The 40,476-nt window shown below is 59.8% G+C and carries 50 protein-coding genes; 24 read left to right on the top strand and 26 right to left on the bottom strand.

Annotated features, from left to right (window positions below; genetic code table 11):
• From ACYQOP_RS26740 to ACYQOP_RS26750, 3 genes are all read left to right on the top strand, one after another.
• The coding region (locus ACYQOP_RS26740; RefSeq protein WP_461225568.1) for a hypothetical protein at nucleotides 1–295 on the top strand (295 nt) is incomplete at its 5' end.
• Between the two features lie 194 nt (nucleotides 296–489).
• Entirely contained in the window at nucleotides 490–912 is a 423-nt protein-coding gene (locus tag ACYQOP_RS26745) for a DUF5681 domain-containing protein (RefSeq protein ID WP_461225570.1), read from the top strand.
• A complete protein-coding gene (locus ACYQOP_RS26750; protein ID WP_461225572.1) occupies nucleotides 909–1,172 on the top strand; it encodes a hypothetical protein in 264 nt (87 codons plus the stop codon). Before ACYQOP_RS26745 ends, ACYQOP_RS26750 begins: the two co-directional genes overlap by 4 nt.
• Before the next feature lie 175 nt (nucleotides 1,173–1,347).
• On the opposite strand, the gene ACYQOP_RS26755 is transcribed toward ACYQOP_RS26750, so the two are convergent.
• From ACYQOP_RS26755 to ACYQOP_RS26765, 3 genes are all read right to left on the bottom strand, one after another.
• Complete coding sequence (locus ACYQOP_RS26755; RefSeq protein ID WP_461225574.1) at nucleotides 1,348–1,620, bottom strand: hypothetical protein; 273 nt, start codon at nucleotides 1,618–1,620, stop codon at nucleotides 1,348–1,350.
• Nucleotides 1,617–2,357, bottom strand: coding sequence for a Crp/Fnr family transcriptional regulator (locus ACYQOP_RS26760; RefSeq protein ID WP_461225576.1), 741 nt, complete (start codon nucleotides 2,355–2,357; stop codon nucleotides 1,617–1,619). The genes ACYQOP_RS26755 and ACYQOP_RS26760 overlap by 4 nt, the downstream gene beginning before the upstream one ends.
• Before the next feature lie 870 nt (nucleotides 2,358–3,227).
• A complete protein-coding gene (locus ACYQOP_RS26765) occupies nucleotides 3,228–3,365 on the bottom strand; it encodes a hypothetical protein (RefSeq protein ID WP_461225578.1) in 138 nt (45 codons plus the stop codon).
• Between the two features lie 913 nt (nucleotides 3,366–4,278).
• Here ACYQOP_RS26765 and ACYQOP_RS26770 point away from each other — a divergent pair.
• The gene (locus tag ACYQOP_RS26770) at nucleotides 4,279–4,530 is read left to right on the top strand and encodes a hypothetical protein (RefSeq protein WP_461225580.1); all 252 of its coding nucleotides are present in this window, start codon (nucleotides 4,279–4,281) and stop codon (nucleotides 4,528–4,530) included.
• A gap of 254 nt (nucleotides 4,531–4,784) precedes the next feature.
• Here the strand turns inward: ACYQOP_RS26770 and ACYQOP_RS26775 are convergent, their stop codons facing one another.
• Nucleotides 4,785–5,216, bottom strand: coding sequence for a CBS domain-containing protein (locus ACYQOP_RS26775; RefSeq protein ID WP_461225582.1), 432 nt, complete (start codon nucleotides 5,214–5,216; stop codon nucleotides 4,785–4,787).
• Between the two features lie 410 nt (nucleotides 5,217–5,626).
• On the opposite strand from ACYQOP_RS26775, the gene ACYQOP_RS26780 reads away from it, so the two are divergent.
• On the top strand, nucleotides 5,627–8,179 hold the full coding sequence (locus tag ACYQOP_RS26780) for an HWE histidine kinase domain-containing protein (protein ID WP_461225584.1): 2,553 nt from the start codon (nucleotides 5,627–5,629) through the stop codon (nucleotides 8,177–8,179).
• 179 nt (nucleotides 8,180–8,358) lie between these two features.
• Nucleotides 8,359–8,559 (top strand): hypothetical protein, encoded by a 201-nt coding sequence (locus tag ACYQOP_RS26785; protein ID WP_461225586.1) that lies wholly within the window; start codon nucleotides 8,359–8,361, stop codon nucleotides 8,557–8,559.
• A gap of 625 nt (nucleotides 8,560–9,184) precedes the next feature.
• Here the strand turns inward: ACYQOP_RS26785 and ACYQOP_RS26790 are convergent.
• The gene (locus ACYQOP_RS26790; protein WP_461225588.1) at nucleotides 9,185–9,664 is read right to left on the bottom strand and encodes a response regulator; all 480 of its coding nucleotides are present in this window, start codon (nucleotides 9,662–9,664) and stop codon (nucleotides 9,185–9,187) included.
• A gap of 338 nt (nucleotides 9,665–10,002) precedes the next feature.
• On the opposite strand from ACYQOP_RS26790, the gene ACYQOP_RS26795 reads away from it, so the two are divergent.
• The 5 genes from ACYQOP_RS26795 to ACYQOP_RS26815 all read left to right on the top strand — a co-directional run bounded on the left by ACYQOP_RS26795 (nucleotide 10,003) and on the right by ACYQOP_RS26815 (nucleotide 14,801).
• Nucleotides 10,003–10,596, top strand: coding sequence for a recombinase family protein (locus tag ACYQOP_RS26795; RefSeq protein WP_461225662.1), 594 nt, complete (start codon nucleotides 10,003–10,005; stop codon nucleotides 10,594–10,596).
• A gap of 5 nt (nucleotides 10,597–10,601) precedes the next feature.
• On the top strand, nucleotides 10,602–11,024 hold the full coding sequence (locus ACYQOP_RS26800) for a hypothetical protein (RefSeq protein WP_461225590.1): 423 nt from the start codon (nucleotides 10,602–10,604) through the stop codon (nucleotides 11,022–11,024).
• Nucleotides 11,025–11,258: 234 nt separating this feature from the next.
• Nucleotides 11,259–11,663: a hypothetical protein gene (locus tag ACYQOP_RS26805; protein WP_461225592.1), complete on the top strand. Its 405-nt coding sequence runs from the start codon at nucleotides 11,259–11,261 to the stop codon at nucleotides 11,661–11,663.
• Between the two features lie 699 nt (nucleotides 11,664–12,362).
• Nucleotides 12,363–13,091, top strand: a complete 729-nt coding sequence (locus tag ACYQOP_RS26810; protein WP_461225594.1) for a hypothetical protein — start codon at nucleotides 12,363–12,365, stop codon at nucleotides 13,089–13,091.
• A gap of 906 nt (nucleotides 13,092–13,997) precedes the next feature.
• Nucleotides 13,998–14,801, top strand: a complete 804-nt coding sequence (locus ACYQOP_RS26815; protein WP_461225596.1) for a DUF6998 domain-containing protein — start codon at nucleotides 13,998–14,000, stop codon at nucleotides 14,799–14,801.
• Between the two features lie 334 nt (nucleotides 14,802–15,135).
• On the opposite strand, the gene ACYQOP_RS26820 is transcribed toward ACYQOP_RS26815, so the two are convergent.
• The 6 genes from ACYQOP_RS26820 to ACYQOP_RS26845 all read right to left on the bottom strand — a co-directional run bounded on the left by ACYQOP_RS26820 (nucleotide 15,136) and on the right by ACYQOP_RS26845 (nucleotide 20,148).
• Nucleotides 15,136–16,044, bottom strand: coding sequence for an ADP-ribosylglycohydrolase family protein (locus ACYQOP_RS26820; protein WP_461225598.1), 909 nt, complete (start codon nucleotides 16,042–16,044; stop codon nucleotides 15,136–15,138).
• A gap of 61 nt (nucleotides 16,045–16,105) precedes the next feature.
• Nucleotides 16,106–16,273, bottom strand: coding sequence for a hypothetical protein (locus ACYQOP_RS26825; RefSeq protein WP_461225600.1), 168 nt, complete (start codon nucleotides 16,271–16,273; stop codon nucleotides 16,106–16,108).
• A gap of 327 nt (nucleotides 16,274–16,600) precedes the next feature.
• Nucleotides 16,601–17,752, bottom strand: coding sequence for a hypothetical protein (locus ACYQOP_RS26830; protein WP_461225602.1), 1,152 nt, complete (start codon nucleotides 17,750–17,752; stop codon nucleotides 16,601–16,603).
• 246 nt (nucleotides 17,753–17,998) lie between these two features.
• Nucleotides 17,999–18,538, bottom strand: a complete 540-nt coding sequence (locus tag ACYQOP_RS26835) for a hypothetical protein (RefSeq protein WP_461225604.1) — start codon at nucleotides 18,536–18,538, stop codon at nucleotides 17,999–18,001.
• Between the two features lie 504 nt (nucleotides 18,539–19,042).
• Entirely contained in the window at nucleotides 19,043–19,456 is a 414-nt protein-coding gene (locus tag ACYQOP_RS26840; protein ID WP_461225606.1) for a PIN-like domain-containing protein, read from the bottom strand.
• The gene (locus ACYQOP_RS26845; protein ID WP_461225608.1) at nucleotides 19,453–20,148 is read right to left on the bottom strand and encodes a hypothetical protein; all 696 of its coding nucleotides are present in this window, start codon (nucleotides 20,146–20,148) and stop codon (nucleotides 19,453–19,455) included. Before ACYQOP_RS26845 ends, ACYQOP_RS26840 begins: the two co-directional genes overlap by 4 nt.
• Before the next feature lie 458 nt (nucleotides 20,149–20,606).
• Here ACYQOP_RS26845 and ACYQOP_RS26850 point away from each other — a divergent pair, with 458 nt between their 5' ends.
• On the top strand, nucleotides 20,607–21,110 hold the full coding sequence (locus ACYQOP_RS26850; protein WP_461225609.1) for a helix-turn-helix domain-containing protein: 504 nt from the start codon (nucleotides 20,607–20,609) through the stop codon (nucleotides 21,108–21,110).
• Between the two features lie 4 nt (nucleotides 21,111–21,114).
• Complete coding sequence (locus ACYQOP_RS26855; protein ID WP_461225611.1) at nucleotides 21,115–21,417, top strand: hypothetical protein; 303 nt, start codon at nucleotides 21,115–21,117, stop codon at nucleotides 21,415–21,417.
• A 264-nt stretch (nucleotides 21,418–21,681) separates the two neighbouring features.
• Here ACYQOP_RS26855 and repB read toward each other — a convergent pair whose 3' ends face one another.
• Together repB and repA are read right to left on the bottom strand one after the other, a co-directional pair.
• The gene (gene repB / locus ACYQOP_RS26860) at nucleotides 21,682–22,707 is read right to left on the bottom strand and encodes a plasmid partitioning protein RepB (protein ID WP_461225613.1); all 1,026 of its coding nucleotides are present in this window, start codon (nucleotides 22,705–22,707) and stop codon (nucleotides 21,682–21,684) included.
• Nucleotides 22,704–23,927, bottom strand: a complete 1,224-nt coding sequence (gene repA, locus ACYQOP_RS26865; RefSeq protein WP_461225615.1) for a plasmid partitioning protein RepA — start codon at nucleotides 23,925–23,927, stop codon at nucleotides 22,704–22,706. Before repA ends, repB begins: the two co-directional genes overlap by 4 nt.
• Before the next feature lie 700 nt (nucleotides 23,928–24,627).
• On the opposite strand from repA, the gene ACYQOP_RS26870 reads away from it, so the two are divergent.
• Nucleotides 24,628–24,861, top strand: a complete 234-nt coding sequence (locus ACYQOP_RS26870) for a DUF2171 domain-containing protein (protein ID WP_461225617.1) — start codon at nucleotides 24,628–24,630, stop codon at nucleotides 24,859–24,861.
• A 623-nt stretch (nucleotides 24,862–25,484) separates the two neighbouring features.
• Here the strand turns inward: ACYQOP_RS26870 and ACYQOP_RS26875 are convergent.
• Complete coding sequence (locus tag ACYQOP_RS26875) at nucleotides 25,485–25,760, bottom strand: hypothetical protein (RefSeq protein ID WP_461225619.1); 276 nt, start codon at nucleotides 25,758–25,760, stop codon at nucleotides 25,485–25,487.
• A gap of 902 nt (nucleotides 25,761–26,662) precedes the next feature.
• On the opposite strand from ACYQOP_RS26875, the gene ACYQOP_RS26880 reads away from it, so the two are divergent.
• Together ACYQOP_RS26880 and ACYQOP_RS26885 are read left to right on the top strand one after the other, a co-directional pair.
• Nucleotides 26,663–26,824 carry a hypothetical protein gene (locus ACYQOP_RS26880; protein WP_461225620.1) on the top strand — a complete coding sequence of 54 codons (162 nt, stop codon included), beginning with the start codon at nucleotides 26,663–26,665 and terminating at the stop codon, nucleotides 26,822–26,824.
• A 94-nt stretch (nucleotides 26,825–26,918) separates the two neighbouring features.
• A complete protein-coding gene (locus ACYQOP_RS26885; RefSeq protein ID WP_461225622.1) occupies nucleotides 26,919–27,080 on the top strand; it encodes a hypothetical protein in 162 nt (53 codons plus the stop codon).
• Between the two features lie 371 nt (nucleotides 27,081–27,451).
• Here ACYQOP_RS26885 and ACYQOP_RS26890 read toward each other — a convergent pair whose 3' ends face one another.
• The 3 genes from ACYQOP_RS26890 to ACYQOP_RS26900 all read right to left on the bottom strand — a co-directional run bounded on the left by ACYQOP_RS26890 (nucleotide 27,452) and on the right by ACYQOP_RS26900 (nucleotide 29,108).
• Nucleotides 27,452–27,982 carry a Ros/MucR family transcriptional regulator gene (locus ACYQOP_RS26890; RefSeq protein WP_461225624.1) on the bottom strand — a complete coding sequence of 177 codons (531 nt, stop codon included), beginning with the start codon at nucleotides 27,980–27,982 and terminating at the stop codon, nucleotides 27,452–27,454.
• A 488-nt stretch (nucleotides 27,983–28,470) separates the two neighbouring features.
• On the bottom strand, nucleotides 28,471–28,704 hold the full coding sequence (locus ACYQOP_RS26895; protein WP_461225626.1) for a hypothetical protein: 234 nt from the start codon (nucleotides 28,702–28,704) through the stop codon (nucleotides 28,471–28,473).
• A 191-nt stretch (nucleotides 28,705–28,895) separates the two neighbouring features.
• Nucleotides 28,896–29,108 carry a hypothetical protein gene (locus ACYQOP_RS26900; RefSeq protein WP_461225628.1) on the bottom strand — a complete coding sequence of 71 codons (213 nt, stop codon included), beginning with the start codon at nucleotides 29,106–29,108 and terminating at the stop codon, nucleotides 28,896–28,898.
• A 141-nt stretch (nucleotides 29,109–29,249) separates the two neighbouring features.
• Here ACYQOP_RS26900 and ACYQOP_RS26905 point away from each other — a divergent pair, with 141 nt between their 5' ends.
• Entirely contained in the window at nucleotides 29,250–29,507 is a 258-nt protein-coding gene (locus ACYQOP_RS26905) for a hypothetical protein (protein ID WP_461225630.1), read from the top strand.
• Between the two features lie 368 nt (nucleotides 29,508–29,875).
• Nucleotides 29,876–30,568, top strand: coding sequence for a hypothetical protein (locus ACYQOP_RS26910; RefSeq protein ID WP_461225632.1), 693 nt, complete (start codon nucleotides 29,876–29,878; stop codon nucleotides 30,566–30,568).
• A gap of 68 nt (nucleotides 30,569–30,636) precedes the next feature.
• On the opposite strand, the gene ACYQOP_RS26915 is transcribed toward ACYQOP_RS26910, so the two are convergent.
• From ACYQOP_RS26915 to ACYQOP_RS26925, 3 genes are all read right to left on the bottom strand, one after another.
• The gene (locus ACYQOP_RS26915) at nucleotides 30,637–30,942 is read right to left on the bottom strand and encodes a hypothetical protein (protein WP_461225633.1); all 306 of its coding nucleotides are present in this window, start codon (nucleotides 30,940–30,942) and stop codon (nucleotides 30,637–30,639) included.
• Nucleotides 30,943–31,531: 589 nt separating this feature from the next.
• Entirely contained in the window at nucleotides 31,532–31,798 is a 267-nt protein-coding gene (locus ACYQOP_RS26920; protein WP_461225635.1) for a DUF6894 family protein, read from the bottom strand.
• Entirely contained in the window at nucleotides 31,798–32,511 is a 714-nt protein-coding gene (locus tag ACYQOP_RS26925) for a Crp/Fnr family transcriptional regulator (RefSeq protein WP_461225637.1), read from the bottom strand. Before ACYQOP_RS26925 ends, ACYQOP_RS26920 begins: the two co-directional genes overlap by 1 nt.
• Nucleotides 32,512–32,822: 311 nt before the next feature.
• Here ACYQOP_RS26925 and ACYQOP_RS26930 point away from each other — a divergent pair, with 311 nt between their 5' ends.
• Together ACYQOP_RS26930 and ACYQOP_RS26935 are read left to right on the top strand one after the other, a co-directional pair.
• On the top strand, nucleotides 32,823–33,953 hold the full coding sequence (locus ACYQOP_RS26930) for a helix-turn-helix domain-containing protein (protein ID WP_461225639.1): 1,131 nt from the start codon (nucleotides 32,823–32,825) through the stop codon (nucleotides 33,951–33,953).
• A 308-nt stretch (nucleotides 33,954–34,261) separates the two neighbouring features.
• Entirely contained in the window at nucleotides 34,262–34,675 is a 414-nt protein-coding gene (locus ACYQOP_RS26935; RefSeq protein WP_461225641.1) for a hypothetical protein, read from the top strand.
• 425 nt (nucleotides 34,676–35,100) lie between these two features.
• Here the strand turns inward: ACYQOP_RS26935 and ACYQOP_RS26940 are convergent, their stop codons facing one another.
• Complete coding sequence (locus tag ACYQOP_RS26940; protein ID WP_461225643.1) at nucleotides 35,101–35,322, bottom strand: hypothetical protein; 222 nt, start codon at nucleotides 35,320–35,322, stop codon at nucleotides 35,101–35,103.
• Nucleotides 35,322–35,954 (bottom strand): recombinase family protein, encoded by a 633-nt coding sequence (locus tag ACYQOP_RS26945; protein ID WP_461225645.1) that lies wholly within the window; start codon nucleotides 35,952–35,954, stop codon nucleotides 35,322–35,324. The genes ACYQOP_RS26940 and ACYQOP_RS26945 overlap by 1 nt, the downstream gene beginning before the upstream one ends.
• A 133-nt stretch (nucleotides 35,955–36,087) precedes the next feature.
• Here ACYQOP_RS26945 and ACYQOP_RS26950 point away from each other — a divergent pair, with 133 nt between their 5' ends.
• Nucleotides 36,088–36,309: a hypothetical protein gene (locus ACYQOP_RS26950; RefSeq protein ID WP_461225647.1), complete on the top strand. Its 222-nt coding sequence runs from the start codon at nucleotides 36,088–36,090 to the stop codon at nucleotides 36,307–36,309.
• A 72-nt stretch (nucleotides 36,310–36,381) separates the two neighbouring features.
• The gene (locus ACYQOP_RS26955) at nucleotides 36,382–36,630 is read left to right on the top strand and encodes a hypothetical protein (protein ID WP_461225649.1); all 249 of its coding nucleotides are present in this window, start codon (nucleotides 36,382–36,384) and stop codon (nucleotides 36,628–36,630) included.
• A gap of 453 nt (nucleotides 36,631–37,083) precedes the next feature.
• On the opposite strand, the gene ACYQOP_RS26960 is transcribed toward ACYQOP_RS26955, so the two are convergent.
• Complete coding sequence (locus ACYQOP_RS26960; protein ID WP_461225651.1) at nucleotides 37,084–37,299, bottom strand: hypothetical protein; 216 nt, start codon at nucleotides 37,297–37,299, stop codon at nucleotides 37,084–37,086.
• A 505-nt stretch (nucleotides 37,300–37,804) separates the two neighbouring features.
• Entirely contained in the window at nucleotides 37,805–38,071 is a 267-nt protein-coding gene (locus tag ACYQOP_RS26965) for a hypothetical protein (protein WP_461225652.1), read from the bottom strand.
• A gap of 143 nt (nucleotides 38,072–38,214) precedes the next feature.
• Here ACYQOP_RS26965 and ACYQOP_RS26970 point away from each other — a divergent pair, with 143 nt between their 5' ends.
• Nucleotides 38,215–38,367 (top strand): hypothetical protein, encoded by a 153-nt coding sequence (locus ACYQOP_RS26970; protein WP_461225654.1) that lies wholly within the window; start codon nucleotides 38,215–38,217, stop codon nucleotides 38,365–38,367.
• 36 nt (nucleotides 38,368–38,403) lie between these two features.
• On the opposite strand, the gene ACYQOP_RS26975 is transcribed toward ACYQOP_RS26970, so the two are convergent.
• Together ACYQOP_RS26975 and ACYQOP_RS26980 are read right to left on the bottom strand one after the other, a co-directional pair.
• A complete protein-coding gene (locus ACYQOP_RS26975) occupies nucleotides 38,404–38,649 on the bottom strand; it encodes a hypothetical protein (RefSeq protein WP_461225656.1) in 246 nt (81 codons plus the stop codon).
• Between the two features lie 109 nt (nucleotides 38,650–38,758).
• Nucleotides 38,759–39,358, bottom strand: coding sequence for a phasin family protein (locus ACYQOP_RS26980; protein ID WP_461225658.1), 600 nt, complete (start codon nucleotides 39,356–39,358; stop codon nucleotides 38,759–38,761).
• 464 nt (nucleotides 39,359–39,822) lie between these two features.
• Here ACYQOP_RS26980 and ACYQOP_RS26985 point away from each other — a divergent pair, with 464 nt between their 5' ends.
• A complete protein-coding gene (locus tag ACYQOP_RS26985) occupies nucleotides 39,823–40,155 on the top strand; it encodes a hypothetical protein (protein WP_461225660.1) in 333 nt (110 codons plus the stop codon).
• Nucleotides 40,156–40,476 lie beyond the last annotated feature (321 nt).

Here is a 40,476-nt window from a genome sequence, read left to right on the forward strand (position 1 = left end):
AGGCTTCCCTGAAGACGCTCACTATCCTTCGAGCGGAGAGAGCCGGTCTCCGCCTGCGGGCGGAGGGGTGACAACGATAGCGAAGACTTTCACCGATCCTCTGATCCTCAGTCTCCAGCGGGCCCTCGACGAAGCCCAGCAGCGCCAAGATACACAGATCGCTGTGATTGCTTCCCTTGCCGGCCAGGAGAAGGAGCAGGCCGAGGCGCGGCAGGTGCTCCGTCTGATCGAGACGACCCTCCTTCAGGCCCAGCAGAGCCACGCCATCGTGAAATTCCTCGCGGAGCCCGAATGAACGGCCTCGCTGTCTCGGTCCTCGATTAGCGCGGCCCGGCAGTCCCGGCGAAACGCGACTTCCTCAGCGGTGAAGCGCTCATGCCGATAGGCTTCGTTTCGCTCACCCTTGGGAATGCCGCGCATCCGGCTTCCTTGTTTGAACATTGTTCAATACAATGTGTTTCCCGTATTGGTGGGCGTTCAAGACGAAGCATGACGACGAGGAAACCCGGCTTTCAACCTGGCAAGAGTGGCAACCCCGCCGGCCGCCCGAAAGGCAGCCGCAGCAAGTCAGCGCTGGCCCTGGAGGCCATCCTGGAGGGCGATGCCAAGAGCATCGTCCGGAAGGCCATCGAGCTCGCTACAGACGGCGACACGCAGGCTCTCCGGATGTGCCTGGATCGCCTCATGCCGGCCAGGAAGGACCGCCCGGTGCAGTTCGACCTCCCCGTGATCGAAACCACTGCTGACCTCCCCAAGGCCACGCATGCCCTGTTACAGGCCGTTGCCACCGGCGAGCTCACACCGTCCGAGGCCGCCGACATCTCGAAATCCGTCGATGCTCATGTCCGCGCCATCGAAGCGACCGACCTGCACGAGCGCCTTGCCCGCCTGGAGGAGATGACCCAGCCATGATCGCGAAAGTGATCGATCTGCGTCTCCGCAAGCTGGAAAAGGCGAGGAAGGCCAACCGCTTCGAGAACATGTCGGAGGAGCAGCTGAACGAGGAGATCAACCTCTACCTCGGCGAGGTTTGCGAGCCCTACGGCACCGTGAACGCCACGGCGGAGGCCCTGAAGGCGTCGTCCGACCGCCTGGACCAAGAGGTCGCCGGGCACCTCGAATGGTACATCGGCTATGTGGGCGAGGAGCGGGCTGCTGGGCGGATGGGGTGACGGACCAAGGTAGCGCCACGTCGCCAAAAGCCGGGCGACAGCTTCGGACGGCGTTCGGGACCTCTATTGGCGAGGGCGGGATGCCGGAGGCCGAATGATCCGCTCGGTATGTCACGGAGCATTGGCCGCACCAGCCCCAACGGCGCCGCCTGCTTCGGCCTTGGATGAGCGTACGCTAGGGGGCACCATTTGCTGTGTTGCGTCTGTCGACGTGGGCCAGACGCTGCTCAATCCAATCCTGAGCTTCATCAAGTGAGCCGAATGTAGGCGGGCATTGGTGGTCAACCGGGCCAAAGCCCGCTTCGAGAAACCACCGGCCCGCGTCCTCTTCGTGGTGTTCGCAAAGTTGAACAAGCACCGCCACGAGGAAGCCGTCCGCGAAGACTAGCTGACTTGCTGTGTCGTTGCTTCCTGTTCTGACTTGCACGGGTTGAAGCCGCAGGCTCATGCGGCACTCGGTTGGTTCAGGTGCAGGTAGTTGGGCGTGAAGCCCGCCAGTTGCTTAAGCTCGACCACATTAAGTATCCTCAGGGTCCCACCCTTTAGATCAATGAGGCCCTGGCGCCTGAGTTCCTGAAGCGACCGGTTCACATGCACGGGGGTGATACCTGTCGTATCAGCCAGCTCACTTTGCGTAATAGGCAACTCATAGCTGTCATCGATAGCCAGCCCGACAACCTGAAGGCGTGCCAGTAGCTCGGAAAATAGATGGGCCAGCCGTTCGATTGATGAACGCCGACCAACGTTCAGCAGCCATTCGCGCAAGGTAGCTTCGTCTACGAGGGTGCTCATGCGCATTGCACGGGCAACCTGGGGGTGGCTCTGCCCAATGCGTTCGAGCGTATCAGGATCGATCCACATCACCGTGCAGGCTGAGAAGGTGCCGATGCTATGGTCTGCCTTGTCCAAGTAGCCCCCATCGAGGTCGCCCATATCGCCCGGCACAAGGTAGGCTACGATCTGGCGAGTGCCGTCTCTGCGCTGCTTGTAGCGGTAGGCCATTCCTTCCAGGACCAGGAGAATGCCTCTAGGCTTATCTCCTTCACGGATGAGGTCAGTGCGAGCGGAGACTCTCTCCACCGGCCTGCTGATCCCTTCCAGCGCAGCGCGGTCGGATTCCGACAGAGGAGTGAAACCCTCCACCTTGCGGATGAGGGGTTCCAGTGCATCAAGGTTTGGGGTCATTCCGCTGATCGACGGTACGTGTGGAAGCTGCGTTTCTCGGCAAAGAACGGTCAAGTCGTGGAAAAGTGCCCGGTGAAGCCTGTGCCTGCGTCATCCAGGCAGCCACCTGCAATAGCGGTTGGTAGGATCGAACGTGACCCAGCCCGTGCCGGGCAGGTAGACCTTTGCCCGGTCGTGGGCGGACGGGCAGCCTATGGGCCACTGTTGCGACGGGACCAATAGGCGACGCAGACGCATCAAGCCTATCGGAAGCCATCGAAATGCGTAGGGTGTTGTTCAACGGCGCTCCGGCGGCGGCTGGCCGGGGCTTCCTCCCTGGGAGGGGGTTGCCTCCGCGAAAGCACCAGCGGCCCCCTGAGCTTCGGTGAGCCGCCAAGCGGAAGAGATCGCGTGAGCAGCTGCTACGCTCCGGCATAACCGCGTGTATGCGTGCCTTCACTACCGTCGGTTAGGATCGTGCCAATATGCGGCTCTGGCGTGCATCGATTTGATGGGCGATGAAGCGGCCAAACGGAGCGTGAACCTTGCTGCGGCGTCGCCGGGCGAACGTCCCATAGATGCACTCCAGCGCGAGGACACGTTCGCTCGGTGTGGAGCAGGATGCTTCTAGCGCATCGATCGCAGCCTCGACTTTTATGACTAATATGGAGTCGGTCATCTCGGAGGCGGTGTCGATCGCGCGGACGCAGATGCTGACTGGTCTCATCCGCACGGTATCGCACGTTCCTGCGGGTTCCCCTAAGCGAGAGACATTCGCGTGATCGCATGTGTGGAACACTTTTGACGTCTGCGTTCGACCTATAATACCGTAATCCGTGCGCACCTCCTTAGGGTATGGTCTGCCTGCTCTCGGACATGGCCGGAGAAAAATCAGTGCTGGAATGGCTTCGTCGAACCATGACCGGGCAGATCACCGGCGAAATGCACGAGATCGAGGAGCGTCTCTTGCGGCAGCTGCAACTTGTTGAAGGGCGGCTCGCTCAGAACGAACAAGTGCTCACTCGACATGGTCTTCAGATAGCAAGGGTCGAGGGGCGCATGTCAGTCCCAATCTCAAGTGTTCCAGCTTCGCTTAGGTGCGATCAGGGCGATGGCACAGATACTGGAGCGCAACGGCCGGGCTTCTGAACCAACCATGTCACCTTAGTCAGACGTCAGACCAAATCATCGCAAAATTCTTTTCGATTTAGTTTGACGTTCATTTGGAAGAGGATCATGGTCCGGACCAATCCAAAACTTTCTCTAAAGTATTGGATTATATAAAATACAATAAACATTTTATGAGAGCGTCCCCAATGTGTATTTCATCGGTCGGCGGGACGTTGCCCTAAACCGGTCGTGTCTTCGATGCCGGCTGCTTCAGTCCTTCGGAGGTTGTCATGGCCCGAACTATTTCCATATTTATCCTAGCGATCGTTGTGAGCGCTGCGGCAACACCAACGCTTGCTCGGACGATCTCTCAGAATTGGTCGGGTCGCGGACCCATCCTGCCGCCTCGCCCAGTCTTAGTGGACGACGATCTGACCACGGGATCCATTCGCCTCAGCCCGTACGGCAGCTTTGATCGGGCAGAGTCCTCACCCAGAGCCGTCAGTTCGGCCCAGGGGGGCAACTCGGAACAGACTGCTCAGCCCAATCCGAACTACGGCCAAAATTCCGGTGGGCCAGGGCTGTAGCTTCTGCCGTCTGGCTTGCAAAATCTTAGCATCAAGAGCGCCGAGTCTATCTATGGGGTGCCTTAGATTGAGCATGGGAGGCCCGATCGCCAGACGATTGTAATGTCGAACACACAATGTCTGCTACTGCAGATCTTTGTCTGTATGATTGGGCCTGAAAATGCTTACGGCGGGGCGAAAGTCTCGCTGTTTGTATTTTATTGGAGTAGCACTAATTCATCACTGCTATCGACTGGAGTAGGTCCATGACCCGCCTCGAAGCTAAACGCCTAGAGATCTCAGAGTTGATCGCGAACGAGCTGGGCTTCGATTACATTGACGGAATGGATGCGGCAGACCGTGACATGGTCGATCAGCAGACCGATGAGGCTATTGAGGGCTGTGATGAATATTTTGCATCCCCTGCTGACGGCGAGCATTCGAATATTCGCCTGAGACAGCTACTCAAGCAACATGTCGTGCTATCTAAAACGTACTTGGATAGAAATAATAAATAATACGTTGAAATCTGTATGGTGATATAACCTGTAGATCTGCGGCGGCGATCTCCAATATTGTCTAATTTTCTGCTTAAAATAGTCGAGAAATGCGAAGCCGGACCTGCACTGCGCGTCGAAGAGGTATCTTGGCATGGCGTCCTTCGCTCCTGCCCCCCTCCCGAGACGCTCAGGCTGTTGTTTTCCCTGTGGCCTCCTTGACCGAAGCTCGCCAAGTAGCCCGCTGTCACCCTGCTTGCTCGTTGTGGGGGTCCTCAGGCCGTCGCTATGTAGTCCTGCATGGCCTGCTGCTCGGCCTTCATGATTGGAAGGCAGCTTTTGACGACGTCGCCGATCGAGACGACGCCGACGAGCTTGCCATGCTCGCAGATGGGCATGTAGCGAAAACGGCCGTCCGTCATCAGCCTCATGATCTCTTTACTGGTGGTCTCGGGCTGACAGGTAGCCACCCTGTGAGTCATGTGGCTGGAAATCGGGGTGCTGAGTGCAGTGCTACCCTGGCGTGCCAAGGCGCGCATGATCTCCCGCTCTGAAATAATGCCGAATAGGGTCCCAGCCTCGTCGATGACGATTAGGGCGCCGATGCTCTTGTCAACCAGGAGATGGATGGCTTCAGCGAGGGTGCGCTCGGGCTGCACCGTGACGACGGGGGAGGGCTTCTCGGCAAGGATGTGAGCGACGGTCATGGATGTCCCTCCCTGGAGACACATATACGCGATTGGGCCCCCGCACCCCCATTGGCGACCAGCCAGGGCTGACCCGGCTCGTTCCGACCTATAACACGTAATGCGCAATCAGTCCGCGCGTCAAAGCTTGGTCCATTTCTGAGGACCTAATGGCCGTACGCAATTGTGTAAGCACGGGTTCGCGGTAGAAAATAATTATCGATGCGATTTGATATAAATCACCCACAGATTGCATTATGATAAGCAAAGTATTTTGTAGTTTTTACTCGTATGAGTTGCTAATTTATTTGACAAGGCCCAAGCCAAAATCGCGGTTCTGTTAAATTTCTTTCAGCCGTATCAACGTGGTCTGATACGCCGATCTGGCATGTCGCGTCCTGCGTTTTGATATGCTGATGGGAGGCGATGCCGTGAAGCCATCCGATGCCATCACGGCCCCCGGCGCATCGACGCCCGACCTTACATCCTGTGACCGCGAGCCGATCCATAACCTCGGGGCGGTCCAGCCGTTTGGCTTCCTCCTTGTGGTCTCAACCGACTGGATCGTCGTGCGGGCCTCCGAGAACGTTGAGGAGTGGCTGGGGCAACCGGCGGAGGCTCTGCTCGGCCGGCCTATCGTCGAGGTCTTCGAAGCTGAAGCCGTCCACCATATCCGCGGAAAGCTCCAGTCCCTCCGCGGGGCCGGTCAGGTCGAACGGATCTTCGGTCTCAACCTCCTAGAGGATGGCCCCCGCTTCGACGTCGCCCTTCACATCAGCGACGAGCGCATCGTCATTGAGGCCGAGCCGAGCGTCGTGGGTGGGGCCGATGCGGTCGACCTCGTGCGTACCCTCGTTGGGCGCCTCCAGCAGACGAGTGGGTTCGATGACCTATGTAAGGAGGCCGCCCGTCAGATGCGGGCGTTGACAGGCTTCGAGCGCGTGATGGTCTATCGCTTCGATCGCGACGGCGCGGGCGAGGTCATCGCAGAGGCTGCGCGTGCCGGTCTCGAACCCTATCTTGGCCTGCGCTACCCGGCCTCAGACATCCCCAAGCAAGCTCGGGCACTCTACGAGCGGAACTGGCTCCGCCTCATCGCTGACGTCGATGCCAAGCCGTCCGCCATCGTGCCCCAGCTCAATCCGGAGGGCCAGCCACTCGACCTGACGATGAGCGTGCTGCGTTCGGTCTCGCCCATTCATCTCGAATACCTGCACAACATGGGCGTGGCCGCCTCGCTGTCGGTCTCCATCCTTCGCGGCGGCAAGCTCTGGGGCCTGTTCGCCTGCCATCACTGCGTGCCGAACCATCTCTCCTTCGAACGGCGGAGCGGCATCGAACTGTTCGGGCAGATGTTCTCCTGGATCATGGAGAGCCGCGAGCGCGAGGTCGATATCGCCTACGAGGCTCGGGCGCGCGACGTGCACAATCGACTTATGAGCCTGCTCGCCCCCGACCGTACAGGCTTCGAAGGGCTCAAGGGCCTGCTCAATGAACTCCGGGGCATCGTCCAGTGCGACGGCATCGGGATGTCGGTCGAAGGCCAAGTCACCCTGAAAGGGGTCACCCCGACACAGGAGGAAATGGTCGGTGTTGTCCGGTACCTCAACCAGATCGCCTCGAGCCGTCCCTTCTCGACGAACGAGTTCGGGAAGCTGCATGCGCCGGCCTGGGACTTCGCCGACCGGGTGGCGGGGCTTCTCGTCATCCCGATCTCGCGGACGCCGCGGGACTACCTGATCTTCTTCCGGCGCGAGGTCGCCCGTACTGTCACCTGGGCCGGCAATCCGCACAAGGCGGTCACGGCGGGCCCCCATGGCTCGCGACTGAATCCGAGGACAAGCTTCGCGGCTTGGAGCGAGACTGTCCGTGGGCAATCGACCCCGTGGACCGACGCGGACCTGCGCATCGCCGAGTCCCTGCGCGTCACCCTGCTGGAGATGCTGCTGCGCCTGAACGACACCGCAGATAGGGAACGCAAGGGCGCGCAGGAGCACCAGGAACTCCTGATCGCCGAGTTGAACCACCGGGTGCGCAACATCCTCAATTTGATTCGCGCGCTGATGACCCAGAGTCGGTCCGAATTCGAGACGGTCGAGGATTTCACCAACGTGATCGGCGGCCGCATCCAGGCGCTCGCCAGGGCGCACGATCAGATCACCGCGACGAACTGGGGGCCCGGCTCGCTGCACGACCTCATCCATCTGGAGGCTGGTGCCTACCTCGGCGTGAAGGCGGGCCGGGTACGCATCGACGGAGGCGACGTGCTGCTCGAACCCCAGGCGTTCTCGACGATGGCCCTCGTCGTCCACGAGATGATGACGAACTCCGCCAAGTACGGCGCGCTCGCCGATAGCCGTGGCACGATCACCGTCGATCTGACCGTCGATGACGCACACCTCGTCCTCGACTGGAGCGAGATGGGGGGCCCGGCGGTCAAGGCTCCGACGCGTCGGGGCTTCGGGACCACGATCATCGAACGCTCGATTCCTTACGAACTGAAAGGCGAGGCCGAGATCCGATACGAGCTTACAGGTGTACGGGCCCGCTTCACCGTCCCGCTGCGCTTCGTCAGCCCCGCTCCGGTGGCAGAGGCTCGTTCGGTTGCTCCGGCGGATGACTGTCCCGCACCGCCGTGTGTCCTGTCCGGCGTAGTGCTTCTAGTCGAGGACAACATCATCATCGCCTTGGAAGGCGAGGAAATGTTGCTGCAACTCGGAGCGGAGGCGGTCGAGATGGCTTCATCCGTCAAGGAGGCGCTCCGCATCATCGCGGCAAGCCCCCCGGACTTCGCGGTGCTGGACGTCAACCTCGGCACCGAGACGAGCCTGCCCGTCGCGGAGCAGTTACAGGCGCTAAACGTACCCTTCGTGTTTGCCACCGGTTACGGTGAGAGCTTTGTCATCCCCCCGGCGTTGGGCTTCGTACCGGTGGTGAAGAAGCCCTTTGACGTCAAAGCCCTGCGGTCGGCGTTCTCGAACTGACACTCAAGAGACGGGAGCCAACGCAGCTCCATTCCTTGTAAGCCTGCGATTTCCTCGGCATCAGGTAGTGTCTCAGTTTAAAATGTATGATCGAACGGTTGAGCGTTCTGCTCCCACTCCGATTCCTCGCGCGAGATCTCCGGCTGGCGTATGCTTGGCGCCAAGCAGGGAGATGGCCAATGAAAAATCAGAGTGCGATAGACGCTCTTGCTCTACAGCATCAACGTCTGACCGGAATGCTTCGCAACTTGGACGGTGGGATCTGGTGGTCGTCAGACGCAGCGGCCGATCTCAATGCTGATAAAATTAAGGCTCAAGCGGATCTGATTGGCTTGGCTTTGGACGAACTGAGCGGCCTCATCAAAAAGAACAGTTCATAAACTGCAACTTTCATTTTCTATTTGTCTTGGGAATTTTATATTTACCAAATAGATTGAGCTTATCTTCATAGCTCATTAAGACTATACCACCACAAAACTGGCACTTATAAGAAAGTATTGGCTTAAAACTCTTCCCAAATCTTTGGTGGTTATTGCCGCAGAAACGGCAGGTGTGGGTCATAAGTACATCATTGAGTCCTGGAGAAAGCGACATGCAATATGCATTGCCTGATCTGGTCAAGAATGGATAGAGAAATTTTCATTCCATAAAAATGGAATTACAAAAACCGAACGGTTCAATCTAATTCAATGGCAGCTTTTACCTGATTCTCAAACACGGCAGTTGTCGTGACTGCTACGCGTGCCCGACTTCTAGCGAGACTGACGACACCCAAGTCACGTGCGGCGGTCTGTAAAGCCGTCCGCTGTTCTAGAGAGATTTTCAAATTGAGACACTCCTCAAACACCCTTCCAATACCAACGTCCGAAAAACGAGGATATTTCCGACATTGAACACTGGCTGAGTGCGTCCCCTAGCGATCCTTAGACCTCTCGATCAGGCCCCTGAACGTCACGGATACATGCCAACAGCTCGGGCAACTAACTGGTCGTCGTTAGACAGAGATTACGTCTTGTCCGGCTCGGTCGAGGGAGCGGCAATGGCGCCCACGCCGTGGCCCAGGCCCCTATGGGGCGGTACGCCGCTCGGCACTACGGGAGCGGCCGAAGGCTTGTCCCGCACCTGTACGAGGCCGGATTCCACCTCTTGGACGAGATCCGCAAACTTGTACGGCTTACGGAGCAAGCGCGTACCCGGCGGTAACTCGTTCTGAAGTTCAGCTCCGGCTCCTGAGGTGACAATGATGGCAACACTTGGCCAACGGTGGCGAACGAGGTAGGCGAGGGCAACACCATCGCCCACAATGCTGCGCCCCGTAATCAGCATGTGCACGGTGGCTGGTCCTTGAAGCACCGCCAATGCCTCGGTGGCGTCGCGGACCTCTATGACTTGATAATCAAGATCCTCCAGGATGTCGGCGATGGCCATACGGACGACCGGGTCGTTCTCTGCGATGAGGATAGCTAAAGGCCTGCTGTCAGACACAGACGTGCTCCGCGAAATCAGGGCGGGAGCGCTCGCTACTCTCAGGCACCGGCGGCCGGGACCGAGGCCAGTGATGGTTCCTTATGGGCCCATTATCTGCCGGGCGCGATGGCCCTGGGTTGTGGCAGCTCGCCACCCAAGGGGAGCCTCCCCCTCGTAAGGCCGCTTTCCACCCGAACAAGACGAACGTCCTATCAACGGATGTGTCAGATATTCGTTCGTTTTCCCGACATCGAGTGAGCGTGCTTCGTCAGCCGGTTAAAACGGCCCCGTTTCTGTCGGGAAAATATGACTGGTTTTCTATTGCCAGATAAACGTGCTTGAATCACTATCCCGACATGCTCGTCGGATATGCCCGCGTCTCCACCCTCGATCAAAACCTCGACCTTCAGCGTGATGCGCTGACCAAGGCCGGGTGCGAACGGCTGTTCGAGGAGAAGAAGTCGGGAAAGGCCGGTACCAAGCGGCCTGAGTTCGATGCGGCCCTCGCCTACCTCCGCCCGACCGACGTATTGGTGGTCTGGAAGCTCGATCGGCTCGGCCGCTCGCTCATCGAGATGATGCGCACGATCGACAGCCTCCGCACGAAGGAGATCCACTTTCGCAGCCTTACCGAGCAGTTTGATAGCGACACCGCTCATGGTCGCTTCGCCTTGCAGATGCACGGCGCCATGGCTGAGTACTTTCTCGACCTGAACCGTGAGCGCACGATGGAAGGGCTGAAGGCGGCCCTGGCCCGCGGCCGGAAGGGTGGCCGACCGAAAAAACTCACTGAGGCTGACATCGAGGTAGGTCGCGCCCTGCTGCAATCCGGTACGATCTCGATCGCCGCCATCGCCCAGCGCCTCGGGGTCAGCCGGGATACCTTCTACAGCTACTTCCCCCAAGCCCGGGCACGCAGCCAAGCTGCCGCTGTAGCCAGGGAGATCTGACCGCGATGCCGATCCGGCGCGAGCACCGCTTCTACTACCCGATCGACTGGCCGCAGCTCTCCGCCGTGATCCGCTTCCGGCGGGCGGGAGGCGCTTGTGAGGGATGCGGACGGCCGCACGGGCAGACGATCTACCATTTGAGCGATGGACGCTGGTGGGATGCCTCGACCGGCTGTTGGCGTGACGGAAGGGGGCACACTCTCCAAAGCCTCCCGAGCTTCGAGGACCTTGGACGCCTGCGCCCGACCAGGGTGGTGCTCGCGACCGCGCATCGCGATCACGACACCGGCAACAACACGGACAAGAACCTCGCGGCCTTCTGTCAGCGGTGCCACATGAACCATGACCGGCCGGAGCACCAACGTCGTCGATGGCGGACCCTTTTCCGGCGCAAGGCCTCCGGCGACCTGTTCCGAGGTTCGTACTAGCCAACGCCTTCGGCAGCCTGCCGCATGACGCGGAGCCACTCGCTTGACCCTTGATCCGTCGCTGCAGATGCGGTTGTACTGCACTCAGGGCGATATATGACATCCCTGGGTAATATATCATCTAATTCCGTTGCGTCTTTTTAGGACTTACTTTTGTAATATTTGCTTTTACAAATAGTTATGAGTTTAATATATTCAATAACGCGCAACATTGATGAAAGATTGCTCTTTGCTATGAAGAACAAGTATCCATGGGAAGATGGCCCTTTTACGCTCCTGCTGCGAGAGAGAATAGATAAGTTGTCTGCAACTAAGACTCAACGCGAAATCGCTGCGGATATTGGCTACAGCAAACCAAACATACTGTCGATGTATAAACGTGGCGAGGCAAAGGTGCCGCTTGAACGTTTGCCCGAATTTTCGCGAGCGTTGGGCGTAGATGTTGGTCTGATGCTTCGTCTTTGGCTAGAACAGACATGGCCAAATGACAAAAGCGAAATTTCAAGGATTGTTTCAGATCGCATAGTGACCGCGAATGAGCGCGCACTGTTGAAGCTAATTCGTACATACCTGGGTGAAGACGATCCCGAGATCAGCCTGGATCTGCTTGAACGGCTGCGCCGCGGTTTCGCTGAATAACGATCATTCGAAGCGGGAGCAGCCGCCGCGCTGCCTTGGACGCAACTCGCCCTGCTGGCGGAGGGCATGGACAGGCATGCCCTCCATGCGCAAGGACCGGTCTCTCATCTGCCTACACGTATAGCGCTCCCAGGCCGGACTCTCGTCCATCGCCTTTCGACGTTCAACGATCGCCTGCCGCTCTACCATCAAGCCGGTGCCAGCGACGACACAGCATTAAGGGAATCGTCATATTTGGAAAGCGCGAAAGCGCAGATGACCCCGTTTTGGAGCGACCGCTGATTTAATGACGGCCATCGACCGCATTCCCGCGTGCAGCCCGCTATAAATAACGGTGCTGGCAATCCCGCTATCACTCGAAGCAAGCAGGTACAACCTATGACCGTTAATCTCGTCGATTATGCACTCGCTGCTCACTACCGCGGAGGCCACGAAGGCGACCCATGCCGGATGCGGTGCGATGTTTGGGACCGTGAACGCCCAGGTAAGCCTACGCCGAAGACCTATATCAGTCTTGCTGATCAACAGCGCCTTATCGCGGTCTACCGCCTCCGGAAAAATGGACGCTTGTTCCGCATGAAGCGTTGGCCCGCTGCGATACGGCATGACTTTGATCCAGGACGCGAAGGCGCATCCCGCCTTTTGATCGAGCTGATGAAGTTGGCTTCATAGTAGACGGTCACTTCCGACCCTATCCACGTGATCCGCAACAACAAACAAGTAAAGGAAAAGGCTGTGGGGAGTGCAGTCCTGGTAGCCTCTCAGGAGATGTTGATGCAAGGTCAAGACGATACCGCTGACGCTCGCCCCGAGCAAGCACCAGCCGGTCCACGCTACGAAGAAGATCCTAGAACGGGCGGTTACGTCCTCGCCTCCATCATGGAGAAGCGGAGGGCGCGAAACCGTGCCCGCAACACGCCGACGCAGGCTCGCCTACGTGCCGAGAAGCGGGCCAAGGAAGAACAAGAGATTGCTGCGCTCTTGAGTACGATGGTACCAGTCGAGCTACCCTCGGAACTCCGCGAAGGCCATCGCCGCGATCTTCGCGCGCTGCAAGCATGGCTTGCGCTTGACGGTCCGCGTCAGCGTCAGCTTCGCAAGCACGCAAGCCGGATTAATGCCTGTCGCATCGCCCTTCAACGGGAACGCGCCATTCGCGACGGATCCGGGATCGAGCCCACGCCAGCCGATCTAGTGCGTGTAATGGCGAAAATCCTCAAGCGGGACGTAGACCGCCACGAGGCCCGAAAGGTTCTCAAGCAGGTGCTGAGTCTCGAGGATGAGGACGGCCCGTGGCCGGAGAGTGGTGACAGTGAGCGCGGCACCTTCTCGGGAGGCGACATTGATGACAGCGAGCGCGTCACCCTCTCAGAACCGGAACAAGTCATTGATAGAAAGGATGAAATACACCAAGCCGGGATGAATTGAAAGTAGAGGGTGCCGCGCTTGATGTCACCACCGCACAGTTCTTATATAAGGTACTAGGAGAAGAGATTATCTTAAGAACTGTGCGGTGGTGACATCAAGCGCGCCACCCTGTTCTAGAATTGCAGCCGCCACCGGTTATGTCTTAGGGTTTCATTGAAGGGACATCTCGGCTCGTGCTAGCCGCGATTTCAACTAGAGCAATTCCTTCTGCCTCAACCTCCGGCTTCGTCTAACAGGATGTGGCTCTAGAATCGCCACAGAAGCACGTGGAGGGGCATCGAAAGGCTTTCAGCTTCCGTGGTGCCAAAAAATCTTTGCGGCCGCTGACGGTGCCTCTGGGGCAATTTCCGAGGCCGTCATCCTAAGTCGCGATCGATGTGCCCTGAACGAGGCGTGGATACCTGCAATAAGGTTTGACTTATTGTGCAGCAAAAACAACGACTTAGCAATTCCGTACACCTGGTGCTAAGTTCGGTTCACGGTTAGGGCGAGAGGGCGAAGCAAGACGAAATTTTGGCTGCAACACACAGAAGCTGTCAGAGGCGGTCTAGGAGCTCCGTGAGGCAGGTTTGAAGGCCGCGGGGCGGATCGCGCTGCCGGCCTCAACGGAAGGGGCCTCCTGACGCCTCGTGGCGAGCCCTGGAGCGCATCGATCGTCCGGCGCCCTCTCGCTGGTATCGGTGCGATCCAAGCGGCAGCTGCCGCCGAGCAGGCTCGCTATCGGACGAACCCGATCTGGAGTGCGTTCTGACCCGTCTCCGGCGCACTCCGTGGCGATATCGCTAAATCGCCACGCCGCTGAACCCGCTCTTTCCACCGGACCCAGCATCAACGGCTGCGGGCGGTCCTGTTAGGGAGGTTCACGGGCCTCTGGCCGAGAGCCATGTCGCATGCGAACGTTGCCGCATGTCGCTGTCACAAGTTCAGATCATCCGCTCGTTGGCCGAGGCGCTAGCGTGGTTCGAGAAGGAACTCGCTTGGAACGTCAAGCCAGCCGAGCTTCGACACCTGACGGGCCGGATCGGTGAGCTCTACGCCGCCATGATCACACGCGGTCAGATGGCGCTGAGCGTGAACCAGCACGGCTATGACGTCGTCAGCGCCGAGGGTCAGCGCGTCTCCGTCAAGACGATCACCTCATCCACGCACGTGTCCTTCAACAAGGCCACCCTACACCAAGCGAGCCATGTGATGATCCTCCGGCTCAACGTCTCCGAGGGCGAAGCCTCTATCGAAGAGCTCTACCGAGGAAGCGTCGAGGATCTGGCGCCGCTCTGTCAGGACACCGGCAGTGCCCTGCGATACATCATCAAGAAGCCAGCGTCGGAACCCCTCCCTCTCGATGGACTGGAGATTACCGGCACCGCCGTGGTCGGGTCTTGGCGCGTCACCCAGTACGAGAACGGGTCTATCGCCGTAGACACGGACGGGATCCGTGAGCCCATCGCCAAGCCGGTCCTGCGCCAGATCGCGGCCACGCGGGGTATTAGCCCGCTCAATGGCGCCGGCAACCCAATGAATACGAGGCAGCTCGGCGCCGCCATCATCGCATCAGCGGGTTCGGCCGATCGGTTCGCATGGAATGACGATGACGTCGTAATGCGCGATGAGGACGGCAACGAAATTACGCCTCGCCAAGCCAAAGAGCTGCAGCTCATTCGTCTCCGGTCGGAGGTAGAGGAGGATATCCCGGACGACACAACACCTTGAGTAGCGCCAGCCTGCTTATAGTCAGGGGATGGCTGTCAGGGACACGAAGTCCCAGGGAGTGATGTCAAGCTCGAGGACCTTGCACCTTGGGTCGGCCAGCATCCGGATCATGCCCTTGGATCCCCAACGAAGACCAATCCCGTAGCGATCTCGCTAAATCGCCACATAGGCTCGCTGGCTGGCAGGAGCGATAAATAGCTACGTTGAACGCCGCGTCTCGTGAATGCCGCCACGGGCCAAATTTGGCGATCGAGCCGCTCGCATGAGGAGCGGCTTAGAAGAGGTCGATGCTAGGTGCTGAATCCGCCATAACTGCCTTCGTGGCGCCGACCTTCTAAACAGATGGGCCGGACAGTCGGACGAGCTGCGCGGCGAGAGTCTCTAACCGACCGCGCCAAGCCAAAGGCTCGAGCCAGCGCAGAGGGATAGATGAGGCGCCGAACACAGCGCCGGCGATCTGACCGGTGACTGCACCGACGGTATCTGCGTCGCCCGCGAGATTGACGGCGAGCACCAGTGCCTCCTCGAAGCTCGCGGCCTGGTTCGTGCACCAGAGCGCTGCCTCCAGGGTGTCGATCACGTAGCCCGAAGACTTGATCTGCGTTCGCGCTTTGCCGCGCCAAGTGCCTGCGGCGATGTCCTGGACTCGAGCTGCACCGTTCCACGGACGGGGCTGGAGGGCGTCCTTACCGGCCCCCTGGATCGCTTCGCGCAGGATCCGCACGAACAGGTCGCAGGACTCGATCGCCTCGGCGGCGGCGTGAGTGGTACGGCTCTGGTCCCGGGCGATCCGCGCTGCGAGGGTGTTGTCCTCGAGCGCCCGCAGCGCCACGGGTGCAAGCCGCATCAGCGAGCCGTTGCCGGCGCGGTCGGGGGCTGTCGAGCCTGCGAATGGGTCGCCGGTCCGTTGGAAGCCGCCCAGCGAGTTCCGGGTCACGATGCCGATGTCGAAGCATGTGCCGGTGCAGGAATACTCGCCCCGCTTGGCCCATGCGACGAAGCGAGTCATGAGGTCGGTGGCATCGAAGTCCGGGTATGCGATCAGGCTCTCGGCCAACGCGAGTGCCATGCTGGTGTCGTCGGTCCACTGACCGGGTTCCAGTTCGAAGGGGCCGCCGCCGAGCATCTCGGTATGCAGGGGGTGGACGTCGCGGGGCTCAAATTCGAGGGTTGTTCCAAGGGCGTCGCCGACGGCGAGACCCAGTAGAGCACCGCGAGCACGGTCTTCGATCGATGGGGACATGCTGATCGCTTTTGCACGGAGGATGTGGCGCGAGATCTTCGGGTCAGAGCGTCCAAGTGGTCTACGGCTTGGCCGGGCTGTTCGTGGATGGGATCCGTTCCGCCAGCATCTCGACAACCTCGTCCCAGGTGAAGGCTCGACTGAGATGGTCCGGATTGAAGGTCTGGAGCGGCGCCTCATGGTAGGCACGGTGCGTTTGGCCGCTGAACCGACGGACTTGGTGACTCATCGGGTGTTCCGTCGGCCAACTGGTCTGATAGTGCGGGGATTGGCCGATGCCGATTAGGCCGAAACGGACCCTACGATTCTCCTTACCAGGCACCCATTCCATGTTGCGCATCACGTCGCGGAAATAGTCCGGATCCCGAGCACACTCTAGGATCCCACCCAAGGCTCCTGTAGCGATTGAGCGAAATCGCTACAGGAGCCTTGCTGAGCGGCCAGAACATCTTCCGCCACGCCAAAGGCGACGAAAGGCATTAATGCCGCCACGCACGTTCTGGGACGATCTGAGCGATGTCTGGCTCTGTTGCCCTTCCGTCGGGTCCTATGTGGCTCAGATGCCTGCTCGGATACGGTCAACGAACGATTGCCAGATGGCGAATAGCTTTTCTTTTGCGGCCGGTTCCTGCAGCAGGGCCAACGGCACATACGGCTCACCATCGATCGCTCGTTCACCGTAGCGTTGACCGAAGGTGCTTGCGAGCGCCTCCAAGATCTCACGGCGGTTCTCTATCTGGTCGAAAGGGGCTGTGGTCAGGACGTAGCAAAGCGCCGTCGACACTCGGCCGTTCGCCTTGATCACAGACGGCCAGCAGTGACCTCGCTCATGCGTTAGCTTCACGATGAGCGACGGGCGCTGTGCGCTTGTGACGACAAACTCGCCGCCTTGAGCGACCCACCAATCATAAACTGCTCGCGCGGCTGCGGCCTCCCCGGCCCCTCGATCTGTTGCAAACTGTGTGAACCACTCCTCGTGAGTGATCTGTGGACGAGGCCCAGACACCGACGCTGTTGAACTCGATCCTTTGCGTCGTTCGGCTTCTGCGGTGCGCCCGATAAGCCGCGGCACCAATGTGCGAAGTCCTTGTCCGGTGTAATGTTTGAGCTCGAGGGCGATGACCTCGGCAGGGCTCATTTGCGCATTTAGGAATTCGACGATCCGCTTCAGCTCCGGGTAGATCACGTCTGCCACGAAAACCATGCGGATCCGGCCCGCCCGGAGGTTTACGTCAACACCACGCCAGAACTCCTCGAGGTTGGCATCCGGACTCCCGAGATGTTCACGAAGCGCCTCATCGGGGTCCCGTTCACTCGCTGCACAGGTCCGCTCGTACTGCTGCCGAAGGGCATCTACGGGCCAGTACACGACTCCATTTGCCGCGTAGTCGAGCATCTGGGCCACCACCTCCCGTCGGCCGCGAGTGTCACTCGCACGCTTGACCTCGATCAGTGTCGGCACGCAGTCCTGATCGACGAAAAGGTGATCGAGAGACCAGCGTCCAGAGCCACCTTCCTCACCTGGTACGCCTTGTTCACGTGCGATCAACAGCCAGCGGCGTGGGTTCACGGGATCGACAGCATCACCGGCGAGTAGGCTTGGGTGGTTTGCGAGGAGCTGCTGAAGGAGGGCCTCGCTCTCAAAGGCGCTGGACCGCATTTCCACGAGGCTGTTGTCGTCACGAATGATGTAGATGCCGTCGCTCATAGCCAATCCCGGGTCAGATCCGGAATGGGCTATAGCACCTACTGAGAGACGACACTTCCCAACTAGAACGATCTCGCCAGGTAGCCTCAGAGGCTCATAGAGCGGCAGGGCGCAATTTTGGCTCCTTCCCATTCAGAGCTTTATGGATGCCGCCACGCGCCAAATCTCGCGATTTATGGCGGCATCCGTAGCGCTTTCGCGCAATCGCTGAGCGCTCGCGTGGTGCTCAGAGTTAAGCGGTCAGGCTTACGCGGCGATCCCGTCCAGCTCTGCAAGCGTCCGTTCCAGATCCTCTAGATCGATGTCATCGTTGAAAGGACCAGTCGGCATAGTTGGTACCGTCCTAGGCTGTAGCTTCTCCATAAGCCGTGCCATGCGCTCGCGCGCTCGCCGTTGCCGGCGCGCTTTGTTGGCCTTTACGCGCCGGCAGGTCGCCCGCCACTGGGGATCGAGATCCAGACCGATAAGCCAATAAGGCCACGCTTCCAGACGTTCCAGGCGTCCATCCACAGTGAGGCGGTAGACCGCTGCCAGGCCCTCGTAGTCGGCCAGACAGGCGAACCAACGGATCGTACCGTCAGCCAGTTGCTCCCAGGCCATTGAGCTGCACTCGGGGACGGGATTGCGCTTAGTAGAGGCATGATCTGCCAGTTGCGCCCGGTAGTAGACGCCAAAAGCCAGAGCCAAATCCTCATCACCTCGAAACTCGCAGGCGATGATCCGGGCGCGCTCGCGGTTAGTCAGCCGTGCGAGCTTATGATTCCGGAGTGTGTTGTCGTTATGCATGGTTGGTTGTCCTCACCGTCATGTGCGGACCTCCCGAGTAGGCAGACGTCTGACGGAAAAGCGAAAGAATTTTTAGGGAAAGTTTAGGACGCGCTCGGGTAGCCCCTCACGAATGGCCGTGAAGGTCTCTGCCATTGTTATAGCGGCCAGCACGCGGGAATGCGTTTGCTCAACGGATTGATGGTCACGGAGCGAAGTCCCAGTGCTCAGTGCAAAGCTCGAGGACCTCGCATGCTGGTTCGGCCAAGATCCGGAACATGCCCTTGGGTCCTCAGCTAACGCCGGCCTAATAGCAATCTCACGAAATCGCTACAGGAGCATCAAGGAGAGGCAGGAGCGTATTCAGCTGGGAGTAAGCCCCCGAGCACTAAGACGCCGTCTTGCGCCAAATCTGGCGATCTGAGGCAGTATCTGTAGCGTAAGCGCTCTATCGCTACGTTCGATCGGCCTCATGTGTTGGAGAAGCTCTTGGCTTCACGAGCTTGCCCATGGCCCTCATCGACCTCAGAGAGGTAGCGGTCGAATGCCACTTGCATTGCGCATCGGCACCTCGAACAGGAAGGGCGGCGCGAATTTGAGAAGCGACTGGATCTCGGGCCACCGCCACATCAGGAATGAGGCTTGCTGGTTGATCGGCGTTTTTTGATAGGCGGGAGCGAGGACGATCCCCTTCAAACCCGCCTTCCGGAAGGCGGCTCGCTCGGCCTTGTTTTTTTGGATCCGACCATCCCCGGTGATCGTGAGCCAATCGTCGCCCGAGCTAGCGAGAAACTCGATCCACTCGAAGTCGGACGCATGACGCCCGCATGGCAGATCGCGGATATGATCAGCCCGCTGCCCAAGATGCTTCAGGTAGCCGTTGACCGTTTCGGCAAGCACTGGAGAGGTGCAATTGTCGAAGAAAACCCGCGTGCTCAAGCGGCCTGCCGCATGTCCATTTCGCGCCGGAACGCGACTGCCCGCTTGACGGCACGCACTGGCACATCCCACGCTCGAGCTGCTGCTTCGGGTGAGCCTTCGGCCTCGGCCGCGGTCGCCAAAGCTTCAACAGGAACTGAGGTTTCGGCTTCGATTGGTTGCCCAAAGGACCGAGCCGGATCGATCACGACCGATCGGCTTCGCCCAAGTGGCCACCAGCGGGAGGGAACGCCAGCCTCGTCGTAGTCGAGGTGCACCAGGCTGCGCTCAAGGATCTCCCGGAATGCGAACTGCTTCTTAAAGAGGTCTATGAGCTTGGTCTGGCCGTCCTCTTCCGCGACCTGCAGAAAGACCGTGCGCCCATCGCTTCGGAATTGAGCTGTCGAGAGTGGACGCTCATCGTGAACGATGTCGCGGGCAAGATCGATGGCCTGTCGCACACGTTGTGGACTGAGCCCTCGCGCAATGAAGGCGGCTGCAACTCGCACCTCTTGAAGGTCGCGGAAGCCGAGAGCAAAGCCCTCATCACCAAGGTCGACCTGCGGGTTCCACAGGGCCTCGTAGCGTTTACCGTTCGCCTCGTGGCCACGCAGCCATCGAGCGATCTTTGCAGGCGAGATCTGAAGCAGACGGCCGGCCTCCACGGGCGTGTAGAGCCCGATGCCGACCAGATTGTTCTCCAGGTGTTTCACGCCATGCTCCACGACCGAAGTCGTTGTTCCTCGCAGTGGCCGCCGTCAAGTAGGTACACTCTCGTTGAGCAGGCATACGATAGCGCCAAGGGGTTGGCTTGCGAAACGATGGCGCGTCAGGATCATCACGGTACGAGAATGCCGCCATGCGTCCTCTCTGGCGATCCTTGGCAACAGGGATCAGGACACAAACCACGATTGTAGCTCATTCGCTAAATCGTCCCGCAGGTGAGAGAACGGGTTGAGATACCGAGCTCCTGATACGGCACGAAATACGTTGTCGGTGGGTGCGATACCGAGAAGGACAGCCAGATCCATCTGCTCTCGGCGATTGCGCGGTTTTCCCCTGGGGCTTGCTGCGAATTCGCAGGGTGGATCAGATGGCAAACGGCGCAGCAGGCCGCATAAACCACTACGGGCGCTAGCAGATCCTGCCGATAAGCCTCTTAGGCGGTCCGGTGCGCTGGGTTGAAAAGGAGCGGAAACGCATCGTCTCTGGTCAACAAGGATCAGGCTCAAAGCGATGCGCCAATTTCAGTTGGTCAAAAAGACTCAAGCCGACTGCCGGTCAAAAAGCTCGAAATTTTACTTTTTGCTACGATCAGCACGTTGATCAAGTTCGAGGGCAAGCATCAAGGGAGCAGAGCATTCAGCAGCCCACTGGCTCCCAGGTCGGCGACGATCTGGTTGAGGCCTTCCAGGAGATGGCCGCCTACCTGCGTGGCGAGGTCGAGGCTCAGAGCTACGAGATGCAGGACGATCTCATCACCCCTGAGCGGGTGAAGGCGATCCGGCGAACGGTGGCTGCATCGACCAAGGAGTTTGAGCAGCGGTTCCGCATCTCGGCGCGGACGATGGAGCCCTACGAGCAGGGGCGTCGCCGACCTGACGCGGCGATGCAAGCGCTCCTACGTGTCATCGAGCGTGAGCCAGATGCCGTGCGTCGAGCACTCGGATCTTAGATCGTTGTTGGTGTTGCGCTATCCGGCGCCATCTCTGTCGATGATGATGACGAGCCGGGAAAATTCAGCGATGAGCCTCCGTGACCTCCTTGCGCCTTTGGTAGCTTTTCAGGAGCTTGAGCACCTTACGGGCCAGCGCTTCTCCGAGTCCGAGCTTGCGAAGATGCAGGAGTTTGCGCGGGCTAAGGGGCAGACGTTGGAAGAGGCACTTGATGGCTTTCTCACCGCCTTGCGTAATATCAGCCAGGACGATCTCACAAAGGTTGCAGAGCGACTCGGGGCCGACCGCCGGGGTTCCCTTAACTGAAAGTAAGGTCCGACGACGCCTCCAAGGCTGCCCGCTCCTGCATGGGAAGCTCAAAGCAGACCGAAGATCACGACAGGCGACGCTGAGAGGCGAGTGGCGATTCAGCGTCGGCCGGGCTGCGTCGAACACCACGGATGCCGTTGCGTGCCAACGTGGTGCATCGTCCGGTACTTCCTGATCCGTAAAAGAGAAAGGCTTCCACGTGCTATTCGGAGGGCCTACTTTTCCGATCCTTCGTCTTTTTGGTTCGTGTTGTTAGTCGAATTAGGCCTTGCCATCCCTGAGAGCTGCAAGGATCTCGGGAAGTCGATTAAGCAGCGCAGTGCCAAGTTCTGGCTCCAGCTTCTCATCGATCGATAGAATGAACCGACCACCACTGCGCTCGACGCGCGCGACCCTGCGGCCTTGCTCATCCATCCAGACCTCCGGTTTAACCTTCGCCGCCGCTTCGGGTCTGAAAGCTTCCAGCATCGCAACGAAGCGCTCGTTGGTCGGCTTGGCCTGAAAAGCGGGATCTCCAATAAGCTTGCTGATCTCACAAGCCCTAGCGGATTTAATTTGATCGGCCAGGAGCATCCAACGCGGCCGTCCAGCGGCTGGGGCAGGGCCGATCGCCTGTACGACGTCCTCGGGCACAGTCTTGGCCACAGCGATCAAAGTCGAGAGATCCCCCTTTCCAATACCCATGGCCGATATAATGGTCTCGCGTCGGAATCCGTGCCTCTCCAACCGCAGCGCGAAGAACGCCCGCTCGATGTAGCTGAGGTCGCGGCGCTCTAGGTTTTCCTTACCCTGAGCCACGACGAGTTCGTCATCGGAGAGGGACCGCACCACAGCTCGGACCGGGCGGCCGAGGATCAGCGCAGCGGAGGTGCGCCTACGCCCGTATGCAATCTGGAAGCGGCCAAGGACTCCTGGGTTTGGCCTGACCAGAACAGGGACCTGCTGCCCGCTCCCGCGGATGCTCTCCACGAGGCCTGCAAGTGTTGGATCGTTGGTATCTGTAACCCGGTCGGCAATGAACGAGTCATCGATCAATTCGGGATCAAGATCGACGATCACCGACCCCGCCTCAATCTCGGCGGCTGCGTCAGCTCGGGCCGCGAGATTGCGAAGGGTAGAACCCATCATTCGCACCGCACCTGCGCGGCGCCCCTCCGGGGCAGAGGGGGATGAGTTTGCAGCTACAAACTCGGTCTCCTCAGGAATCGAGTTTGCAGCTGCAAACTTCTCGGGATTGGGTAGCTGCTTCGTTCCGAATAGGGCATCAAGACTTGTCTTACGGCTCATGCCCGGCCCCATGCCTTCCGCACAAGTCCCTCAATTTCACCGTTGACCGCCTCCAACGCTTCGAGCGCACGGTCATATGTCGAGCGAGTGATCCCCTCTCGACCTATCTCGTAGAGGGTCTGCTTCGAGAGCCCCGCATCTGACACGGCGGATGACTTTAGCATCGGCGCCGTCAGTACCGCGTCGTCGAACAAGGTGCGTAGCATCCCGACAATCCGGGTCTGTGGGGCGTCCTGCTGCTCATACCGAGTCACCAGATAGCGCAGCCAATCGTACTGCAGATTGCCCCCAGCCTCCGAAACCACGCCGAGTAGATCCTCGGTCATCGCGAGGAACTGACTCATCGAGGCGACGTCCAGCATCTGTGGATGGACGGTAATAAGGAGGGCCGTCGAGGCACAAAGCGCCGATAAAGTAAGGTATCCGAGTTGTGGTGGGCAATCAATTACAACCACATCATAGCTTGCCTCAATCGACTCGATCGCTTGCGCAACCCGATCAAAGAACAGAGGCTCGCCGGCCCGCCGCTTGTTGAGGGCGCGCGGCGTCTCGTGCTCAAACTCCATCAGCTCAAGGTTGGCTGGTACCAGGTCCAGACCGCTGAAGTAGGTCCTGCGGATCACGTCTCCGAGGGGCCGGCGCGCATCATCGTAGCGGATGGTCCCGTAGAGCGTCTCGTCAGTGTCAACGTCGAGCTCCGGTTGAACGCCGAGGAGTGCCGACAGACTAGCTTGAGGGTCGAGGTCGATCGCCAGGACACGGTATCCCCGGAGGGCCAGAGATTGTGCCAGATGGGCCGTTGTAGTGGTCTTCCCCGACCCGCCTTTGAAGTTTGCGACGGCGATGACTTGCAGATGTTCACCCTCTTGGCGATGCGGCTGGTAGCGCCGTCCCCCGCGGGTATTCTCGTCGAGGTAAGCGCGCAGGCCGTGAATGTCTGCGAGGGTGTAAGACCGCCGTCCGTTCGACGAAACCTCGGGCTGAGGTCCGAGGCCCTCCGTCGCGAGCTGCTGGAGGCGAGAGACGGTGACACCGATGATGCGAGCAGCTTCGGTCGACGAGAAGCGGCGCAGGGTCTTGGCCGACGTAGGCGGGAACAGGCCCGACGAAATCGCCTGGAGCTGTTCACGCAGTACAGCCGCGTGCCCCCCGATCATCACAGCTGGCGATACGGTCGGCTGAGGAGAAGGCGATTTGATCACTGCCTGCTGGTTCCGCATTCCGCGTTTTGCTTGTAGAAAAATCGACAAATTCGCATAACAACAGCAAATTATCCGAATTACGTATGCTTCGCAAGCCGGTATCAAAACGTGGAGCTGGCAAACCCGCCCAAATTTGGCTGGGCACGTTCGCGTCCGCAGATTGGGCTCGTTGCAACAGCTTGAAGCCAGTCAACGGCTGCCCCAGCGGTCAAAGCGTTCCAGTCATCCATCTGGCGCAAGTGCCAGGAAGCCGCTGAGGCCGGCGGGACGGAAGCGATGATGACAACATCGGCGGCCGGCTCCAATGCGGCTGGGTCGGCGTGGGCTTGGAGGAGAAAGGCGTTCATTGCGGCAGCGCGAGGGCCAGCGATGAGACGGAAGATTGCCCTGGAAGCACGGACGCGAGCGCGGAACGTGGCCGGGTCTGGGGCAACAGGTCTGCCGGCCCGACCTTGGGGGGGGCCCATAGAAGAGCCCAGTTTTTATAATGCGAATGGGGGTGGCCGAAGGAAAAGGCGCTCGGACTCGTGTGCCCTATAGCGCCATTTTCGAGAGCGGAGAGGGGCCAGCATCCGGTCCCAAAAGCGGAAGATGCCACCTGAGTAATCATCTCAGCACTTCACTCGGACAAGCTGCAGATAGCTGCGCCGTTGCCTGAGCCAGGCTCGGCTCAGGAACAGCCCACCCCCTGTTGAAGCCGTAACAGGGAGTGAAACCGATGGTCGATGTGTCTCAGATCAAGGAACACGCTGACGTGGTTGGATCGGATGGTGCTCACGTGGGCACTGTCGATCACGTCGATAAGGGCGAGATCAAGCTGACGAAGAAGGACCCGCCGGCCGAGGGGCTGCCCCACTTCATCCCCGTGGATTTCGTCCAGGCTGTCGAGGGCGACACCGTTCGCCTCGACCGGCCGGCCGAGGAGGTCAAGCGGGAGTGGTCGACGTCCTGAATCCTGCAAGCTTCGAACCGAAGGAGAAATGCTTTGACCTCACGAGACGACGTTGCACCAAGCGAACCCAGGACCCCGCCACCGGCTCACCCCGTGGAAAGAGCCAAGGAGCCGGCCGAACTCGCTGACGCCGGTCCAACAGGGCCACGCTCGGTAGAGCCTTCCGTGGATAAGGGGCCTCGACGGGAGGATATGACGATCATTCCCCGAGTAACCACCCAACCAACGAGAAGGGTGGTTACGGCGCAGGGTAAGGGCAGAGCGCCTTCGTGGTCTTACAATCAGTTTCATAGTTTGAGTGCCATGAGGCTCTCTCACGGATAACGTCACCAGAACTTGTTTTTCCGCACTTCATAGAGAGCGCTATGGTGGACAGTAACCAGCCTAAACCCGGTGACGAAGCTTCACCTGGCACCCCTGGAACGGGCGAAAACTTATGCCAGAAGTGCAGTGGCACCGGGAAAACTGGCTCAGACTCATGTCCTGACTGCAACGGAACTGGGAAGATTATAAGCGGGATCGGCGGTGGTTAAATTTTCAGCCACCCAACTTGAAACCCGCCAAGTTATAGATTGGCGGGTTTCAAGGCTCTGGGCTGCGATATCAATCAGCCAATTTTAGTTTTATAGACCTCCGTTGCCACCGCTACCGCCACCCGCACTGCCGTTTGGCACCGAGCGCGAGGGCTGATTGGCATTGCCACCAGCAGCGGAGTCGCTGGTAGCCGTTTCGGCACCAGTCGCGCCGCGAGAGACTATCACATCACGGTCATTGCCGGTCGTGTTCGGCTGGTTCTCAATCACAACTCCTGATGTGCCCGGCTGGCTTGGTGCTACGCCCTGGGCGAGTGCAGGGACGGTGAAAAGCAAAGCAGCAGAAGCGAAAAGTAATGTTTTCATTGGGTCCACCTGATCGGGCGAGAAAACGCCTTGTGATTGGGTAACCAAGCGTGCCCAATATGGTTTCCCACGAAGGAATTGCGCAGTCTTGAGGGGCAAAACTGCTTATGCTCACCCCATGCCTCGCCTGTCCTGCCAGAAACTTCTCAAATGCTATGCCCAGGGCCGCGGTGGGCCTTGTCGCCCTTGTGATGCCGTCGCGATTGCTCAACGCGCCGTAGAGCTACGTGAGCGCATTCTTGCCAACCGGGCCGAAGGCCGGTCACCGTATGCACCTCGTGACGACAAGCATCAGACAGATTGCGACGGAACGTACTGAAGGCTTTCGACATAGAATAAGCGGCTACAGAACTGTCGTCCCCAGGATCACGATGTTTCTCGGCGAAACGATCTTCACCCGCATAATTTCGACAGGACAGGCCCTGGAGTAGCTGGGTTTGTGATCCAGCATCGTCCCATTGCGGGCTGCATGCCGCCTGGCAGGTTCTTTTTTCGCTAACCGCCTCGGCTCATCCTACCAGCGAGCCAGGTTGCGTATCGGCTCCTGTCGTGTGGACACGACACGATCACCCCGCCGGCCCCGTGAGCAGATCGGGGCGGCGGGGCTGCCTCACCTCCTACTACTGCAAATTGCCTGATGAGGAATGCGACCTCGCCTGTTGAGGGCAGCGGTCATGCGTAGTCTCCCTGGTGGTTAAGAAAAAGCTACGACCCCACGGTTCGGCCGTTCGCACCGCTTGGGGGCACCGATGCAGCACAACGATCTGTTGCCTGACAAATTCGCGCCAAGGGCTACTCGGGCCAACTTGGTGAGCATCGAGGCAGCAGGGTTGGGCCTGACGATTTTCGGCGCCGTGTCCCTCTTCGGGATGCTTTTCGACTGAGCCTGCGCGGAATTCGAGATGCTGCACTTCGACAACAGGCATTTGCCGGAGCCGGACGAGCACTTTGCTAACGGATTTGCGCAGGACGCGATCCTGGCAGGCTTCGTCGTCCTAGAGGCCGTTTGGCTAGGGCTGACGCTGTTTTGCGCCGTGCATCTCGGCTGCGCGCTGATGTCTTGAGCCTGCGCGGCGACCGGCCGGCTCGGGAGGGCTGTTCGACTGGCCGGGACTGAAGTTCGAATCGGTACTTTAATGCCGAACAACGGAGGCAAACATGCTGCCCGCTTTCGCTTTTGGGTTGGTGGTTGGATTATCCTTCCTGATTGAACCTCAGGTCGGAGCGGCGTCGCTTATCGCGGCCCTGATAATCGGGTTGCTGCTTGGGCCATTTAATTTCGTGGTCGAATGGTTTTTCGGGCGCGTGCTAGACGAATGAATGGGCTTGGTTGGATGGCGACCGGGCCGCCGACTCGGGAGGGCGGAAAGTCAGTGCGCCCTAGACGCAGGTAAAAGACGAAGGCTGGAACCCGTGGCTAAATCATCGGGTCACTTGGCTGGTTCTCCGACAACGGCCAAGCGGCAGCGGGTCGGGGATTTGATGTCCCTCCGGTTCTCGACCCGCTTTTTCTCCTCCCCGCATGCCTTAGGGTCCGGCTCGGGGACGTGTTGCTACGTCATCGCCTAATTGCTACTGCCGCCGCGTTGCCTCGTGCGCTCCCTCAACAAGCAAGCGAGGCGGCAGCGGGTCGGGCGTTCGCGCCGGGCGCCCGGCCCGCTCTTTTGCTTGGAGCTGCTGACAGCCTTGGGTCACGCTATAGCGGCAGCCTTGCGTGGCCGACCTGCACGCTTCTTCTCGGGAGCGGGTGCGTCTGACAACACCTCATCCTGCGGTGCTTTTGCGGCTACAGCCTTCGAGGCACCCTTGCGCACCTGCCCAAGGCCAAGAGATAGGGCGAGTTGCGAGCGCTGCGCCGAGTAACTGGCTGAGGTCATCGGGTAGTCGGCAGGTAGGCCATGCTTCGCACGGTATGCTTCAGGGCTCAGTCCGCGTAGCGTCAGGTGACGCCGCAGCGTCTTGTAGGGCTTGCCATCCTCGAAGCTGATGAGATGGTCCGGCGTGATCGACTTTCTGATCTGAGCCGGCGTCGCCTTCTCGATTTTATCTGCCTCCGGCGCGCTAGATCCACCGCTGGTAAGGCCGCTGATGGCGGCATGCACGCTGCTCAGCAGTTCGGCCAAAGATCCTACTGGAACCGGGTTGTTGGAGACGTAGGCAGCAACGATCTCAGCCGTAAGCTCGATGTGGCTGGTCTGCAATTCAATGGTCTGATCGGTCATATCGTTCTTTCTGTTAGGGGAATGGAATCCCTATAGAGCAATTTTGGAACCGTTCTCAACAGACTTGTCATCGAACAGCAAAATAGATTGGTGATATAACCGCTCTTCGAAGCGAGCCCTGCCGATCCGGACCGTATAGCGATAGGCCAGAGATGACTGCCGAACTTCCACCCTGGCGCGAGATCACTACGGACGACTATGCGCCCGCATTTTCACGAACCTGAGGTGGTCGGAAGCGTGGATCGCCTCTTCGGAGACCCTCAGGCTCTTATTGGCTCGTCAGCGTAAAAGAGAGTTCCGCCTCCGCCTGATCCTTCGGGAGGGCGTCGATCTGAGGTGGGGCCCAACCGCAGACCCGAACTGGCGGTGGGATTATACCCACGGTCCAAACCTCGCCCTCGACGCCGCTGAAATCTGGATCGAGCGGGCCGATGGCCGGCGCAGGCAGGTGGATACAATGACCATGCGGCCCCACCCTTGGTAAGGGTCTAGCGTGAGCCGTCGGCCCATGTCACGGAAGAGCCAGGCTTATTGCTCTCCATAACATTGAGAAGGTCGAGGATCTCGTCGGCCTCATTGAGCAGGAGCAAGAACATTCGAACGCCCCGGAATATCGCCGGCTGCTGTGTTATTATGTTATAGATTGTCCAGCCGCCTCGCTCGAAACGGATGTCGTATTCAATGATGTCATCATTGAGCGTGATGACGCTACCGGTGAGCATGGTTGCACCCTCCCCGTGATTCGAGGAAGCTTAGCACGGCATTCCTGCGGTTGCGTACGCCCCCACTCCTTCCATTCGGGCGTCAGCTTGCGCTCGTGCCGCTTTGCAAACGAAAAATTCGCCACGGCGTGAGCCGGGCGGGGTCGTGGCAATCCAATTCGCTTAATCAGCCAGGTCGCACCTTAGGCGGATCACCGATGGTGGCGCATCATCCGGTGCCGCACGATCTGGCGGTGCATGATGCGACGCTTCACTATCCGACGCTCCATCCGGACGTTCGTGACGATATCGGCGGGAGCAATGACGATTGAGGAAGGTCCAACAGGTGCAGCTGAAGCTGGTGCGGCTAAGGAGAATGCTCCGAGTGCCGTGAGCAGGGCAGTGGCGATGATGGACTTGCGCAATGCGGCTTCCTTTCGTTCCACCAGAAGGCGGCGGTCTCACCGGTCGGATGACCGGATAGGCCTCTGATAAGGCATTGCCTCGCCGATGGCTTCTTCAGAAACTGTTAGACTCCGCGCCAGCGTGAGTCGGACGGAGTCTGTTTGCTGGTGCTCAGAAGCCTGTCCACCGTGTCAGGTGCCGAGAAGGCAGCGACGCAGCCCCCGGCTCTCACCAACCTCTCGTCCCGCCCCACCCCTGACCTCCGCCAACTCCCGCCGCAGCGCTTCCACCTCGGCGTGAAGCTCGCCGGCATCCACAGCCAGCTCGACGCACCGGTCCTGAACCTCCGCGAGTTGAGCGCGCAACTCGGCGTTCTCGGTCGCCAGGGTGAGCAAAAGCAGAGCGTCGGAAACGGCTGACCTCCCATGGATCGAGCAGGCCGTGGGCGTCGCCGATGAGGGTTAGCGTTGACTTAACCCTCCCGCCCGGCCGACATGGCACCGTGCCCGCCTCTCGCTCCAAGCGAGTCGTGAGCCGACCACCGTTGAGGATGACAGCCGCGAGAAAGACTTAAGCCCCCAACGCGAAACGGCCCCACCCCGGCAAGGGTGAGACCGTTTAAAATCGCAAGGCTTTTGAGGCCCAATCACTTCCCCTCATCAGCCACAGCTCCCGCCGGGAGTCAATCGGGAACATGCTTCTCGAAGCGATGGCGCTTGGCCTTTTGAAAGGTGCCCCCCGACAGGGAGCGCCCCGCTTTGACGCGGCCCAAGCAGGGCTGTGAACGATGTTCGCTGACGAAATCCGGCGCTCGGTAGAGGCGGCGCCGAGATCCAGGCTGCCAGATGTGGCAGCCGTGATGTGGCGTGCCTACGGGGCCGGTCAGATCAGCGAGACGGAGGCCGAGGCCCTGTCCGCCCTGATCGAGGCTCGGAAGGCTCTGCCAGCCACGCCAGCGGCCCCCAGGAGGCCCATGGGCTCGCGGCCACGCTCAGATGCCAGCATGGAGCGCCGACGCCGCTGGGCGGCCTCTGGTAGGCTTCCGCCGGGCATCGCGGCCCGGTTCACGCTGGCCGAGACCGCCGTTCTCGCCATCGTGTCGGCCGAGACCGCGCGCCGAGGCGATTGCCGGATGTACGTCGATCACATCGCGGCGGTCGCGGGCGTGTCCCGATCCACCGTGAAGACCGCCATCCGGCAAGCCAGGATGCTCGGCCTCATCACCGTCGAGGAGCGACCGCAGACCGCTTTCCGCAACCTCTCGAACGTCGTCCGGATCGTGTCGAAGGAATGGACCGCGTGGCTGCGTCTCGCTCGCTCTGGCAGCATAGGGGTCAAATCCTCGACCGGCACGAATACTCAGGGTCTAGAACTACGGGGAAAGCAGCCAGCGGAAACACAGAAAAGGCTGCCGGGGACCGGCGGTTGGCCGCGACCAGAGAGACCGCAAAGGAATCGACGCGAGCGGCAGATGGCGTGAGGCCATGCGGTAGGGGAATACGGGTGTTCGATAGGGCGGACAGCCATCTCGGCGTTGCCGGGTAGGGGTCAATGTCCTGGCATCACGGACTGAAAGCGTCGCATCCACCATTGGCGGTTCGCGACGAAGTCCGTCGTTCCCTCGGCGTAGGTCGAACCAGGGCGCAGGCCGGCAGCCTCACAAGTCTCGCTCGGCATGATGCTGTGATCGTGTGCGAGCGCGATGGTGACGCTCACCATGGCCGCGAGCAGGTTGGTCGGGTCGGCGTCTTCGATCGCCTCTTCGTGCGGATAGCCAGCCAGTACGCGATAGGCGCGCTCGATCTCCCGCAGGTCGTTGGCTTCGATGCTGGTGGTGATGTCTGCGAGCTTCATGGTGATCTCCTGAGGATTGACCCGGCCACCGGCGGCGACCGGATTTGTTAGGGCTACGCGCGAGCCGACACGAACTGAGCGAGGGGTAAGGGCACCATTGCCTCGGGTGGGACGGGCTTGCCAAACCGTTGGGCGAGGATGGTGAGGCCGGCGCCATGTGGCGATGCTGTTGGTGGAACATTCAGCGATAGGGGCTGGTTCATGGTCAAATCCCCCAGTTAGTGAATGCAAAGCCGCCAATAACATTGATTAATTACCCACTGAACAGGCAGGATCATGCTCGAAGATGTTGCGCTTTACTCCTTGATGAGTTCTCTTACGCTCACGGCAACGTATGTTTATTGGATTATGGGACAGGAGGAGGAAGGGCTCCGCACCCGCGCCTAGTGATCTCAGCAATTTCGTGGTGGCATCCTCACGAGAGAGTGCCTTCCGCTCAGAATTGAGCGAAAGGCGTTCGTGAGGTCTGGCCGGACTCGGCCCATAGCAGGCCCTGGGAAGGTCCGCTTCCCGGCCGCTTGGTGGACGATGACCTATGACCGGAACGGCTGGAACTTTGCACGCTCGCAAGCCCTACAGGGGCAATTCTCTACGCTCCCTCGTCGTCCTCATCGTCTGGAACTGAGTCGCTGAATGGGATTGTCAGCACTCGCTGGCAGTCCTCGTCCTCGATCTCATAGGAGCACACGAACCAGTCGCGCACCGCATCCGTGCGCGATCTGGCGATGAGGTCCCACGCGCAATGCAGAGCATGCATCCGTACAGCATCGAGATTGGGAAGCTCGTCCCCTTCCGGATCGACTGCGAGCATGTCGGGACGACGACCGTAGCGGAGGTTGAAGAAATAGCGTGGCATCAGCCTCCCCCGATCAGACGAGCATACTCCGCCTCTGCAGCCCCGTAGCTGTCACCCGCCACCTGCTCCAGAAGCTCGCGGCTCGTAACGGTGATGCGCCCGCGCCGTCCACGGATGCGGCCTGCTCCCTCCAGCAGTTGAAGCGCCAGCGTTACGCCCGTGCGTTGCACGCCCAGCATCATCGCCAGGAACTCGTGCTTGAGCGGCAGGTCATCGCCGTTCACCCGGTCGTGGCACATCAGTAGCCATCGGGCCAAGCGCAGTTCCGTCGTGTAGGTCGCATTGACGTAGGCCGTCTGCCGGACCTGGACGATCTCCGTCTGAACGTAGCGCAGAAGTAACTTGCGCATCGACGGGCTCTCGTCGAACGCCGCGCGTATGGCCTCGGCACTGATGCGCAGCCCGGCGCCGGCCACCTGCATGAAGTTGTCGTGCGGAATACGATCGCTCCCGAGCAACACCGGTACAGCTCCCGACAACCCTTCCCAGCCGGCTAAGCCAACCTCGACATGCCCGTCATCACCCTTAGCGGTGATTGAAGAGATGCCACTCTCCAAGAAGTAAAGGTGACTGACTGGAACGTCGGGCTCGATTATCGCCTGCTTGAGGGGCAGCTCGACGAGCTGAAGATGCGGTTGCAGAGACTCAAAGTCCTCGGACGTCATTGCGATCAATAGGCGATTGCGAACGTCGGATCGTTGAATACTAGCCATGGTTCTTGTCTCCGTATCGGAGCAAGAGCGCGCAGCGTCTCCCAGTTACATGCGCTCGATGATCGTGCATGCAATAATTTAAATGTAAGCCGAAAGAATAACGAGTGCAAACAGACCGTCGAAACCGAGCTGAATGTCCGATTTCGCACATACGATGAAAGTCTGGTTTTACACCGGAGTACGATAATACATAAATTATTATTTACTCCCATCTAAAATCAGCGCCATTGGATCTGGCTGATGCAATTCCGCGAGCAGCGAAGACGTATTAGAAGGCGCTCGCATCAATGGGGCATAGCCCTCACACTGTCATGCTGGTTGAGGGCGATACCCTCGTTGCCCTTGACCTGATCGATGCATTGGAGAAGGCAGGATTCCAGGTGCTGGGTCCCTTTATGAAAGAAGCAGACGCTTTGCGCTCGCTTGAGAAGGAGTCCCCTACTCTCGCAATCCTGGATCCTCTCCTGAAGGAGGGGCTCTGCGTCGATCTGGCTGGCAAATTGCGCAGTCGTGGTATCCCCTTCCTAGTTCATTCCGGCCTCCAGGAGCATCAGCCCCCCGCAAGTGGTTTCCGGGGGGTGCCGTGGTACAACAAGCCAGCCTTACCCTCCGATGTGGTTCACTCGGCAAAGGAGCTGGCGTTATCCCTTACAACATATGCCCGGGACCCAAAGGGCCCCGATCTCATTCCGGCCTCGCAGGGGGGGATTTCGACCGGCCTCTCAGACAATCCATTCATCCGCAAGTTGGAGAGCCTCGCCCCCTTGTCGGACGCGGACCGGACGATGTTGGAGCGGATCAGCGGGAAACCCTGCTCCGTCCCCGCGCATACCGATCTCGTGCGCGAGGGCGACAAGCCCGATGGGGTGTTCCTCGTCATGGAAGGCTTCGTCTGCCGCCAAAAGCACCAGTCGAACGGTCTGAGCCAGATCATGGCCTACCTGCTGCCGGGCGATTTCTGCGACCTCGATGTGGCTCTGCTGGATGAGATGGATCACACTCTTACCACCGTCTCGTCTTGCCAGATTGTTCACCTCACACCTGAGACGATTGCGGAGCTGATGCACTACCCCGGGATCGCCCGGGCTTTGCGCATGACCACGCTCGTGGACGAGGCGACATTGCGAGAATGGCTCGTCAACATCGGTTGCCGTTCCGCTCTATCACGAATGGCGCATCTGTTTTGCGAGCTTCTGACGCGCATGAAGGCTGTTGGGCATGCCGTCGAGGACAGCTGCATCCTGCCGCTGACACAGGCCGCTCTGGGCAATACAACCGGGATTACGACGGTTCACGTGAACCGCACATTGCAGGCGATGCGAGAGCAGGGGCTGATCACCTTCAAAAAAGGGCGCCTGACGGTCTTGGACCTTCCGCGACTGAAGAAGATTGCCACGTTCAGGCCGAACTATCTGCACCTCGGACGCCGCTTCGCTGCGTGATGCAGCCTATCAAATGCCCCAAGTTGCAGCGGAAGTCCTGTAAAGCTTAGCGAACGTCCGCTTCGGGGCGAAAGACCAGGGTCCGCTCCCCACCAATAGCAGACGTTCGGAATGGGCGCAGGCGTCAGATCTTCTATTACTAGCGCCGCCGATTCATCAGATCCCAGAACCGCTGCGCACCGAACGGCTTGCCCGATCCCGCCCCGACCGGATGAACCATGTCCACCTGAAGCCGGCCTCGTTGCGGTAGCGGCTTCGGCGCCGACTGGCCGGGATCACTGTCCGCGATGGACGGCAGGCCGGCTAGGATGGCTCGGATCTACATCGACACCCGCGACGACGATGACGGCCGGGTGCTCGTCGCCAAGGCCCGCAGCCTCAAGAGCGTCCCGAAGCAGTGGCGCAAGCCGACGCTCATCCTCGACGCCACCCTCCCCAGCCTCGAAATTCTGCAGGCGTTCTACCCGGAGGTAGAGCCCGCCCCCGCGATCGAGGCCGCGATGCCTTACGTCCGCGTGCGCCAGGTCATCGACTCCCCGACATCAGGCCGGAAGCTGAAACCCGACGAGGATGGGGGAGCCGGCCGAAACCTGCGGGCGATCCGTCGCGAGATCCTGCGGCGGTTCCTCGCCCTCGGCCGCGCCCCGGTTCTCGTCATCGCGGCGAAGAACAGGACCGTGAGCGATACCGCCCCGTCGGGGTCCACGAAGCTGGCTCAGTAGGTTGTGCAATCTATCTCGGAAGGCGCAGCCAAACCCTCCGCTCCTGTGGTCGACCACATACGCTCTTGGCTAAGAATTGTTGCGCTGCATCCTGGTCTCGCGACCTTTTGCCCCCGGAGGGCATCCGGCGGTCTGCCCCCGTGAGGCACGGAGGTTGCAGCATCGCCTCCTGGATTGGTCCGGAGGGGTCGATGGCTGTAGCAGACTTGAATAAGCCGTTCTGGTTTGGCTTCGAGGCCTTCAACGAGGGCCAGAGCTTGGACGATTGCCCTTACGCATGGGGGTCAAACGACAGCGATATGTGGTTCGAGGGCTTCCATCTCGCCAGCAATCTTGTTGGGGGCTCGCGAAGCCAAGCGAACGCTCGAGCGCACCCAGACGCTTGAGGGCAGCCGAACCGCCCCTCAATCCACCCCACGCTCCGATCAGATCCTGCCGTGCTCCGCCATTATCGCTGCAAGCCGGCCCTCGAGCTCGAGCACCTTGATCCTGTGGCCTCGAACAAGGAGGCGGATGGCAGTCGCATGAGTTTCTAGCCCCTCTCGATCGGCGACCTCGGCCATGAAGGCGAACTCATCGGCGGCATCCGAATGCACCTGGACGGCATCCCGTAGGGCTTCCAGAAGCTTTTGAGTCATCTGGTCCATCACGCGGCCCACCGGGCAAGGGCGGCCTCAGCCTGGGACCGGTTGTCGCGGATGCGGTAGACCGTGCCGCGCGAGATCCCCGTGGCCTTGTGGATTGCAGCGACGGCCTCGCCCCGGTTGAGGGCATCCACCACGGAGTCGAACTGCTTGCGAGTGTAGCTGGGCTTCCGGCCGAGATAGGCGTCGTCGCGGCCCTTGGCATGCTCGATGCCGGCTTTCTGCGCTTCCTTTGTCGCCTCGGCCTGCGCCTGGGCCGTGGCGGCCATGAACGAGATCAGCGCATCCCGCACGGCCATCAGCATTGGGTCCGTGGTAGCGCCGTCGAAGACCATGTCGTTGATGACCGTCTTTACGATTACGCCCCGGCGCATGAATTCGCGAATGGTCTCAGTCACGTCTGCGTAGTTGCGGCCGAGGCGATCCACCCACCGGACCACTAGCACGTCGCCCCGGCGCAGCATGTCGAAGAGCCGGCGACCCTGGGGGCGATCCGCGAGCGCGCTGGAGACACCGGACACGCCCTCGTCAGCCACCACCACGTCGATCTTGAAACCGGCGGCCTTGGCCTGCTTGGCCTGGTGCGCGGCGGTTTGCTCATCAGTGGACACACGGGCGTAGAAAACGGTCTGCATCTGGCCGGCTCCATGTCCACAAGGACTATGTCCACAAGGCGAAAGCAACCCTTGCGGACGCATTTCCCATCCCCTCCCAGGAATCCCCTGGGGTATTCCCTTACGGACAGGATTCCTTTCCAGAAACTGAACCATGCACGCTTCCCGACAATTCGGGCCGTGGGCGCCCAGCCTCGACGCCGCCGAGCTCCGCGCCCGGCTCCGCAGCCTCCGCGCCATCGCCCGCCTCCTCGCCGGTCTCCGCGCCGAGGCAATGAACACCCTCCTCCGCCAGGCCGAGACCGATCTGGCCGCTCTAGTGCCCGCCGCCGATGAACTCGACCGTCTCGTCCCCTCGACCGGCGCAGGATCCTGAGCACCTTCGAAAATCTTACCCGTGGCCAAGTTCGCCCTGGCCTTCGCGTGACGCCGCGTTACGTTGGTCCCCATGATGACCAGCGCCGCATCCATCCTCGCTGCGATCTTGGTAGCCGTCGCTGCCAAGGCACAGGCACAGGACGCCGAGACGGTTCGCTTGCGCAACGCCATCAACGATCAGACCAGAGCACAAGAACGCCAAGCCGAAACCCTGCGCCAGCTTGAGGTGCTACAGCGCGACCAAGCACGCCGCGCCGACAGTGCCCGTCAGAACGCCGAGCGCGACAGCCGCTCGATGCGCCGTTTCGATCAACGCTAGAGCCTTACGAGTCCGGCATTGGCATCTCCTCAATGCGCCGCTGTTCCCGCATGCCTCTCAGGAGGCTGTGGAGTTTTCGCAAATCATCCTCGGCTTCAGTCGCGTCTTCGTTGGCCGCGTGCATGCGCGAAATGCGGATCATTTGTTCAATGCGTCGCCCCTCCGCCTGCGAGATCAGTCTATCCAGGATCTCGAGTACTTGCCCCCCCGTCCTCGGCATGACCTCCGCGCTCCCCTCTGGTGCTCATCCCCGAAGACACCACCAGTGGTCGGCAACGAATACAATGCAATCACATCGTTGAAAAACTTGAGGTTTTTGATCTCGCGCCTCGGCCTGCTGTGCCAAGCCTGAAATCAACCGTAAGGCCTCAGACCCCAAGACAGCAGCTGGCCGCCGCCTGAGACCTAAGCCGGACTCAATGCGTAGCCTCGTCCTTTGCTGGAGCTGGCGGGCTAAGCCCCGGTGGTATCGGGCGAGGTCTGATAGAAAGCAGCTACTTCTCGCATCAGATCGCGCCTTTGCTCAACCATCAGATCGGGCAGAATGTCGTGTTCGTGCTGGTCCGTAACCGACAGCAATCTGATGTTCGGGTAAGCGCCTTCAAAAACGACGAGGACCTCCGAATGCGAAAAGGCGTCATTCGGATCTAAGCAATAATGGCTAGCCATTGTGCGCCCCCTTGATCCCCCAATTTAGCGGGAGATCATCCTTAGGGTCACTTGGTCATAGTACATAGTAAAATGTTAAAAAAAGATTGCATGGATATTAAGTACTAGAAACCGCTGCTCAGACCGGCGAAGGCCCTCCCCCGCATTCAACGCCGGCACACCCTATTAGTGCATTTGCTTTATAAGGCCGGAAATCAGCAGCCGGCGTCGGCCGGAGATCATCCAGTACTATCAAGCTTGGACCGACGACCGCGCCGCGAACAGGTCCGATCCGTAGCGTCTGCACTCAGTCACTAAGATCGAAAACGAATGTGTCCGATGGATCCCACAAATAACAACGGCGAGGCTTTCACCTCGCCGCGGGATCAACCGAGTCTTTCCGTCTTCAGAGGCCCATCATGGCCCTAGCGGAGCCAACGGCTGTTGCGAGAAGGCCGAAGGCGAACACGCCGATCATCGCGTAGCTGAAACCCTTCATCTGCATGATCGAAGCCCTATCAACCGATTAGCAGCGGTTCCCGCCCGAGGTCTGGCCGTACTGCTGAACGGGAAAGTTCTGCTGGTTGGCGTTGCCCTCGGCGGCCGAGCTCATCGGGCAGTTGGCCGGATTACGCGAGAAAGCGCTGTCGCGGGCACCAATCGAGCCCGTAGCATCGACCTCATACGCGTTGAACGAGGTGTAGCGGGACGGACGCTCGAAAGCCATCGCGGACGAGATCGGAGCAACGCCAAGAACAAGAGCGGTGGCGATGGCGGCGATACGGGTCTTCATGTGGATGACTTAGCTCCTTTGCGCTACAGTCCTGAGATCAGGTCTGTTTGTTGCTGTCTGAAACTAAGATAGGGTGTCGATCTAATTCTTGACGTGCCGACGCACACCCGAAGGCGCGGATTAACTCGACTGGAGCGAAGGCCATGACCCCAAGCGAACAAGCCGCCTACGCCCGAGGCGTGCAGGAAGCCCGAGAGATGGCCCTTATTGCTGCCGTCACCATCGAGGCCCGCGACGATCACCGCGAAGCCATCATCACCGAGGCGTGGACTGACCTCGCAGGGTGGCGGTTGTGAGCGGCAACGCGCATGTCGGAGCGTCGCCCTCAATCGTCATGCGCCAGTAAGGCGCTTCGTGTTCTCGGCGACGTGTTCGCGATAGCGTGCGATCACGGCATCGGGTGAGGCGCCAACCATCAAACTGCTGACAGCCTCAATCGAGGCACTGATCTTTTCGGCGATCATCTGCTGAGCCTCCGCGTGCGCTGACGGTCCGCCCCGAGCCAGCTTTACGAAGCGAAGCTCAATGACCTTCTGGGCTTCGAGGGCCAGCATGGCAAAGGCGAAGGGATCGTACATGTCGGGCTCCGTGCCGCGAGGGAGTGAAGCCAAAGCGACTGTGACACGAGAAAGGGCGGCCAAAGTGGCCGCCCTGTGGTTGGCATCGATCTGATGTCTGCAGCCGATCTCAGCGTGCCTGAGCGACGCTGGAGAAGGTCTTGCTGGCCTCTTCGATGGCACGCGCCGAGGTATCGCTGATCGCCTTGCTGTCCTGCACCATGTGCTGCAGGCCCTCACGCATCAGATCGCTCTGAATGGCGGTGAACTCCTGAATCGACTTGGCTTGGGTCAGCTTGTTGATGCCGTCCAGATTGCGCCGGAACTGCTTCTGACCGAGATCGAGCAGGTTGCGGGAGGCATCCTGGAACGCCTGGCTGAGGACCGTGCCGCACCGGGTCACGGCTTCCATGTTCTGCTTCGACTGCTGAGCCAGACGCTCGCTGTCCGCGCCAGAGAAGCCGATCGACTTCGAGAAGCGATCGGCGGCCTCGCGGACGTGCTGGGAAGCGGTCTCGATGCTGTTCTGCATCACCTGCTTGGTGGTCTCGGTCGCCTTCTCGCGCGCATCGTTCATCTGGTTGACGCCGTTGCGGGCAGCATCGGCGAACTGCTTGCCCTGCGCGTTGGTCTTGTCAGCAGCTTTGTCGAAATGAACCTTGGCAGCCTCAGCGGTCCGGGCATCCTGGTTGGTCTGCTTGCCGGCGTCGGTGTTCTGACCATTCGACATTGGGGCTTCCCTCCAAATAATATTCAAAATTCACCGCAACAAAATAGGTAATTTGGCCTATCAAACTTCGGCGGCAAAGCAGTTGCGTATAACTGCTGCACTGCAGCTAAATAAACGTCTGAAATATTATTGCAATCCCTCTTCTGAATATTTCAGACAAACTGACTTTTGAAAGTTTCTCTGAGGCGCCATGATAGATAGGCAAGCGCCTATGCGCATTGCAAAATGTGGTGGCGCACTTCAGCCATTTGAAATCTGGTCCGGAGAGGGATTCGCATACAGGAGATTGTACCTCCTTCAACCAGATAGGACCTGACCGGAAATCTATCGCCCGGAAAACGGTGGCGCTCAATCATGACAGATCGAGCCAACCCTCACCGTTTGACCGGCATCCGGTAGGTCCTTGGCGCTCCCAGGCCCTACGATATGCTCATGCGGTACCTACGAACCGTGGGAGCTAGCCAATGACGTTGGAAATCCCAGACACAGCCAAGCCGGGCGACATTCTCACGCCGGACGGCAAGATCCTGTGCCGTGACGGCGAGCTTCATGAGTTCGGTTATTTTGCGGTGAGCTATGAGCAGGCGCAGGCGGCGCGGGCCTATGGTTGGGGCTGCCGGGCCGGAGTTTTCCTTGAAGCGGAGCATTCTGACGAGAAAAGCTGGGCTTACGCGGAAGAAGAACGGCTCTACGCGATCGAAAATGGCGAAGATCTGCCCTTGGTGCGGATCTACCGAGAGGCGTCAGTTTGCCCGCTCGATATAGCTCCTTCCTGCCCAATCACAGCGGGTAGGTAGGCGTCTGCCTGATAGGGTGGATGCAGCGGATCCAGTGGCCTGCGCTAGTCGAGGGGCAGCACGACCGAAGGCATTGATCCGTTGGGTAGCTCAAAGCGACAGCCGTTTGTTCGCGAGTATCTCGGCTCTAAACAATGATAATGGAAAGAGTATCCGGGGTTAGCGGGGGCGAGCAAATCATGAGGATTCCTGTCGAGAACCGGCTCTACGTCCTGGATCGCTTGATCGCGGACCACGAAGCGGCAGCGGTCGCTCAGGCCCACGTCATCGCCGGGATCATTGAGGGCTCTGCGGGGCTCGGTGACGCTGTCAGAACCGCTC

The sequence above is a fragment of the Methylobacterium sp. CM6247 genome, from assembly GCF_054817925.1.

What these genes read in the sequence shown, in the direction of transcription:
- ACYQOP_RS26960 (WP_461225651.1), bottom strand. Translation starts at nt 37,299, where the DNA reads ATGGCTAGCCATTATTGCTTAGATCCGAATGACGCCTTTTCGCATTCG.
- ACYQOP_RS26835 (WP_461225604.1), bottom strand. Translation starts at nt 18,538, where the DNA reads ATGCATAACGACAACACACTCCGGAATCATAAGCTCGCACGGCTGACT.
- ACYQOP_RS26880 (WP_461225620.1), top strand. Translation starts at nt 26,663, where the DNA reads ATGCTGCACTTCGACAACAGGCATTTGCCGGAGCCGGACGAGCACTTT.
- ACYQOP_RS26950 (WP_461225647.1), top strand. Translation starts at nt 36,088, where the DNA reads ATGCACGCTTCCCGACAATTCGGGCCGTGGGCGCCCAGCCTCGACGCC.
- ACYQOP_RS26890 (WP_461225624.1), bottom strand. Translation starts at nt 27,982, where the DNA reads ATGACCGATCAGACCATTGAATTGCAGACCAGCCACATCGAGCTTACG.
- ACYQOP_RS26915 (WP_461225633.1), bottom strand. Translation starts at nt 30,942, where the DNA reads ATGAAGCTCGCAGACATCACCACCAGCATCGAAGCCAACGACCTGCGG.
- ACYQOP_RS26980 (WP_461225658.1), bottom strand. Translation starts at nt 39,358, where the DNA reads ATGTCGAATGGTCAGAACACCGACGCCGGCAAGCAGACCAACCAGGAT.
- ACYQOP_RS26825 (WP_461225600.1), bottom strand. Translation starts at nt 16,273, where the DNA reads ATGAGTCACCAAGTCCGTCGGTTCAGCGGCCAAACGCACCGTGCCTAC.
- ACYQOP_RS26765 (WP_461225578.1), bottom strand. Translation starts at nt 3,365, where the DNA reads ATGTCGAGTGAGCACTTGTTCGTTCTGAGCGAGCCGCCCTTCAACAAG.
- ACYQOP_RS26875 (WP_461225619.1), bottom strand. Translation starts at nt 25,760, where the DNA reads ATGAAAACATTACTTTTCGCTTCTGCTGCTTTGCTTTTCACCGTCCCT.
- ACYQOP_RS26770 (WP_461225580.1), top strand. Translation starts at nt 4,279, where the DNA reads ATGACCCGCCTCGAAGCTAAACGCCTAGAGATCTCAGAGTTGATCGCG.
- ACYQOP_RS26970 (WP_461225654.1), top strand. Translation starts at nt 38,215, where the DNA reads ATGACCCCAAGCGAACAAGCCGCCTACGCCCGAGGCGTGCAGGAAGCC.
- ACYQOP_RS26920 (WP_461225635.1), bottom strand. Translation starts at nt 31,798, where the DNA reads ATGCCACGCTATTTCTTCAACCTCCGCTACGGTCGTCGTCCCGACATG.
- ACYQOP_RS26820 (WP_461225598.1), bottom strand. Translation starts at nt 16,044, where the DNA reads ATGTCCCCATCGATCGAAGACCGTGCTCGCGGTGCTCTACTGGGTCTC.
- repB (WP_461225613.1), bottom strand. Translation starts at nt 22,707, where the DNA reads ATGAGCCGTAAGACAAGTCTTGATGCCCTATTCGGAACGAAGCAGCTA.
- ACYQOP_RS26975 (WP_461225656.1), bottom strand. Translation starts at nt 38,649, where the DNA reads ATGTACGATCCCTTCGCCTTTGCCATGCTGGCCCTCGAAGCCCAGAAG.
- ACYQOP_RS26755 (WP_461225574.1), bottom strand. Translation starts at nt 1,620, where the DNA reads ATGAGCCTGCGGCTTCAACCCGTGCAAGTCAGAACAGGAAGCAACGAC.
- ACYQOP_RS26885 (WP_461225622.1), top strand. Translation starts at nt 26,919, where the DNA reads ATGCTGCCCGCTTTCGCTTTTGGGTTGGTGGTTGGATTATCCTTCCTG.
- ACYQOP_RS26910 (WP_461225632.1), top strand. Translation starts at nt 29,876, where the DNA reads ATGTTCGCTGACGAAATCCGGCGCTCGGTAGAGGCGGCGCCGAGATCC.
- ACYQOP_RS26985 (WP_461225660.1), top strand. Translation starts at nt 39,823, where the DNA reads ATGACGTTGGAAATCCCAGACACAGCCAAGCCGGGCGACATTCTCACG.
- ACYQOP_RS26940 (WP_461225643.1), bottom strand. Translation starts at nt 35,322, where the DNA reads ATGGACCAGATGACTCAAAAGCTTCTGGAAGCCCTACGGGATGCCGTC.
- ACYQOP_RS26955 (WP_461225649.1), top strand. Translation starts at nt 36,382, where the DNA reads ATGATGACCAGCGCCGCATCCATCCTCGCTGCGATCTTGGTAGCCGTC.
- ACYQOP_RS26935 (WP_461225641.1), top strand. Translation starts at nt 34,262, where the DNA reads ATGGCTCGGATCTACATCGACACCCGCGACGACGATGACGGCCGGGTG.
- ACYQOP_RS26870 (WP_461225617.1), top strand. Translation starts at nt 24,628, where the DNA reads ATGGTCGATGTGTCTCAGATCAAGGAACACGCTGACGTGGTTGGATCG.
- ACYQOP_RS26795 (WP_461225662.1), top strand. Translation starts at nt 10,003, where the DNA reads ATGCTCGTCGGATATGCCCGCGTCTCCACCCTCGATCAAAACCTCGAC.
- ACYQOP_RS26830 (WP_461225602.1), bottom strand. Translation starts at nt 17,752, where the DNA reads ATGAGCGACGGCATCTACATCATTCGTGACGACAACAGCCTCGTGGAA.
- ACYQOP_RS26750 (WP_461225572.1), top strand. Translation starts at nt 909, where the DNA reads ATGATCGCGAAAGTGATCGATCTGCGTCTCCGCAAGCTGGAAAAGGCG.
- ACYQOP_RS26945 (WP_461225645.1), bottom strand. Translation starts at nt 35,954, where the DNA reads ATGCAGACCGTTTTCTACGCCCGTGTGTCCACTGATGAGCAAACCGCC.
- ACYQOP_RS26925 (WP_461225637.1), bottom strand. Translation starts at nt 32,511, where the DNA reads ATGGCTAGTATTCAACGATCCGACGTTCGCAATCGCCTATTGATCGCA.
- ACYQOP_RS26745 (WP_461225570.1), top strand. Translation starts at nt 490, where the DNA reads ATGACGACGAGGAAACCCGGCTTTCAACCTGGCAAGAGTGGCAACCCC.
- ACYQOP_RS26895 (WP_461225626.1), bottom strand. Translation starts at nt 28,704, where the DNA reads ATGCTCACCGGTAGCGTCATCACGCTCAATGATGACATCATTGAATAC.
- ACYQOP_RS26785 (WP_461225586.1), top strand. Translation starts at nt 8,359, where the DNA reads ATGAAAAATCAGAGTGCGATAGACGCTCTTGCTCTACAGCATCAACGT.
- ACYQOP_RS26965 (WP_461225652.1), bottom strand. Translation starts at nt 38,071, where the DNA reads ATGAAGACCCGTATCGCCGCCATCGCCACCGCTCTTGTTCTTGGCGTT.
- ACYQOP_RS26800 (WP_461225590.1), top strand. Translation starts at nt 10,602, where the DNA reads ATGCCGATCCGGCGCGAGCACCGCTTCTACTACCCGATCGACTGGCCG.
- ACYQOP_RS26775 (WP_461225582.1), bottom strand. Translation starts at nt 5,216, where the DNA reads ATGACCGTCGCTCACATCCTTGCCGAGAAGCCCTCCCCCGTCGTCACG.
- ACYQOP_RS26815 (WP_461225596.1), top strand. Translation starts at nt 13,998, where the DNA reads ATGTCGCTGTCACAAGTTCAGATCATCCGCTCGTTGGCCGAGGCGCTA.
- ACYQOP_RS26805 (WP_461225592.1), top strand. Translation starts at nt 11,259, where the DNA reads ATGAAGAACAAGTATCCATGGGAAGATGGCCCTTTTACGCTCCTGCTG.
- ACYQOP_RS26760 (WP_461225576.1), bottom strand. Translation starts at nt 2,357, where the DNA reads ATGACCCCAAACCTTGATGCACTGGAACCCCTCATCCGCAAGGTGGAG.
- ACYQOP_RS26930 (WP_461225639.1), top strand. Translation starts at nt 32,823, where the DNA reads ATGCTGGTTGAGGGCGATACCCTCGTTGCCCTTGACCTGATCGATGCA.
- repA (WP_461225615.1), bottom strand. Translation starts at nt 23,927, where the DNA reads ATGCGGAACCAGCAGGCAGTGATCAAATCGCCTTCTCCTCAGCCGACC.